Source organism: Streptomyces plumbidurans (assembly GCF_019857225.1).
In the GTDB taxonomy this organism is placed as follows: domain Bacteria; phylum Actinomycetota; class Actinomycetes; order Streptomycetales; family Streptomycetaceae; genus Streptomyces; species Streptomyces plumbidurans.
This window is the reverse complement of record NZ_JAFJSY010000020.1, coordinates 1-57,246: the sequence shown is the minus strand read 5'-3', so window position 1 is coordinate 57,246 and position 57,246 is coordinate 1. Positions and strand designations below refer to the sequence as shown.

General features: G+C 71.9%; 47 protein-coding genes and 1 pseudogene (1 of these 48 only partly in view). 24 read left to right on the top strand and 24 right to left on the bottom strand.

Annotated features, from left to right (window positions below; all coding sequences use genetic code 11):
- Window positions 1-548, bottom strand: the 5' end (the start) of a protein-coding gene (locus JYK17_RS16035; RefSeq protein WP_108009310.1) for an MFS transporter. It extends 625 nt beyond the left edge of the window; only the first 548 of its 1,173 coding nucleotides appear in the window; its start codon is at window positions 546-548; its stop codon lies off the left edge, out of view.
- 142 nt (window positions 549-690) lie between these two features.
- Here JYK17_RS16035 and JYK17_RS16030 point away from each other — a divergent pair, with 142 nt between their 5' ends.
- Together JYK17_RS16030 and JYK17_RS16025 are read left to right on the top strand one after the other, a co-directional pair.
- A complete protein-coding gene (locus JYK17_RS16030; RefSeq protein WP_128803911.1) occupies window positions 691-2,019 on the top strand; it encodes an enolase C-terminal domain-like protein in 1,329 nt (442 codons plus the stop codon).
- 389 nt (window positions 2,020-2,408) lie between these two features.
- Window positions 2,409-2,654 carry a type A2 lantipeptide gene (locus tag JYK17_RS16025; RefSeq protein ID WP_181362401.1) on the top strand — a complete coding sequence of 82 codons (246 nt, stop codon included), beginning with the start codon at window positions 2,409-2,411 and terminating at the stop codon, window positions 2,652-2,654.
- Window positions 2,655-2,716: 62 nt separating this feature from the next.
- On the opposite strand, the gene JYK17_RS16020 is transcribed toward JYK17_RS16025, so the two are convergent.
- From JYK17_RS16020 to JYK17_RS16010, 3 genes are read right to left on the bottom strand one after another with little or no spacing between them, the layout of a single operon-like run.
- A complete protein-coding gene (locus JYK17_RS16020; RefSeq protein WP_108009306.1) occupies window positions 2,717-3,985 on the bottom strand; it encodes a sugar ABC transporter permease in 1,269 nt (422 codons plus the stop codon).
- Window positions 3,986-3,989: 4 nt separating this feature from the next.
- Window positions 3,990-4,772, bottom strand: a complete 783-nt coding sequence (locus JYK17_RS16015; RefSeq protein WP_181362400.1) for an ATP-binding cassette domain-containing protein — start codon at window positions 4,770-4,772, stop codon at window positions 3,990-3,992.
- Window positions 4,773-4,811: 39 nt separating this feature from the next.
- Window positions 4,812-5,900, bottom strand: coding sequence for a sugar ABC transporter substrate-binding protein (locus JYK17_RS16010; protein ID WP_108009304.1), 1,089 nt, complete (start codon window positions 5,898-5,900; stop codon window positions 4,812-4,814).
- 261 nt (window positions 5,901-6,161) lie between these two features.
- Here JYK17_RS16010 and JYK17_RS16005 point away from each other — a divergent pair, with 261 nt between their 5' ends.
- Complete coding sequence (locus JYK17_RS16005) at window positions 6,162-8,672, top strand: SpoIIE family protein phosphatase (RefSeq protein WP_234547382.1); 2,511 nt, start codon at window positions 6,162-6,164, stop codon at window positions 8,670-8,672.
- A 252-nt stretch (window positions 8,673-8,924) separates the two neighbouring features.
- Here JYK17_RS16005 and JYK17_RS16000 read toward each other — a convergent pair whose 3' ends face one another.
- On the bottom strand, window positions 8,925-9,950 hold the full coding sequence (locus JYK17_RS16000) for a zinc-dependent alcohol dehydrogenase (RefSeq protein WP_222810620.1): 1,026 nt from the start codon (window positions 9,948-9,950) through the stop codon (window positions 8,925-8,927).
- Window positions 9,951-10,080: 130 nt separating this feature from the next.
- On the opposite strand from JYK17_RS16000, the pseudogene JYK17_RS15995 reads away from it, so the two are divergent.
- A pseudogene (locus JYK17_RS15995) lies at window positions 10,081-10,182 on the top strand (hypothetical protein); the annotation flags it as partial.
- A gap of 11 nt (window positions 10,183-10,193) precedes the next feature.
- Here JYK17_RS15995 and JYK17_RS15990 read toward each other — a convergent pair.
- From JYK17_RS15990 to JYK17_RS15970, 5 genes are all read right to left on the bottom strand, one after another.
- Window positions 10,194-11,468, bottom strand: a complete 1,275-nt coding sequence (locus JYK17_RS15990) for an ABC transporter substrate-binding protein (RefSeq protein WP_222810603.1) — start codon at window positions 11,466-11,468, stop codon at window positions 10,194-10,196.
- Window positions 11,465-12,538, bottom strand: a complete 1,074-nt coding sequence (locus JYK17_RS15985) for a hypothetical protein (protein ID WP_128803916.1) — start codon at window positions 12,536-12,538, stop codon at window positions 11,465-11,467. The genes JYK17_RS15990 and JYK17_RS15985 overlap by 4 nt, the downstream gene beginning before the upstream one ends.
- Window positions 12,535-13,923: a vWA domain-containing protein gene (locus JYK17_RS15980; protein WP_128803917.1), complete on the bottom strand. Its 1,389-nt coding sequence runs from the start codon at window positions 13,921-13,923 to the stop codon at window positions 12,535-12,537. The genes JYK17_RS15985 and JYK17_RS15980 overlap by 4 nt, the downstream gene beginning before the upstream one ends.
- Window positions 13,924-14,003: 80 nt before the next feature.
- A complete protein-coding gene (locus JYK17_RS15975) occupies window positions 14,004-16,313 on the bottom strand; it encodes a tetratricopeptide repeat protein (protein WP_128803918.1) in 2,310 nt (769 codons plus the stop codon).
- Window positions 16,314-16,380: 67 nt separating this feature from the next.
- Window positions 16,381-17,697, bottom strand: a complete 1,317-nt coding sequence (locus tag JYK17_RS15970; RefSeq protein ID WP_222810602.1) for a S1 family peptidase — start codon at window positions 17,695-17,697, stop codon at window positions 16,381-16,383.
- Window positions 17,698-17,788: 91 nt separating this feature from the next.
- On the opposite strand from JYK17_RS15970, the gene JYK17_RS15965 reads away from it, so the two are divergent.
- Window positions 17,789-18,133, top strand: a complete 345-nt coding sequence (locus tag JYK17_RS15965; RefSeq protein ID WP_108009292.1) for a trypco2 family protein — start codon at window positions 17,789-17,791, stop codon at window positions 18,131-18,133.
- Window positions 18,134-18,202: 69 nt separating this feature from the next.
- Window positions 18,203-19,618, top strand: a complete 1,416-nt coding sequence (locus tag JYK17_RS15960) for a phytoene desaturase family protein (protein ID WP_222810601.1) — start codon at window positions 18,203-18,205, stop codon at window positions 19,616-19,618.
- Window positions 19,619-19,668: 50 nt separating this feature from the next.
- Here JYK17_RS15960 and JYK17_RS15955 read toward each other — a convergent pair whose 3' ends face one another.
- From JYK17_RS15955 to JYK17_RS15940, 4 genes are all read right to left on the bottom strand, one after another.
- Window positions 19,669-20,280, bottom strand: coding sequence for a DJ-1/PfpI family protein (locus JYK17_RS15955; RefSeq protein ID WP_222810600.1), 612 nt, complete (start codon window positions 20,278-20,280; stop codon window positions 19,669-19,671).
- A gap of 94 nt (window positions 20,281-20,374) precedes the next feature.
- Entirely contained in the window at window positions 20,375-22,537 is a 2,163-nt protein-coding gene (locus JYK17_RS15950) for a GH92 family glycosyl hydrolase (protein WP_222810599.1), read from the bottom strand.
- Between the two features lie 192 nt (window positions 22,538-22,729).
- Window positions 22,730-24,178 (bottom strand): L-fucose/L-arabinose isomerase family protein, encoded by a 1,449-nt coding sequence (locus tag JYK17_RS15945; RefSeq protein ID WP_128803920.1) that lies wholly within the window; start codon window positions 24,176-24,178, stop codon window positions 22,730-22,732.
- A 30-nt stretch (window positions 24,179-24,208) separates the two neighbouring features.
- A complete protein-coding gene (locus tag JYK17_RS15940) occupies window positions 24,209-25,507 on the bottom strand; it encodes an MFS transporter (protein ID WP_108009282.1) in 1,299 nt (432 codons plus the stop codon).
- Between the two features lie 274 nt (window positions 25,508-25,781).
- Here JYK17_RS15940 and JYK17_RS15935 point away from each other — a divergent pair, with 274 nt between their 5' ends.
- Window positions 25,782-29,807 carry a glycosyl hydrolase family 2 protein gene (locus JYK17_RS15935; RefSeq protein WP_222810598.1) on the top strand — a complete coding sequence of 1,342 codons (4,026 nt, stop codon included), beginning with the start codon at window positions 25,782-25,784 and terminating at the stop codon, window positions 29,805-29,807.
- Between the two features lie 17 nt (window positions 29,808-29,824).
- Here the strand turns inward: JYK17_RS15935 and JYK17_RS15930 are convergent, their stop codons facing one another.
- Both JYK17_RS15930 and JYK17_RS15925 read right to left on the bottom strand, forming a co-directional pair.
- Window positions 29,825-30,844 carry a LacI family DNA-binding transcriptional regulator gene (locus tag JYK17_RS15930; protein ID WP_108009278.1) on the bottom strand — a complete coding sequence of 340 codons (1,020 nt, stop codon included), beginning with the start codon at window positions 30,842-30,844 and terminating at the stop codon, window positions 29,825-29,827.
- Window positions 30,845-30,954: 110 nt separating this feature from the next.
- On the bottom strand, window positions 30,955-31,857 hold the full coding sequence (locus JYK17_RS15925) for an alpha/beta fold hydrolase (protein WP_108009276.1): 903 nt from the start codon (window positions 31,855-31,857) through the stop codon (window positions 30,955-30,957).
- Window positions 31,858-32,030: 173 nt separating this feature from the next.
- Between JYK17_RS15925 and JYK17_RS15920 the strand changes: the two genes are divergently transcribed.
- The 6 genes from JYK17_RS15920 (at window position 32,031) to JYK17_RS15895 (ending at window position 39,417) form a co-directional block, all read left to right on the top strand.
- Entirely contained in the window at window positions 32,031-34,016 is a 1,986-nt protein-coding gene (locus tag JYK17_RS15920) for an AfsR/SARP family transcriptional regulator (RefSeq protein ID WP_108009274.1), read from the top strand.
- A gap of 148 nt (window positions 34,017-34,164) precedes the next feature.
- Window positions 34,165-35,643, top strand: a complete 1,479-nt coding sequence (locus JYK17_RS15915) for a glutamate-cysteine ligase family protein (protein WP_222810597.1) — start codon at window positions 34,165-34,167, stop codon at window positions 35,641-35,643.
- Window positions 35,644-35,753: 110 nt separating this feature from the next.
- Window positions 35,754-36,260 carry a SigE family RNA polymerase sigma factor gene (locus JYK17_RS15910; RefSeq protein ID WP_108009270.1) on the top strand — a complete coding sequence of 169 codons (507 nt, stop codon included), beginning with the start codon at window positions 35,754-35,756 and terminating at the stop codon, window positions 36,258-36,260.
- Between the two features lie 10 nt (window positions 36,261-36,270).
- Window positions 36,271-36,789: a RodZ family helix-turn-helix domain-containing protein gene (locus tag JYK17_RS15905; protein ID WP_222810596.1), complete on the top strand. Its 519-nt coding sequence runs from the start codon at window positions 36,271-36,273 to the stop codon at window positions 36,787-36,789.
- Between the two features lie 145 nt (window positions 36,790-36,934).
- Complete coding sequence (locus JYK17_RS15900) at window positions 36,935-38,152, top strand: bifunctional glycosyltransferase family 2/GtrA family protein (protein ID WP_222810619.1); 1,218 nt, start codon at window positions 36,935-36,937, stop codon at window positions 38,150-38,152.
- Window positions 38,149-39,417 (top strand): putative hexosyltransferase, encoded by a 1,269-nt coding sequence (locus tag JYK17_RS15895; RefSeq protein ID WP_222810595.1) that lies wholly within the window; start codon window positions 38,149-38,151, stop codon window positions 39,415-39,417. The genes JYK17_RS15900 and JYK17_RS15895 overlap by 4 nt, the downstream gene beginning before the upstream one ends.
- A 43-nt stretch (window positions 39,418-39,460) precedes the next feature.
- Here JYK17_RS15895 and JYK17_RS15890 read toward each other — a convergent pair whose 3' ends face one another.
- Window positions 39,461-40,639: an FAD-dependent monooxygenase gene (locus tag JYK17_RS15890; RefSeq protein ID WP_222810594.1), complete on the bottom strand. Its 1,179-nt coding sequence runs from the start codon at window positions 40,637-40,639 to the stop codon at window positions 39,461-39,463.
- Between the two features lie 159 nt (window positions 40,640-40,798).
- Here JYK17_RS15890 and JYK17_RS15885 point away from each other — a divergent pair, with 159 nt between their 5' ends.
- The 3 genes from JYK17_RS15885 (at window position 40,799) to JYK17_RS15875 (ending at window position 43,334) form a co-directional block, all read left to right on the top strand.
- Entirely contained in the window at window positions 40,799-41,029 is a 231-nt protein-coding gene (locus JYK17_RS15885) for a hypothetical protein (protein WP_108009260.1), read from the top strand.
- 156 nt (window positions 41,030-41,185) lie between these two features.
- Entirely contained in the window at window positions 41,186-41,959 is a 774-nt protein-coding gene (locus JYK17_RS15880; protein WP_222810593.1) for an IclR family transcriptional regulator, read from the top strand.
- Window positions 41,960-42,134: 175 nt separating this feature from the next.
- Window positions 42,135-43,334, top strand: coding sequence for a PP2C family protein-serine/threonine phosphatase (locus JYK17_RS15875; RefSeq protein WP_222810592.1), 1,200 nt, complete (start codon window positions 42,135-42,137; stop codon window positions 43,332-43,334).
- A 58-nt stretch (window positions 43,335-43,392) separates the two neighbouring features.
- Here JYK17_RS15875 and JYK17_RS15870 read toward each other — a convergent pair whose 3' ends face one another.
- The 3 genes from JYK17_RS15870 to JYK17_RS15860 all read right to left on the bottom strand — a co-directional run bounded on the left by JYK17_RS15870 (window position 43,393) and on the right by JYK17_RS15860 (window position 46,121).
- Window positions 43,393-44,514, bottom strand: a complete 1,122-nt coding sequence (locus JYK17_RS15870) for a Gfo/Idh/MocA family protein (protein WP_222810591.1) — start codon at window positions 44,512-44,514, stop codon at window positions 43,393-43,395.
- Complete coding sequence (locus tag JYK17_RS15865) at window positions 44,484-45,194, bottom strand: ThuA domain-containing protein (protein WP_108009252.1); 711 nt, start codon at window positions 45,192-45,194, stop codon at window positions 44,484-44,486. Before JYK17_RS15865 ends, JYK17_RS15870 begins: the two co-directional genes overlap by 31 nt.
- 72 nt (window positions 45,195-45,266) lie before the next feature.
- Complete coding sequence (locus JYK17_RS15860; protein ID WP_222810590.1) at window positions 45,267-46,121, bottom strand: class I SAM-dependent methyltransferase; 855 nt, start codon at window positions 46,119-46,121, stop codon at window positions 45,267-45,269.
- A 75-nt stretch (window positions 46,122-46,196) separates the two neighbouring features.
- On the opposite strand from JYK17_RS15860, the gene JYK17_RS15855 reads away from it, so the two are divergent.
- Window positions 46,197-46,634 (top strand): helix-turn-helix domain-containing protein, encoded by a 438-nt coding sequence (locus JYK17_RS15855; protein WP_108009248.1) that lies wholly within the window; start codon window positions 46,197-46,199, stop codon window positions 46,632-46,634.
- Between the two features lie 12 nt (window positions 46,635-46,646).
- Here JYK17_RS15855 and JYK17_RS15850 read toward each other — a convergent pair whose 3' ends face one another.
- The 3 genes from JYK17_RS15850 to JYK17_RS15840 all read right to left on the bottom strand — a co-directional run bounded on the left by JYK17_RS15850 (window position 46,647) and on the right by JYK17_RS15840 (window position 49,668).
- Window positions 46,647-47,606 carry a class I SAM-dependent methyltransferase gene (locus tag JYK17_RS15850; RefSeq protein WP_108009246.1) on the bottom strand — a complete coding sequence of 320 codons (960 nt, stop codon included), beginning with the start codon at window positions 47,604-47,606 and terminating at the stop codon, window positions 46,647-46,649.
- A gap of 40 nt (window positions 47,607-47,646) precedes the next feature.
- Window positions 47,647-48,453 (bottom strand): alpha/beta hydrolase family protein, encoded by an 807-nt coding sequence (locus JYK17_RS15845; RefSeq protein ID WP_222810589.1) that lies wholly within the window; start codon window positions 48,451-48,453, stop codon window positions 47,647-47,649.
- Window positions 48,454-48,534: 81 nt separating this feature from the next.
- Complete coding sequence (locus JYK17_RS15840) at window positions 48,535-49,668, bottom strand: S1 family peptidase (RefSeq protein WP_108009242.1); 1,134 nt, start codon at window positions 49,666-49,668, stop codon at window positions 48,535-48,537.
- A 352-nt stretch (window positions 49,669-50,020) separates the two neighbouring features.
- Between JYK17_RS15840 and JYK17_RS15835 the strand changes: the two genes are divergently transcribed.
- The 7 genes from JYK17_RS15835 (at window position 50,021) to JYK17_RS15805 (ending at window position 56,626) form a co-directional block, all read left to right on the top strand.
- Window positions 50,021-51,136, top strand: a complete 1,116-nt coding sequence (locus JYK17_RS15835) for a Gfo/Idh/MocA family protein (RefSeq protein ID WP_108009240.1) — start codon at window positions 50,021-50,023, stop codon at window positions 51,134-51,136.
- Window positions 51,133-52,071: a DUF6807 domain-containing protein gene (locus tag JYK17_RS15830; protein WP_222810588.1), complete on the top strand. Its 939-nt coding sequence runs from the start codon at window positions 51,133-51,135 to the stop codon at window positions 52,069-52,071. Before JYK17_RS15835 ends, JYK17_RS15830 begins: the two co-directional genes overlap by 4 nt.
- Window positions 52,065-52,820: a cupin domain-containing protein gene (locus tag JYK17_RS15825; protein WP_128803934.1), complete on the top strand. Its 756-nt coding sequence runs from the start codon at window positions 52,065-52,067 to the stop codon at window positions 52,818-52,820. The genes JYK17_RS15830 and JYK17_RS15825 overlap by 7 nt, the downstream gene beginning before the upstream one ends.
- Window positions 52,821-52,894: 74 nt before the next feature.
- The gene (locus tag JYK17_RS15820) at window positions 52,895-54,178 is read left to right on the top strand and encodes an ABC transporter substrate-binding protein (protein WP_222810587.1); all 1,284 of its coding nucleotides are present in this window, start codon (window positions 52,895-52,897) and stop codon (window positions 54,176-54,178) included.
- Window positions 54,175-55,119: a carbohydrate ABC transporter permease gene (locus JYK17_RS15815; RefSeq protein WP_128803935.1), complete on the top strand. Its 945-nt coding sequence runs from the start codon at window positions 54,175-54,177 to the stop codon at window positions 55,117-55,119. The genes JYK17_RS15820 and JYK17_RS15815 overlap by 4 nt, the downstream gene beginning before the upstream one ends.
- The gene (locus JYK17_RS15810) at window positions 55,116-55,991 is read left to right on the top strand and encodes a carbohydrate ABC transporter permease (RefSeq protein ID WP_128803936.1); all 876 of its coding nucleotides are present in this window, start codon (window positions 55,116-55,118) and stop codon (window positions 55,989-55,991) included. The genes JYK17_RS15815 and JYK17_RS15810 overlap by 4 nt, the downstream gene beginning before the upstream one ends.
- A 5-nt stretch (window positions 55,992-55,996) precedes the next feature.
- The gene (locus JYK17_RS15805; RefSeq protein WP_108010107.1) at window positions 55,997-56,626 is read left to right on the top strand and encodes a hypothetical protein; all 630 of its coding nucleotides are present in this window, start codon (window positions 55,997-55,999) and stop codon (window positions 56,624-56,626) included.
- On the opposite strand, the gene JYK17_RS15800 is transcribed toward JYK17_RS15805, so the two are convergent.
- Window positions 56,605-57,066, bottom strand: a complete 462-nt coding sequence (locus JYK17_RS15800; protein WP_108009228.1) for a VOC family protein — start codon at window positions 57,064-57,066, stop codon at window positions 56,605-56,607. The two genes, JYK17_RS15805 and JYK17_RS15800, sit on opposite strands and share 22 nt — an antisense overlap.
- Between the last annotated feature and the right edge of the window lie 180 nt (window positions 57,067-57,246).

The window sequence follows — 57,246 nt, the reverse complement described above, 5'->3', positions numbered from 1 at the left end:
CGCCCGGTCACGGCGGTGACGATCAGACCGATCACGGTCAGACCGAGCAGGTGCTGGGTGGGGGACAGCGCCCCGGCGACCAGTCCGCCGAGCCCGGCACCTGCCATGCCGCCGAGGCTGAACGCGGCGTGGAAGCTGGGCATGATCGGCCGCCGCAGCGCCCTCACCAGGTCGACGGCCGCGCTGTTGAACGCCACGTTGATGCTGCCGTACGCGCTGCCGAAGACCACCAGGACGGCGCCGAGGGCCAGTGCCGAGTGCGTGAGCGGCGGCAGGGCGACGCTGAGGGAGAGGAGCACCGCGCACGTCACGGTGACCTGATGATTGCCGAAGCGACGGCAGAGCCGCCCGGTGAGCGTCATCGTGAGAACGGCACCGGCGGACACGCCCAGCAGCGCGAGCCCGAGCGCGCTGGCGGAGGCGCCCGTCTGGTGCTTGATGGCCGGGATGCGGACGACCCACCCGGCGAAGATGAAGCCGTCGAGGGCGAAGAAGACGGTGATCGCCACTCGGAGCCGGGCGAGGTCGCTGCGGGGGTGGCCCGGCACGACGTTGTGCGTACGGGCTTTGTTTATTTGCGGCACAAAATCAGGCTAGGTGTGCGGGCCGCCATCGGGCAAGGTGATTGCGGTCCTCCGTGTTCCCGCCCCAGCCGTCCTGTCCGATCTCACGAGAGCGGTACCGCCCGTCATGAGCCAGCCCGTCGTCACCAAGTTCTCCGTATATCCGGTCGCCGGCCGGGACTCCATGCTCCTCAATCTCTCCGGCGCACATGCCCCGTACTTCACCCGCAACGTCCTCGTACTGGAGGACTCCGAGGGCCGCACCGGCCTGGGTGAGGTACCCGGCGGCGAGAAGATCACGCAGACACTGCAAGACGCCGAACGCCTGGTCCTCGGCGCCCGCCTGGGCGACCACAAACGCGTCCTGCGCGCCGTCCAGAACGCCTTCGCCGACCGCGACCAGGGCGGACGCGGCGCCCAGACCTTCGACCTGCGCACCACGGTGCACGCGGTCACCGCGGTCGAGTCGGCGCTTTTGGACCTGCTCGGCCAGCATCTGGAGGTCCCGGTGGCGGCCCTGCTGGGCGACGGACGGCAGCGCGATGCCGTACGGATGCTGGGCTACCTCTTCTACGTCGGCGACCCGGACCGCACGGACCTGGACTACGTCCGCGAACCCGACGCGGACGTGGAGTGGCACCGCATCCGGCACGAGGAGGCACTGACCCCGCAGGCGATCGTCCGCCAGGCCGAGGCCGCCTACGACCGCTACGGGTTCCGCGACTTCAAGCTCAAGGGCGGTGTCCTGCCGGGCAGCGAGGAGGTCAAGGCCGTCGTCGCGCTCAAGGAGCGGTTCCCCGAGGCCCGGATCACCCTCGACCCCAACGGCGCCTGGTCACTGCGCGAGGCCGTCGAGCTGTGCCGCCCGCTCGTCGGCACCCTTGCCTACGCCGAGGACCCGTGCGGAGCCGAGGGCGGCTACTCCGGCCGGGAGATCCTCGCCGAGTTCCGCCGGGCCACCGGGCTGCCCACCGCCACCAACATGATCGCCACGGACTGGCGTCAGCTGACCCACGCCCTCGCCCTGCAGTCGGTGTCCATCCCGCTGGCGGACCCGCACTTCTGGACGATGCAGGGGTCGGTACGGGTCGCGCAGCTGTGCCAGGCGACCGGGCTGACCTGGGGCTGCCATTCCAACAACCACTTCGACATCTCGCTGGCGATGATGGCGCACTGCGGGGCCGCCGCCCCGGGGGAGTACAACGCCCTCGACACCCACTGGATCTGGCAGGAGGGGCTGGAGCGGTTGACCGTGCAGCCCCCGCGCATCACCGGTGGCGAGGTCGCCGTGCCGGACACTCCCGGGCTGGGTGTCCGGCTGGACCGCGACCGGCTTCTCGCAGCGCACGAGTTGTACGAGGAGAAGGCCCTGTCGGGCCGCGACGACGCCGTGGGGATGCGGTACCTGATCGAGGACTGGGCCTTCGACGCCAAACGCCCATGTCTGGTGCGGTGAGCCCGCATTACGCCTCGGGTCACCGAACATCCGGGCAACCTGCACACCTTTCACAGGCGGGTCGCAGCACATCCGAAAGCCCGTGCCGGCGGTGGCCGGGCGCACTGGCTTTGCCGGAAAAGCCGCCGATGGGAAAACCGGTGGCAATGGCCCGGAGTGCAGCGGGGCGGTGAACCCTGTGAAGGACTCGCTGTCCTCGGTCACCGCGCTGTCACCCCGGTGAAGTCGCACGTCGCGGCCGGTTCCACGGGCGCAGTCGAGCGCTGGCCGTCCGAATGCGGTCATGCTTTGATCCTGCGGGTGGTGCAGCTCGCGGGAGAGGTTCTGCTTTTTGGGAATCGGGCGAACTCTGCCATTCCGTAATGGTTATTCGAAAGGAATCGCGCGTTATGAACCGTGCTCCCCAGGTTGAGACGACCGAGATGTCCGACGCCGAACTGGAGGACGTCTCCGGCGGCCTCGACCTCAGCAGCCTTCCGCTCGGTGCCCTGCCGCTCGGCGGTCTCGGCATCGGCGGCTCCGGTGGTCTCAACGTCCAGACGCCGCTCGGCGAGGTCGCCGGAGGTCTCGTGGCCTCCGGTTCGCCGCAGGGCCTGACGGCGGGTGCGAGCCTGCAGACCCCGCTGTCCGCCTGACGGACACCTGCTTCACCGTGGGCCCCGGATCATCCCGATCCGGGGCCCACGGGCATGACGCGTCAGGCCCGCCCGCGCGCCTCCTGCGAGCGGCGCGACAGCGCGTCGATGACCACCGCGGCGAAGAGCACCCCACCGGTGATGACCAGCTGCGCGGCCGAGGGGGTGTCCGTGATCGCCATGCCGGACGAGATCGACTGGATGACCAGCATGCCGAGCACCGCCGACCAGGTGGTGCCCCGTCCGCCGAACAGGCTGGTGCCACCGATGACGGCCGCCGCGATCGCGTTGAGCAGCAGGACACCCGAGCCGGAGGTCTGGCTCACCGAGGTGATCCGTGAGGCCAGGAACAGACCGCCGATCGCGGCCATCGTCCCCGAGACCGCGAGCACCGCGGTCCGGATGCCGATCACGTTGAGGCTGGCCCGGCGCGCCGCCTCCACGCCGCCGCCGAGCGCGTAGACCTGCCGGCCGTAGTGCGTGTGGCGCAGCAGGACGTCGAGGCCGGCCACCACCGCGAGGAAGATCAGCAGGGCGAGCGGCAGGCCCTGGAAGCGGTTGAGCAGATACGCCGACACGAACGCGACCACCGCGATCGCGCCCGTGCGCAGCGCGATGTGCCGCAGCGTGCGGTGCGGCATACCGGCCGCCGTACGGCGCCGCCGGTCCAGGTAGGAGAAGGTGAAGACGGCGCCCGCGCAGACCGCCGCCAGGCAGTACGCCACCGCGTCGTTGGTGAAGTAGTAGTCGGTCAGGTCGGCGACCAGCCCGTGCTCGTCGAGGTTGACGGTGCCGTTCGTGCCGAGGACCGCGAGCATGACGCCGTTCCAGGTCAGCAGCCCCGCCAGGGTGAGGACGAACGCGGGCACCCGCGTCCTGGCGCACGAGTAGCCCTGGACGGCGCCCGCCGCGGTGCCCGTGAGCACCGCGAGGATCAGCGCGAGCCACTCGGGCACGCCGTTGTTCACGTTCAGCACGGCGAAGACGGCCGCGGCCAGGCCGCTGATCGAGCCCACCGACAGGTCGAGTTCGCCGAGCAGCAGCACGAAGACGATGCCGACCGCGATCAGACCCGTGCCCACGATGTCCACGCTGATGTTCGACAGGTTCCGAGGCGAGAGGAAGTTCCCGTTGAGGCACTGGAAGACGATCCACACCGTGGCCAGCACCAGGACGATGGGCAGCGAGCCCAGGTCACCGGCGCGGAACCTGCGCCGCAGGGCGGCCCCGCAGCTCCGCAGCGCCCCGGACACGGTGTGACCGCGCACTGCCGTACCGCCCCCGGCGGCTGCGGCGTCGTCGGCCTGTTCGTTCTCCGTCGCCCGGCGCATCCGCTCACCACCTCGCCTCGTACGAGGTGCCCCGGCGCGGCACGTTGTCCGTGGCACCCGTGACGGAGGCGATGATCTGTTCCTGGGAGACGGTGTTGACGTTGAAGAAGCCGTTGTTGCGCCCCAGCCGCAGCACGGCGGCCCGGTCCGCGAGCGCCTTCACGTCCCCCAGGTTGTGACTGATGAGCAGGACCCCCATGCCTCGGTCACGCAGCGCGTCGACCAAATCCAGGATCTCGGTGGTCTGCTCGAAGCCCAGCGCCGCGGTCGGCTCGTCCAGCAGGAGGACCCGGGGGTCGCCGAGCAGCGAGCGCGCGATCGCCACCGTCTGGCGCTGGCCGGTGGACAGCGAGACGACGGGGGCGCGCAGCTCGGGAACGGCTCTGGTCAGGCGGCCGAGCAGTTCGATGGTGCGGCTCTCCATCGCCATCTCGTCGAGGAAGCCGAACCTGCGGATCTCCCGGCCGAGGAAGAGATTGCCCACCACGTCGAGGTTCAGACACAGCGCGAGGTCCTGGTGGACGGTGGCGATGCCGAGGTCCCGGGCGTCGTGCGGGCGTCTGATGTGCACGGCGCGCCCCTCCCATTCGATGACGCCCTTGTCGGCGGGGGCGACCCCGGAAATCACCTTGACCAGGGTGGACTTGCCGGCGCCGTTGTCGCCGAGCAGGGCGACGACCTGACCGGCGTGGATCTCCAGATCGACGTCCTTGAGCACCTCGACGGCGCCGAAGCGCTTGCACACACCGCGCAGCGCCAGCAGGGGAGGAGCCGGCACGGACATCATCTCCTTCCCGGGCCCGGGCTCTTCGCCGGAACCGGCCTGTCAGGTCAGCCCGGCCCTGCTACAGGCGGCCGCGAGCCGGGGGACGCAGATCTGCCGGACGGTGTAGAAGCCGTCCTTCACCAGGGTGTTCTTGATGCCGGCGACGGTCACGGAGACAGGGGTGAGCAGAACTGCCGGGACGTTCTTGCCGCCGTCGGTGCGCACCCTGTCCTTGCCGACCTCGCCGAGACCGGTCCGCCGGGCCGCGGCCACGGCCATCGAGGCGCCGGCGGAGGCCTCGGGAGCGAAGGGCTTGTAGACGGTCATGTACTGCTCGCCGGCCACGATGCGCCGCACCGCTCCCAGTTCCGCGTCCTGCCCGGTGACGGGCGGCAGCGGGGCGACCTTGTTCGACTTGAGCGAGGAGATGCTGCCCGCGGCCAGGCCGTCGTTGGCGGCGTAGACCCCCTGGATGCGGCCGTCGCCGAGCGCGGCGATCGCGCCGGTCATGTTCATGTTCGCGGTGTCGGTGCGCCATTGCAGGGTGTCGTACGCCTTGCCGATCTTCACCCGCCCGGAGAGCACGGACAGCGCGCCCTTCTTGAACAACACCGCGTTGGGGTCGCTGGGATCGCCGTTCATCATGACGATCTCGGGGACGGGCACGCGCTTGCCCATGGCTCTCAGCAGCGCCCTGCCCTGGAGCCGGCCGACCTCCTCGCCGTCGAAGGAGACGTATCCGGAGATCGGGCCCTGGGCGAGGCGGTCGTAGGAGATCACCGGGATGTCCGCCTCGGCCGCCTGCCTGACCGCGGGGCGCATCGCTCGGGCGTCCACGGGCACCAGCAGGATGGCGTCGACGCCCTCCGTGATCACCGAGTCCATCTGCTCCCGCTGGATGGCCACGTTGCTCCTGGCGTTGGCGTGCTGGACGGAGCAGTCGCCGCACAGCTGCGCGATCTTCTTCTGCAGCAGGGGCCGGTCCTGGGTCTCCCAGCGTGCCGTGGTGGCGTCCGGAAGCAGTATGGCGATCCTCGGTCCGTTTCCGCCCTCGGGCCGGCTTCCGGTGCCCGCCCCGCACGCTGTCAGGGCAACGGCCGTCGAGAGCGCCGTCACGGCGACGGCCACACCCCGATAGCAGGCCTTCATGTCGGGGACCTCCCCTCGGGACGGAGATCCGTCTGGGACACGCGTGTGGCGGTGGCAGGACGGCCTTTCGTCAGTGTGGCACCGGCCACGTCGATCTGCGAACGCGGCGGCGGCCGCCGCGGCGGGGTGGTGCCGCCGTGGACCGGCCGGGCGATACCGCCTTGTCGCGCGGCACGTGCGCCACGTCGGCGTGTGCCACTCTGGTGGGTAGATGCCCGATCTCGGTCGCAACCGCGACGCGGACGGGAGGTTGGTTGCCCCATGCCCCACGACGGCAGTGCCCGGGCCGGAGTCTCCTTGCCGCGGGTGTCCCCGCCCGAGGAGGCGGACACTTCGGCGCACGACCGTGCGCTGGCCTTCGCCGGAGTGGCCGTGGCAGCCGTCTATGTGCCCGGCGCCGATCAGCAGGAGCTCCGGCTGACGGAGACGCTGCGCCGGGCCGCCTCCGAGTACCGCCCTCCCGAACGGCTGCCCCTGTCCGAAGGCTCCTCGCCCGAGGCCGACGCCGTACGCACCGAACTGCCGTTGTGGCCCACCGCCGCGGACCTCGCCGCCCACCCCGAGGGCGGGCCTCTGAGCACGGACGTCTCGCTCGGTGCGTTGCCGCTGACGGCGGAGGGTCGGCGGCTCGGTTGTCTCGTCGTCGTGGGGGCGGCCGGGGACGGCTTCGAGGCCGAACAACGGCACTTCCTGGAACGCTACGCCGACGCGATCGCCCGCCTGCTCGCGGCCGGTGCCGAAGGACCCGTGCTGGGGCTCGCCCTGCGGGGGTTGCGCGTGGGCACGTTCGTCCTGGTGCCGGACACCGGTCTGATCGAGGCGGACGAGAATCTGCTCGGCCTCGTCGGTATCGCACCCGCCGAGTTCGACGGCCGGGCGGACACCCTGCTCGCGCACGCGCTCCCCGAGGACATGCACGCGCTGGTGTCCGTCGTGGAACCGGACACCCAGGCCTTCGCTCGGCGGGAACTGGAGTTCCGGGTGCGCGGCTCCGCGGGCGAGATGCGCTGGCTCAGCCTGAGCTGCCGGGTCCTTGCGGGCGGCGACGACCGTCCGGCCCGGGTGCTGGGCGTGGTGACGGCGGCCCGGGTCCTGCGGCGCGGCTCCGACGACGTGTCCAGGATCCAGTGGCTGACCGCCGCGCTCGACGAGGCCACGACCGTTCACGACGTCGGCCGCGTCGTGGTCACCGCGCTGCGCGAGCCACTCGACGCCGACCGCGTGGCCCTCGCCGAACTGCAGGGCGACCGGCTGATGGTCACCGTCCTCGACCCGCCGCAGCCGTCCGCCTGGCCGGAGGCATGGCGCGATCAGTGGCGCACGGAGTGGCCCGACGCACCGATCAGCGCGCTGCCGACCCTTCAACTCGCCCTGCGCGACGGGCGTCCGGACCTGTGGCCCGCCGGCACCGCCGTCGAACCGGGGCTGGCGGGCATCGGCAGCGGAGGCCTGGCCGTCCTGCCGCTGCCCGCCCGGGGGCGCATCGCCGGTGTCTGCCTCATCGGCTGGGACACCCCGCACACCTTCCTGCCCGACGAGCGGTCCCTGCTGACCGCCACCGCCGCGCTGGTCGGACACTCGCTCAAACGCGCCCGCGAGCACGACGCCGAACAGGAACTCGCGACGATGCTGCAGCGCAGCCTGCTGCCCCGGCGGCTGCCCCAACTGCCCGGCGGCACCGCCGTCGCGCGCTATCTGCCCGCCCGGCGCGGACTGCAGGTGGGCGGCGACTGGTACGACGTCATCGCCCTGTCCGAGGACCGCGTGGCGCTGGTCATCGGCGACGTCCAGGGGCACAGCGCGGGAGCGGCGACCATCATGGGGCAGATGCGTACGGCGGTGCGGGCCTACGCCGTGGAGGGCCACCCGCCCGACGTGGTCGTCTCGCACGCCAACCGCCTCCTCGTCGGCATGGAGACCGATCTCTTCGCCACCTGCTGTTACGCCGAACTCGATCTGGAACAGGGCAACACCCTGTTCGTCAGGGCCGGCCACCTCGCACCGCTGGTGCGGCGTCCGGACGGCAGCACGGAGGAGATAGAGGTCGAGGGCGGACTTCCCCTCGGCATCCTCGCGGAGGCGGAGTTCCCCATGACGGCGGTCGAACTGACCCCCGGCACCGTGCTCGCCCTGGTCACCGACGGGCTGGTGGAGGCCGCGGGCATGCCCGTCGACGAGGGCATGGGCCTGACCCGCGCGGCACTCGCCGCCGCCGACCCGGCGGACCTCGGACTGATGGCCGACCGGCTGCTGGGGGACGCCGGACGCCGCGAGGACGACGTGGCGCTGCTTCTGCTGCGCTACGACGGCATGCGCACCCGGCCGATCCGGGCCGGCTGGGTGGTGTGGCGGCTGCCGGACGCCGTCATGCACGCCCGCCGCTTCACCGCGCGCACCCTGCGCCAGTGGAAGACGGAGGCGGTGTCCGACGCGGTGTTGCTGGTGGTGTCGGAACTGGTCACCAACGCCCTGGTGCACACCCAGGGACCGGTCCGCCTCGACCTCACCCTCCGCGGCGACCGCGTACGCATCTGCGTAGGCGACTCCTCCCCACGTGCACCCGCGAAGCCGGTCATCGTCGACTGGGAGTCGACCGGCGGGCGCGGCCTGCTCCTGGTCGAGGCGATGTCGGAGGCTTTCGGCACGATGCCGGTGGCCGGTGGGAAACAGGTGTGGAGCGAGATCGTCGTGCCGCACAGGGATGAGGGGGCGGGTGCGGTGGAGTCCGGGGGGTCCGGGGCGCCTGGAGGGCCCGGGGGGAGCGTGCGGTGAGGGGCGCCTGTGCGGGCGCTACGTCACCGGGTTCGTCATCGCGGTGACCACCGTGTTCGCCGCCCGGCGAACCGCACGGGGCGCGTGCTGGGCACGTCGAGACGTGGTCGTCCCGGCGTGCGTGGCCCGGCGGGCTGCACCGGAATGCGGAGGCGGGTGCGCCGAAGACCCGGGGGTCCGGGAGAGCCTGGGGTGAGAGCCGCCCGTGCCGGGCGTGGCGTCAGCGCGTTCGTCGCCCGGTGGGCCCGGTCGTCAGTCGGTGCCCTTGAGGTTCGGGTCCACGTGGATCTTGGGGCCGGGTCCGGCGTCCGGTGGGCGTTCGCCTGCGAGTACGGGTCCCACCTCGTCGAGGGGTACGGTCGCGGCGATCAGGGGGGTGGGGTCGACCGTCCCGGATGCGTAGGCCTTGATGGTGGCGTCGAGGGCGGGGGAGGCGGACAGGATGCCCACTGCGGTCACGTCCTTCAGGACCAGGGCGCGGGTGTCGATCAGGCTGGGCTCGCCGGACAGTCCGATGTACACGAGGCGGCCGCCCGGCTCTATCAACTGCAGTGCCGTGGCGGGCAGATGGGCGGCGTTCGAGGCGTCCACGACCGCGTCGAAGGGGAGTTCAGGGAGACAGCCCCCGGCCCAGGCGTGGTCGAAGCCCAGCGTGCGGGCGAAGGCCAGGGAGTTGTCGGTGGGGCCCATCAGGTGGACCTCGGCGCCGAAGGATCGCAGGAACAGCGCGACCAGCAGCCCGATCGTGCCCGGCCCCAGCACCAGGACACGGTCCCCGGGGCGCGGAGCGGCGGCCTGTGCGGCCCGCAGGGCGTTTCCGCCCGGTTCCACGAGCGCCCCGAGGACGGGGTCGACCGAGTCCGGCAGTACATGCAACGAGCCGACCGGCACCGCGAGTTGCTCAGCCAGGGCACCCGCCCGGCCCCCGCGGATACCGACCTCCTGCCGCTGCTCGCACACATGCTGACGGCCCCTCAGGCAACGACGGCAGGCGCCGCAGCCGAGCATCGTGTCGCCCATGACCCGGCGCCCCAGCCAGCCCTCGTCGACCCCGTCGCCGACCGTCGACACCCGCCCGGCCCACTCGTGCCCCGGCCGCATCGGATAGGCGGAGTGCCCCTCGTGGAGATAGGCCATCTCCCCGGTGAAGAACTCCACGTCCGTACCGCACACTCCGACCCGCTCGACATCGACGACGACCTCGCCGGGAGCGGCCACCGGCGCCGGGACCTCCTGGACGGCGTACTCGCCGGGCGAGGTCAGGACGAACGCGCGCATGAGGTGACGGCCCGCCGAGGGGCGAGCGGGTGCCGGTGCCGCCGGGATACCGGGCTCGTCCGACGTCTGCGTCTGCTCCATGGCGTTGTGAACTGTAGACCGTCGTACCGATCACCGGAAGGAACTCGTCACCGCCTACGGCACCGTCGTCCCGCACGTGGCCCCCGAAGCCGCCGCCGGTGGCCCGCTCGCCAAGGTGCGGGCCGGGGACATCGTCACGCTCGACGTCGAGGCCATCGCGGCTCAGTGCGTGCTGCACACCGTCCGTGGAGCGGTGCTGCCGCGGGACTGCGCGTCCTGCACCTTCTGCACATTGGCGAGGATCGGCTCGACGTCGAGGCTCTTCCCGGCGCCGTTCTTCCCGCTGCCGGCGACCTGCGCGATGGTCAGGAGTGCGGCCTCGTAGAAGGCGTCCCGCACGGCGGGTGCCATGACGTCCGAGGCGTCGAGGCAGCGCGGCCCCTCACGCAGCCGCCGGGCGATCTCGCTCTCGACCGCGTGGCCCCCCGTCGTCACCTGCCGGTTCGCCGAGAAGACGTCCGCCAGATCGGCCCACTGCTGCTGGCCCTGCTTCGAGGCCAGACGCTTGATCAGCTCCCGGGCGTCGGAGCGGTCGGTGAACAGCGCGGCGAAGTCCCCGGTCACCTCGTGGGCCCGGACCCGGCCGCCACCACCGGGCAGCAGCGGAGCCGAGTCCACAAAGCGCGCCTTGTCCGCCTCGTCCTTGTAGAAGGAGCGGGCGAAGGAGCCCTGGTGCTCCAGGCCGCAGCCGTGCCAGCCGTCGAACAGCAGACCGTGGCTGTCCGGTCCGCCTCGATGGTCGGTGAGCAGCGCGTGCCTGGCCGCGACCGGGTCCTGCCTGAGCAGATCCACCCAGGCCTGCCAGGCGCCGCGCACCGGCGCGCTGAGCCACCAGTTGCCGCGAGGCGAGTTCAGTGCCCATTTCTCGTACGTCCGCGGGCCCGCCCGTTGCAGTACGAGATCCTCGATCCAGTCCGTGCCGGGCCAGCCGGAGGCACCGTCGTCGCCCATGCCGATGCACCAACTCTGCAGCGGTGCGGGGGAGTTGACGGGCTTCTTGCCTGCGCGGTACCAGACGATGCTCTTCAGGTCCGCCTTGACGGGGACCCAGTACACATGGCCGGACCGCGACGTGGTCGCGTTCCAGGGCGCGCCGTACTGCCGGGGGTCGTAGAGGCGGTCCAGCGGCTTGAGGCGGTTCTGGTCGGCGTATTCGGCGAGTTCACCGAGGCCCGGCATGATCACGATGTCCGGGGGCTCACCCGACTGGACCTTGGAGAGCAGCACCTCGCGCTGGGCAGCGGTGCCCTGGTAGCGGAACGGGATGCCGAGGCTGCGCAGCACACTCTCGAACTGCTCTCCCTGGTTGCCGGTCCAGGTGCCGAGGATGGTCACCGGCTGCCGGTCGTCGTGCTGCGCCCAGACCACCACCGTGCCGCCCGCGGTCACCAGCAGCATGACCGCGAGGAGGATGAGCATCTTGAACCGCCGGGTCATCGCCGCCTCCAGTAGTCGCTGTCGAGCCGGAGGCCGAGCCCCAGGGCGGGCAGGACGACGACGAGCAGACCGCCGACGACGGTGCCCGGGTACACGCGGTCGGTCCAGGTGTCGTCGGCCAGCTCCTGCCGGATCTCCTCCGACTTCTCCGAGACGTTCTGCTGCGCGGAGATCAGCTCGAGCCGGACCCGCTTCGACTCCGCCACGTCCTGCTGCGTACGGGCCATGTCCGCGTCGTTGCCACGGGACACCTCGGTGATCTGCCGCAGATCCCGGATCGCCCCGTCGAGGATGGACTCGGTGGCCAGCGCCGTCATCAGCGGGACGACCGCGAGCAGCACGGTGAGGACGAAGGCCGCGAGCAGATACGGGTTCCAATCTCGGCCGCACCGGTCGCGCAGCACGAACAGCGCCGAGATCAGAGTCAACGCCAGTACACCCAGGGCGAGTTCGGCGAGCCACCAGCCGCCGCGCTGCCACCGCCCCATGGTGGCCGTGGCTTCCGCGTGCCTCAGCTGCACGTCCTGCAGCGTGTTGATCCGGTAGGAGAGACCCACGCCCTTGCGGGTGAGCAACGAGTGGGCCTCGCCGAGCTTCTGATCCCGCACCAGGCCCTGTGCCGGGTAGGTGGAGATGCCGAGGTTGAGCGAGTTGCCGTAGGTGGCGAGCAGACCGTTGACGGTGCCGAGGTCCTGGTCCGTGCGGTCGGCGATGCGGGACAGGCCCTGGTCGGCGGCCGAGAGCTGGGAACGGTAGGCCTCGCCCGAACCCGCGACATCGACGAGCTGCAACTTCACCAGGATCTCGGCCTCCTGGTAGGAACGCAGCGCCGCCAGCCGGGTGCCGGCCAGCCCCTGCACGGCCGGCGCCTGACTGGACGCGAGCGCCTCGGCGCCGCGCTGGGTCTGGCGGTAGGAGAAGAACAGCGCGGTCGCCGCAACGGCCGCGCACAGAACGAGGATCAGCAGATGTGCCTCCAGCAGCCGGCGGGTGCGATACGGGCGCAGGCGTCCGCGCCAGTGGGCGGCCGGGGAGAGCCGGTCCCGTAAGGCGTCGCGACCGGTCGTCACAGCAACTCCTTTCCGCAGGCGATGCAGTAACGGGCCTCGCTGCCGGCCGCGTGGCCGCATTCGCCGCAGCGCGGGCCGGGGCGCGCACCGACGGCCGCGATCAGCGGGCCGCCGGGCCGGGACCCGGCGCGCAGGATCATCGGGCCGAGGGTGTGGGTGTCGACCGGGCGCAGCCGGACGCGTCCCACCTCCGCGTTCTCGATCTCGGCGACCCTGAGGATCTCCTCCAGCACCCACTCCGTGCCGAACTCCACCGCCAGCCGGGCCGCCTGCCCCAAGCACTCCTCGGCGGTGTCCCGCCGGTTCTCCTGCAGCGCGACCAGTCCCTCGCGCAGCGCGCTGCGCATCCGTGCGGTGGCGTTCAGGCTGCGCACGCTGTCGCCGCCCGCCGCGGCGTGTGGCGGTGCCTGCCGGGGGACGTGCCAGCGGGCGACGACGGGTGCGTGGACGTCACCGATGGAGACCATGGCGAACTGCAGCTCCGTCTCCAGCGGGTCGGCATCGGCGTCGGTGACCAGGGTCAGCAGATAGTCCCGGGTGCCCTCTCCCCACTGATAGGTGGGAAAGGTCCAGCGGCGCGACTCCCGGGACGGGGGCAGCCCGCCGAGGCGGTGCGGCCGGGGCGCCTTCTCGTTGAGCGAGACCTGGCGCACGGAGGGACGCACGGTCACCTCGATCGGCAGCTGCGGCGTGTGCACCCGGCGCAGCCGCTGAATGGCGCCGGTGATCGCCTGGCCGAGGCCCTCGTCCACGAACTCCGCCGTGCCGTGAAGCCGTTCGGCCAGCGCCAGCAGGGGATCGGGGGACCAGTCCGTGCCGACGGCGAGCACATCGCACGTGAACTGCCCGGCGCACTGGTCCAGTTCCTCATCGAGACGCGTCTCGCCGGCGGCGCTGCTGCCGTCGGTGATCAGAATCAGATGCCGTACCGACAGCGGCCGGCCCGTGAGCAGGGCACGCGCCCCGGCCGCCCAGGCGGCGTACCCGGCAGGCCGTGGTCCTCTGCGATGCAACGGGAGCGAGCCCGCGACGAACGCGGCACTGTGCCGCTCCCGCTGGTCGGCGACGGCCCACTCGTCCTCGCCCCGCGGATAGCAGCGGACCGGCTCGGGGCCGCAGCCGAGCACCGCGAACGAGATACGGTCGGGCAGCGCGCGCAGGGCGGACGGCAGGGCATGCCGGACCATCGCCCGGTTGGACTCGTGGACGTCCACCGCGATGATCACGGCGAGTTCGACGGCGGGCAGGTCCGTCGGAGCGCCGTCGGCGGCCACGTCGACCCGCAGATGCGCCTCGATCTTCGTGTTGCGGCGCGGGGGCAGATCGCCGTCGAGATCGACCTGCAGTCGGATGCCCGGCTGCGACGGCCGCGTGTGGCTGCTCATGTGCTGTGTCACCGCTCCCTTCCTCCTCGTCGCCGCGCGCACCGTGTCGCGGGTGCCGCCCGGCCCTGTGCGCCGTCCGCTCAGATCACGGTCTGCGGCCGTACCGCATGCAGCAGATCCACCAGCTCCTCATGGGCGTCGGCCGACTCCCGGTGCCGGACGGCGAGTTGCCGGTAGTGGTTCTCCAACTCCCTGCGCAGCTCCCGCTCCTGGGCACCCAGGCGCCGCAGACCGCGGGCGGTGAGACGCCCGGTACCCCGTCCGGGCGGTCCGGGACGGTCGTTCAGGCTGTGCAGCGCGTCCAGCTTCCACTCGTGCAGTTCGGTGCTCAGACGCAGCGCCTCGTCCTCCGACAGCCGCGGCTCGCCGGCGCCCGGGCTCCCTCCCCGGAAACCGTCCAGTTCCTCCAGGGCCTTGTCGACCTCGGCGGGCGCGGGCAGCGGATCGCCGTCCCCGGGCAGCCGGGCGGCGCGGATGCGCACCGAGGCGATCCGGGCGATGGTGTGGTCCAGGGTGCCGGGCCGGACCCGGGCGAGCACGTCGAGGGCGCCCCGGCGGTCCCCGTCCCGCAGCGCGAGCCTGGCCAGCCCGAGGGCGGCACCGCCGTGCGCGGGATTGCGGGCGAAGACCGCCTCGTACCACTCCCTGGCGGTGGGCCTCGCATGCTCCTCGTCGAGCCGTTCCGCGCAGTAGGCGAGGGCCAGTTTGGGCGCGTACTCGCCGGGGAGTTCCAGGTGGACCCGCATGAAGTGGCGCTTGGCCTCGGCGACCTGCTGCGGCTGTTCGTCGAGTCCCGCGCTGCGCAGCGCGAGCAGCGCCCGGTGCCACTCCAGACGCCAGCGGCGCACGGCGGACGGGCCGGGGATGGAGTCGGCGATGTCGAGCTCCTCCTGCGCCCGCTCCAGATCCGAGCGGGTGTTGCGGCCCAGCAGGACGCGCACGTTGTGCAGGCAGATCTCCACCGAGCGGGGCTTGTCGTCCTCCTGGGCGAGGAGTTGGCCCGGGTCGTAGCCGCTGCTCACCTCGAACCGCGCGGTCTGCGGATCGCCCGGATACCGCCTCGGCACCGGCAGACAGGCCGCGATCTCGGTGGGCGTGGGGGCGCCCAGGTCGAGGGCGGGCGCCACGGGCGGGTCGTAGCGGTCCCGGCGGGGACGGTCCAGCCAGTGCTCGATGCCCGGTACCGTGCCGAGCCGCGCGCCGAGCAGCTGCGGCGAGGGCCGGAAGTAGTCGGACGGCTCGGGCGGGTCGCTCTTGCCGCGCAGGGCGCGGATCTCCCGCAGGGCGCCGCGCAGTTGGCCGGCCATCTCCCGGGCGTCGGCGAAGCGCCGGCCCGGGTCGGTGCGTACCGCGCGCTCGGCCACCCGCCAGAAGGAGGTGGTGCCGAGGCCGGGCACCTGGTCGACGGCCCAGCGGGCCAGCTCGCGCAGCGTGACGCCGACGGTGTGCAGGTCGTGGGCGACGGTGAGCATGCCGACGGACGCGGTCTCGGGCGCCGTGTACTCGGGCGTGACATGCGCGGGCGGCTCGGTCTGGCCCTCCTCGCGCATGCCGCCGAGATCGATGACCTTGATGCCGTCCCCATGGTGCACGACGTTCGTGGGCTTCATGTCCCCGTACAGGAAGACCCGTTCACCGCCGGCGTGCAGATGGGCGAGGGCCTCCAGGATCTGGCAGCCGTACGCCGCGACATGCTCGATGTCGAGGACGAACTCGCCCCGCCTGGTCTCCTCGACGACCTTGGCGAGGGTGCCGTCGCCGACGTCGTCCATGACGATGTAGCCCCCGGTGATCTCGCCGTCGTCCCGGCCCCGGGCGACGAAGTCGCGGATCTGGACGATGCGGGGGTGGCGGATGGCGACGAGGTTGCGGCGTTCCACGTCGGCCAGCCGGGCGCCGTCGTGCTCGTAGCGGTTGAGCAGTCCCTTGACGGCGACGACGTCAGCGAGATGCGTGTCCTCGGCCAGGTAGACCCAGCCCTGTCCGCCGTGCGCGATGGGCCCCATGATCTCGTACTGGTCGCGCAGTTTCTGTCCGGCGGTGAGTTCGGGAAGATACGAGTAGCGGGTGCCGCAGGCCGGGCAGTGGCCCTGGACCGGTACCGGGCCCTCGGTGTAGGGCGGTGCGAAGGTGATGCCGCAGGCGGCGGACGAGCAGCCCATACGGATGCGCAGCGGCCCCTCGGGACGGACGAGACGCTCCTTGGCGGGTCGCGGCTGGCGCTCGGGAAGGGCGAGCAGCTCGTCGGGTCCGTGCTGCCGCGGGTCCTCGGGCAGGTCGGGCAGCCCCGGGGCACTCTCCGCTCGGCCGCACCTGTCGCAGTGGCCGGTGGGGAGCACGGTGCCGCCGCAGGGGGCTCCGTCGAAGCGCCGGTGCGGGCAGATGGTCATCCTCCGGTGGTCCCCCTCCCTCGCCCGGGCCGGGCAGCGCACCTCATCAGCCGGGCAGCGCACTGCATCAGCGGCCTCCGTGGCGGCTCAGGTCGGCGCGCAGGGTTCTGATCAGTCTTCGCAGTTCGGTGAGTTGACGGTGCGGGTCCTTGATCGTGTCGATCCGGCGGCGCTCGATGCGGCGTCGGTCGGCCGTCTCGGTAACCGAGCCCAGAGAGGCGCTGTCGACCACGTCGCGGCGGATCGCGCTCGCGAACTCCGCATGTTCGAGCCGCCCCAGCAGGGTGTCCGCGTGACCGAGCAGGGCGGGCCGCAGCAGTTCGTCCCGGCACGCGGCCCATCCCGTACCGCCCTCGTGCCGGAAGACGATCAACAGCCTGAAGCCCAACATCCGTAAGCGGAGCAGCAGTTCGATCAGGGGGCCCGGCTGGGGGTCCTCGTCGAGGCCGTCGACGAGGACCGTGACCGGATGCCGCAGCGCGCGCTCGGATGCCTGCTGCGGCTGGGGTTTCGCGCCGCGCAGCCAGTCCCAGAACGGCAGATACTCACCGGCCGTACGGTCGATGTGGTCCAGGGCGTGATCGGCCAGGTCGGGCCTGCTGCCGCCGCCGTGATGGACGACGTGGGCGCGGTGCAGCAGATGGCGCAGCGAGCGGTCCTTGCCGCTGTCCGGGGTCACGACGGTGACCTTCACCGGGTCCCCGTCCGGGTCCTCGAACCACCGGTTCAAGCGCTCCTCGAAGCCGTGGTCCCAGGCATGAGGGCTGCTCAACTCCTTGATCACCGGGGAGAGTTCGGCGATGCGGTCGACGGGCAGCAGATACGAGAAGGCGGCCCGGTTGTCCTCGGGCAGCGGTTGCCCCGTGTCCCCGCGCCAGCTGACGACGATGCCGACCACACGAGCCGGGTTGCCCTCCTGCGGCCGGGTGCACACGGCGGCTCCGCTGAAGCCGGCGCGCACCACCTCCGCCTTGGTGAAGGCGTCGAACTGCACCGAATCTCCGCTGGCGCCGCTGATCCGGCCCCACAGGCTCATGCCCTCGTCGAAGCCCTCCGCGTAACCGGTGGTGTACACCTCCATGCCGGCCCACAGTTCAGGTTCCAGCGGTGCGGGGTGCGCCTGCGGGCGCGGGCTGTCCAGGCGCAGCACGGCCAGGTCCTCGCCGTGCTCCCGCAGCCAGCCGCCGTGCGCCACCCGCGCCGCCACCGGCTCCAGCGCACGGTTCTCGGCGAACTCCAGCCACATCACGGCGTCCCGGTCGCGCACCACATGCGCACAGGTCAGCGCCGTGTACTGGTCGACGAGCACGCCGGCGCCGCAGATGGGCCCGTCGGCGTCCCCGCGGCGCAGTCTGAGCCTCCAGTCCGCACGCAGTTCCCCCATGTCGTCTCACACTACGCGCGGGGCAACGTGCGTCCCTAGACTTGTGACCAGGTTGGATCGGTCAAGCGACGGAATTCGGTGGTGTGTTCACATGGGGGATGCGGAACCGATCGGGCTTGCGGAGGCCATCGGCACGGTGCGCGCGGAACTGGCGCGGGCCCAGGCCGAGGGAGCCGAGAGCGACTGGCGGTTCAGCGTGGAGCAGGTCAGTCTGGAGTTCTCGGTGCAGTTCCACCGGGCCGGTGAGGGCGGTGCGGGGCTGCGGCTGGGTGTGGTCGAGGCCCGGCTGGGCGGTTCGGTGAGCCATGACTCCACGCACCGCATCCAGGTCGACCTCAAGCCCCTGCCGAGGCCCGACGGGCGCCACCACGAGGTGAGCCGCGAGGATGCGGGCACGCACCGGGGAGCGGGAGGTAACGACCTCTCGCGCGGGTAGCGGGCACGGCCTCGCTCGCTGACGGCGGCGTCAGCGGGCCGGTGGGGTCCTGCGGAAAGGCGGTACGGGATGACCACGGCGACCGTCGTCGGCGCCGGACCCAACGGTCTGGCAGCCGCCGCCGCACTGGCCCGGGCGGGCCTGGAGGTCACGGTGCTGGAGGCCGCCGACGAGATAGGCGGCGGCACCCGATCCGTCGAGGCCACCGTGCCGGGCCTGCTGCACGACTGCTGCTCGGCCGTCCACCCCATGGCGGTCGGCTCGCCGTTCCTGAACCGGCTCGGCCTCGACCGCCACGGACTGCGCTGGGCGTGGCCGGAGATCGACTGCGCGCATCCCCTCGACAACGGCGGGGCCGCGGTGCTGCACCGCTCCGTGACCGAGACCGCCGCCGGCCTCGGCGCCGACGGAGCGCTCTGGCGGCGGCTCTTCGAAGGCCCCACGGCGGCCTTCGGCACGGTCGGCGACGACATCATGGGACCGCTGCTGCGCCCGCCCCGGCATCCCGTCCGCCTCACCCGCTTCGGCCTTCCCGCACTGGCGCCCGCCTCACTGCTCGCGAAAACGTTTCGCACCGAGAAGGCAAGGGCCCTGTGGGGCGGGGTCGCGGCGCACGCCTTCCACCCCCTGGAGCGGCCGCTGACCGCGAGCGTCGGCCTGGGCATCGTCACCGCCGGGCACCACTACGGCTGGCCGGTCGCCGTGGGCGGCTCGCGCCGCATCACCGACGCCCTCGCGGCGGTTGCGCGCGAACACGGCGGAAAGATCGAGACAGGCGTACGGGTGCGGTCGGTGGCGGAGCTGCCGCGCACGGACGTGACCCTGTGGGACCTCACGCCCACGGCCCTGGCCGACATCCTCGGCGACCTGCTGCCGCCCCGGATCGCCCGCGCCTACCGCCGCTACCGCTACGGCCCGGGCGCCTTCAAGGTCGACTTCGCGATCGAGGGAGGGATCCCCTGGCGGGCCGAGGCGGCGCGGCGGGCCGGCACGGTGCACGTCGGCGGCTCGTACGCCGAGGTCGCGGCCACGGAGCGGGACATCCACGCCGGACGGATGCCGCAGCGGCCGTTCGTCCTGGTCGGGCAGCAGTACCTGGCCGACCCCTCACGGTCGGCGGGCGACCTCCACCCCGTGTGGTCGTACGCGCACGTCCCGAACGGCTACACCGGCGACGCCACCGCCGCGATCACCGCGCAGATCGAGCGGTTCGCGCCGGGCTTCAGGGACCGCGTCGTCGCCACCGCCGTGCGCACCACGACCCAGTTCACCGAGTACAACGCCAACTACGTCGGCGGCGACATCATGACCGGCGCCACGGACGCCGCCCGCCTCGTCTTCGGCCCACGCCCCACCCTCCAGCCCTACGACACCGGGGTCCCCGGCCACTACCTGTGCTCCGCGGCCACACCCCCCGGCGCGGGCGCACACGGCATGTGCGGAGCACACGCCGCGGCACGCGCGCTGCGCAGGCTGGGTGGATGACGCGGGGCGGGCCGGACGACGTGCCCCGCGCACGCCAGTCCCGCGCGGGCTCAACCCCGTACGGCCGCCTCGCCCGCCCGCACGGCGTGCAGCGCGCGCTCGATCGTCGCCTCGTTCTCGCCGACCGGAGCCACGTAGTCGAGAACGTCGCGTGCGGCGTTTTCGCCGAGGGCCCTGGTGATCACCCAGGTGGCGAGGTACTGCGAGGACAGGCAGCCGCCCGCGGTGGCGATGTTCCCCTCCGCGTGGAACGGCGCGTCCAGCACGGTGACGCCGCAGGCCTCGACGTAGGGCCGGCTCTTGTTGTCCGTGCAGGTGGGCATGGTGCCCAGCAGCCCGAGCCGCGCCAGCACCAGCGCGCCCGAGCACTGCGCACCGATCAACTGCCGTGCGGGGTCGAGCGGCAGCCGGGAGATCAGCGAGGCGTCGGCGACCACGTCCCGGGTCCTCACCCCGCTGCCGATCAGCACCGCATCGGCCTCGGCCACGAACTCCAGCGGACGCTGCCCGCGCACCTCGACGCCGTTCATCGACGTCACCACCGGCGCGGGTGTCGTGACGAAGGCCTCGAGGCCCTTCTTGCGGCACCGGTTGATCAGGGCGGACGCGATGAAGCTGTCGAGCTCGTTGAATCCGTCGAAGGTGACCACGGCGACCTGCATGACGACTCCTCACGGCACGGGGAACGCAGCTTCTCAGACGTGCGGTTGCCGGGTCTCGGGCCAATCGTCGGCCGTTGGCCCGGTCACGGTGAGGTCAGGGTGCGGTGAGTCCGTATCGCAGCACTCCGCCCCTGGCCAGGAAGCCGCCCGGCAAAAACGGGGCGTCGACGGGGCGGCCGTCGAGGCTCAGCGACCGTACGCGGCTGTGGGACGCCGACGCGGCGGGGGCGAGGACCGAGAGGGTGACGCCGTTGTCGCGGTGCACCGTCGCGGACGGGAACAGCGGGCCGGCGAGGGCGAGTTGGGCGCTGCCCGGGACCTCCGGGTACATGCCGAGGGCGGCCCACACGGCCCAGGACGACATCGCGCCCAGGTCGTCGTTGCCGACGAGTCCGTCGGGGCGGTCGGCGAAGAGGGTGGTCAGGGCGCGCCGCACGGTGTCCTGGGCGAGGTCGGGGCGACCCGCGTGGTCGTACGCCCAAGGGACGCCGAAGGACGGCTCGTTGCCGAGATAGGCGTACGGCTTCTCGGCGCCCGCGTTGAGTTCGGTGAAGAAGGTGTTCAGGCGGGAGGTGACGGCGGCGTCGCCCCCCATCGCGGTGAACAGGGCGGGCAGGTCGTGCGGCACCATCCAGGTGTACTGGGCCGCGTTGCCCTCGACGTACTCGCCGCGCTGGGCCGGGGTGAAGGCAGGCCAGGACCCGTCGGCGGCGCGGGGCTGGAGGTAGCCGCTCACGGGGTTGAACAGATGGCGCCAGTTCCCGGAGGCGCGGGTCAGGGCGGCCTCGGTGGCCCTGTCGCCGAGGCGGCCGGCCAGCCGGGCGAGCGCGGCATCGGCGACCGCGTACTCCAGCGTGGTGGACGCGCTGCCCCACGCCCCCTTGGTCCCGGCCGGGACATAGCCCAGGGTGTCGTACAGCCCGTGCCCCGGTCGCTCGCGGTCGTCGGCCCGTCCCGCCACGGCCGCGCGCAGCAGTGCTTCGGCGTCGAAGTCGGTGCCGCCGAAGGCGTGGATCGAGGCGGCGGCGGCCGGAAGCGGATCGCCGACCATCACGCCGGTGCCGCCGTTCGCCAGCGTCCAGCGGTCGAAGTACCCGGCCTGCGTGCCCTGTTCGAGGATCGACTGGGCGACGTCGGAGGCCTCGCGCGGTGCGAGCAGGGCGAGCAACTGGACCTGACAGCGGTAGACGTCCCAGCCGGAGAAGTTCGCGTACTGCACATGGCCGGGACGGGTGCGGTGCAGTGCCCCGTCCATGCCCCGGTAGCGGCCGTCGGTATCGCTGAAGGCGCTGGGGTGCAGCAGCGCGTGGTAGAGCGCGGTGTAGAAGATCCGGCGCTGGGTCTCGGTGCCGCCGCGGACGGCGATCCTGCCGAGCCACTCGTTCCAGCGGTCGCGCGCGGCCCGCCGTACGGCGTCGTACGACCTGCCGCCCTGCTCCACGGCGGCGTTGCGGCGGGCGCCGGCGATGTCGACGAAGGACACGCCCACCCGGGCGGTGACCGTACGGGTTCCGGGCGCGAAGGAGACGTACGCCCCCGACGTCTTCCCGTCCAGGTGCTCGGTGTGGGCGAAGGGCCGGTCGAAGACGACGTGGAAGTAGAGCCGGTAGCGGTTGGACTTGCCGCAGAAGCCGCCGCCGTCGGTGTGCCCTGACAGGGTGCGCGTCCCGATGGTCACCTCCCCGTCGGCCTTGTTGAAGGCGCGCCCCGCGTCCACCGTCAGCCCGGCGGGCCGGGAGTCGTCCGAGGGATAGCCGAAGCGTGCGATGCCGGAGCGCTGGGTGGCCGCGATCTGCGTACGGATGCCGTTGTCGAAGGTGACGGCGTAACTGCCCGGCGCTGCCTGCTCGTTGGCGTGCGAGAAGGTGGCGTGGCGGGCCGCGGGGTCCGGGTCGGGGCGGCCGGTGAGCGGCATGAACGGCACGTTGCCGTAGTCGTCGCAGCCCGCGCCGGAGATATGGGTGAGGCTGAAGCCCCGGATCCGGTTGTCCTTGTACGCGTATCCGCCGTGCTGGCGCGTGACGGTGTCGGGGCTCCACTGGACCCCGCCCAGCGCCGCCGAGGCACCGGGGAAGGTGTTCCCGGCGCCGCCGCCGTGACCGAAGTCGGTGCCGCCGGGAGCCGTACCGACGAACGGGTTGACGTAACCGGCGGGGTCGGTCACGGCGGCCGGCGCGGGGGCGGCGGGCTGCGCTCTGACCGGTGAGGCCAGCAGGACGGACGAGGCCAGGGCGGCCGCGACGGGGTGCAGGCGCACGAAGCTCTCCTCGGGACGGTGGGAGGCGCCGCCGTGTCGTACGGCGACGGACTGCCCACCTTCCCGAGCGAAGGGCGCGCTGCTGCGGCGCCTTGCCGAGCGAGGGCCGTGCATCAGGCTCACGGCGCAACACCCGGCGAGTGCGGAGGGGCGCCGGGGCGCGCGGGAGGGCGCGGCGGATGAAGCCGGGGCTCACACCTCCCGGTGGTCGATCCCCAGCAGACTCGCAGCCGCCCGGAAGTCGGCGGCGTGCCGGCCCACCGCGAGCGACCAGTGGTGGCCGACCCCCGTGGCGCTCCACGCGTCGACCCACTCGCCGGGGTCCCTGCCGAAGTCGACCCGGCTGGTGGTGTTGCCGATCTCCAGCAGCGGGCCGGGCACGACGGTGCCCTCGGAGGTGACGAACGACAGGCTGCCGTCGGCGTCCTGGCCGAGCCCGAGGAGGGTGACCGGGCCGTGCTGGACGTCGAACTCCACGCTGACGCCCCAGCCGCGCTTGCCGTGGTAGACACCCAGCCCGCGCAGCAGCGGGTCACGGGCGCTCACGGCGAGGTGGGCGGGACCGTCATGGCCCATCTCGACGACGCCGTCATCGAAGTTCAACGCCTGGATCTCCGTGAAGGAACCCCCGGCACCGATGCTCTGCGAGGCCAACTGGGCGACGCTGGTGCGCAGTTCGTACTCACCGGCCGCGGGCACGCCCCGGGCGGTGAGCAGAGAGGCGCCCAGGATCATGCCGGCGCCGAGCCGCTCGTGCAGCTCGCCGTCGAGTCCGCGGTGGTAGTAGGCGAGCGTGTCCAGGCCGAAATCCTCCACCAGCCGGTCCAGGGCCACGGACACCCGCGCGCCCCAGGCGAAGTCGTCGTCCACCACGCTGTCGTCGAGGGTGAAGACCTGCCGGGCGAGCGCCATGCGGTCGCGGCTCTCCGCCTCGGTCACCTGCTCCACCCGGTGCCGCAGATCGTCGAACTCCAGGACCTCCACATGCGAGCCGAACGTCGTCGGCAGCAGGGTCAGATCGGTCGACACGTCGAGCATCCCGGGGTAGAGGTGCCCCATCAGGCCGTGCCTGCCGTGCCGCAGCGCCGCTCGCACATGCGCGGCGCGGATCCACTGCTCGATGCGCCGCCAGGCGCTCTCCTGGCGCAGCCAGCCCGAGACCGACCGGAAGGGGATGCCGGCCCGGCGGAAGACATTGCCGACCTCGGGGACCGGGCACTGCCCGCAGTAGGCGAGCCAGGCCCCGGTGTCGAAGGTGGCGTGGTCCATCCGCTCCGTCGGCTGGAGGTCGATGACCAGCACGGGGGTGTGCGAGCGGCGGGCGATCGGCAGCACCATCGAGGAGGTCAGATAGGTCGTCAGGAACAGCACGATCAAGTCGCAGTCGGCCTTGCGCAGTTCCTCGGCGGCGGCCGCGCCCTCCTCCGCGTCGGAGATGAAGCCTACGTCCGTCACCTCCGTGTCCATGCCGCCGAGCCGCTCGGCGACGTAGCGGGCCGACTCCTGCAACTGCGGCAGCAGCCCCGGGAATTGGGGCCAGTAGGTGCCGAGCCCGCCGGCGACCAGGCCGATCCGGGTGCGGCGTCGGTGCACCGGGGGCAGCAACTCCGTGAGCCGTGCGCGGTGTTCGGCAGTGGTCATGATCGGTGCTCCTCGGAAGTCCGCTCGGGTTCAGGTGGGGGTCGCGTGCAGATCCGCCGGGGCGGGTGAGACACCGGGGGAGTGCCGGACGAGGACACGGACGATGTAGACGCCCGCGACCGCCGACGCCGCCATACAGGCGGTGATCGACCAGAGCAGGGCGGACGCGCTGTACTCCATCAGGGGCGGCGTGATGAACGCGACGCCCGCGAAGACGCCGCGCGACAGGGCGTAGGTGAGGCCCTGGGTGGTGCCGCGGGTGTCCGGGGGCAGCGTCAGCTGCGACCACACCTTGTAACTGGCCTCCCCCGCGAAGGGGTTGGAGATCTGGTAGAGCACGAAGAAGACGAGCATGCCGACGAGGGCGCCCGCCGTGAGGGAGGCGACGCAGAAGGCGAGGATCTGGACGACGGTGAAGACGTAGAACAGCCGGTCGCGCCAGGCGGTGTCGGCGATGCGGACGAAGACGAACGTCAGCACCAGCGCGATCGGGAGGAAGGCGAGGTTGATCCCGGTGGCCAGGCTCTGCGAGGCGCCGCTGACCGTGACCAGGAGATAGGTGCCGAACTGGCCGAAGGTGTTGGCGCCGATGCCCCAGGTGACGTAATAGGCGAAGGTGGCGGCCATCGGCAGCAGCGCGGCACGGTTCAGTACGTTCTTCCACTCGATGCCGCGCGGGGCGGCCAGAGCGGCGGTCTCCTCGGCCACCTCCGCGTCCGATGGCTCGTCGGCGAGCTCGAGCCGGGAGCGCAGCTGCCAGGTGACCAGCGCCGCGACGGCCAGATGGGCGGTGATGATCCGTGTCCCGGTCATGCCGGTGTCCGAGAGCAGATAGCCGAGGAAGCTGACGACGACGATGCCCGCCACCCACATGACCTGGGTGAACGACACCAGACGGGCCCGGCCGTCGGCGGGTGCGGCGTCGGAGACCACGGCCAGCGAGGTCGGCAGATCCGCACCGGCCGCGAGACCGGCCACGAGCACGCCGATGAAGAGCACGATGTCGTCCGGCGCCAGCGTGATGACGACGGCGCCCACCGCGTAGCAGAAGATGTCCCAGTTGTAGACGCGGCGGCGGCCGAACAGGTCGGCCAGCCGTCCGCCGACGAGCGCGCCGACGGCGATGCAGCCCGTGACGATCGCGCTGATCGCGCCCGCCATCCATACGCCCATGTCGTAACTGTCGCGGTAGATGGCCAGGTTGACGGCGATGCTCACGATGAGCGCGGCGTCGAGATAGGAGGCCATGCCCGACAGGGCCGCGACCTTCCACAATCGCCAGGGGATGGGTTGTTCGGAGCGTGCTGGAGCGGTGGGGGTTCGGACCATGATGCGACTCCGTCGTCTGGGGATGGGCCGAGCGGAGGGGGACGTCGCGGCCCCGGAGCACGTGCTGGGGCCGTTGCGGGTGCCGGTGCCGAGTGAATATAGGGACAGAAAAACGTTCCAACAACCCCTCATGCGCCCATTTGCAGGAAGACGCGACGGCCGTCTTCCCGCCTCGCCGATCCGGTGCCAGCATTCCAGGTGGTCGACGCCATGGCCCGTGTAAAACGTTTTTGATCGTGAGGGTGCCTCAGCCGTACTCGGAAGGACCGGATTCGTGATCTCCTCCGCGCTGCAGCAGCTGTTCGACGACCCGCCCAGGGACTTCGGCCCCACCCCGCTGTGGTGGTGGTCGGGTGCGAAGGTCACCCGCGAGCGCCTCGTCTGGCAGATGCGCAGATTCGCCGAGGGCGGCGTCCACAACCTCGTGGTGATCAACCTGGCGCCCGCCGGGCCGACCTTCGGCGCCCGGACCGACGAACCGGCGTGGTTCGGCGAGCAGTGGTGGGCCCGCTTCACCGACGCCTGCGAGATCGCCCGGGACCTGGGCACACGCCTGTGGTTCTACGACCAGATCGGGTTCTCCGGCGCCAACGTCCAGGGCACCGTCACCCGCCTGCACCCCGACGCCACCGGCCTCGCGCTGCGTCGCCGCAGGACGACGCCCACGAACGGGACCGTCCCGCTGCAGGGCGCGGAGACCCTGGTCGGCGCGTACTCCACGGACGGCCGGCGGCTGTCCGTCACCGGCACCGCGCGGATCGAGGCTGTCACCAGCGCGGCGCCAATCGAGGCTGTCACCCGCGCCGCGCGGATCGACGCCCCCGACGGCAGCGAGGTGGACCTCGTCACGGCCGTCCCCACGGCCTTCGACTACCTGGACCCGCATGCCGTCGGCCTGTTGATGGACGCCGTCCACCACGAGTTCGACCGCCGGGTCCCCGAGTACCTGGGCAATGTGATCGCGGGCAGCTTCCAGGACGAACTGCCCGGCACCAACGCCTTCGGCCGCCGCTTCCCCGAGGAGTTCCGCGCCCGCCGCGGCTACGACCTGCTGGACCACCTGCCCGCGCTGTTCCACGAGAGCGCGGACGGCGCCCGGGCGGCGAAGATCCGCGCCGACTACTACGCGGTCCGCGCCGAACTCACCGAAGAGGCCCTGTTCAAACCCCTCGCCGCCTGGCACGAGGAACGCGGCATGTTGCTGGGCTGCGACCAGAGCCACCCCGCGCGCTCCGGCTTCCCGGCCCAGTCCACCCAGATCTACTCGGACTACTTCCGCACCCACCGCTGGTACGGAGCCGCGGGCAGCGACCACCACGGCGACTCCAAGGTCCACTCCTCCATGGCCCACCTCTACGGGCACGAGCGGGTCTGGATCGAGGCGTTCCACTCCTCCGGCTGGGGCGGCACCCTGGAGGACACCTACGACTGGCTGCTGCCGTTCCTGCGCAGCGGCGCCAACCTCTACAACCCGCACGCCAGTTACTTCGGCACCGCGGGCGGCTGGTTCGAATGGGCGCCGCCGTCCACCGACTGGCGCCAGCCCTACTGGCAGCAGTACCCCGCGTTCTCCCGGGCCGTCGCCCGCATCTGCTCCCTGATGTCCTGGGGCACCTACAGCGCCGACGTGGCGGTCCTGCACCCCACCGCCACCATGCAGGCCCTCATCCCGCTGGACGCGCCCGTCAAGCACTTCGGCGACGGCCGCCTGGGCGAGGGCCACGCCGACGTCGACCAGACCCAGCGGCACTATCTGGAGCTGTGCGGCATCAACAACTGGCTGGGTCCGCGGATCGGCGCCCTGGACGCGCACCGCGTCTCCTTCGACGTCGTCGACGACGCCTCGGTGCAGCGGGCCACCGCCGCGGACGGCGCCCTGCGGATCGCGGACCTGGCCTACACGGCCGTACTGCTGCCTTCGGCGAGCGTCCTGGAGGAGGACACGGCGCGGCGGCTGACCCAACTGCTCGACGCGGGCGGGCGCGTGGTGGCCGTGGGGCGCCCGCCGGTCACAGCGGCGGGCCTCGCCGGTGACGACTCCGTCGTGGCAGCGTTGAACGCCCACCCGCGGCTGGAGCGCGCGGCCGACGCCGAGGCGGGCGCGGCGGCCGTCGCCGACGCCGCCGGACACGCGACCGGCGATGTGCCGCTCCTCGTCCGCCGACAGGGCGATACGGCGATCGCACTGGTGACGGGCGCCTTCCCCGACGCCCGTAAGCACCCGCCCAGGGGCCACCACGAGATCGACCCCGACCGCTACGCCCGCACCAGGTCCGTCACCGTGCGCGCCCCGGTCGCCGAGGCCGAGGTCTGGAACCCCGCGACCGGCACCCGCCGCCCCGCCCCCGTCACCGTCGCCGACGGCATCTCGACCATCGCAGTGCCGCTGGACGGCGCGCCCGCCGCACTCCTCGTATGGCGCGAAGGCGCACCGGTGGCGTCAACTCCCGCACCGGTAAAGGCGCTTGCCCGAACGATCGACCTGTCGACCGGTTGGCAGGGCCGTCTCGTGCCCACGATGGACAACACCTGGGGCGACCTGGCCCTGCCCGCCGGGGCCTCCGTCGACGAGCCGCAGATCTGGACCATGCGGTGGACCGAGAGCGGTGCCGCCGACGCGAGTTGGGAGCGGGCGCGGGCGACGTACGGCAACCGGGTGCGCGTCCTGCCGCCGGTCCCGGCAGCGAAGGCCCCCGACCCGCTGGACCGCGCCGCCGCCGCACGCGTCCTGGACGGCGAACTGCCCCTGGTGCCCTGGGACGAGGGCTGGACCGTGACGCTGTACTCCTCGAGCCGCGGACTCCCGGACCCCGAAGGGCAGTTGGGCAACAAGGGGCTGGTGACCGAGGAGTTCGTACGGGTCCCGGTGCCGAGCCCAGGAACCGTCGCCCGGGTCCGCACGGTCGTCGACACCGCTCATCGCGGGCCCGCAGATCTGCACGTCGGGGCGGAGGCGGCCAAGCGCGTGTGGTGGAACGGCGACCTGCTGGCCACGGGCACGGGCCAACTGGCGTCCGCCCGGGTGGACGTGGCGCAGCAGCGCAACGTCCTGGAGTACGAGCTCTCCGACACCGAGGACCACCCCTCCGCGATCTCGGCCAAGGCCCACGCTCCGCTGGGCAGTTACTTCTGCCTGACGCTCCCCGACGCATTCGTGCCGCGCCCCCGCTTCATGCGTCTGCCCGAAGGCGTACGACCCGACGGCAGCGTCACCTACCGAGGCAGCCTGCGTCTCGCGCACGACGCGGCGCGGGCCGTGCTCGTCGTCGGTGCCGCATCCGGGGTCACCGTGCTGCTGGACGGCGCGGTCGTGGCACGACAGGAAAAGGTGGAGTACTACGAGTCCGACTGGGGCGCCGTGCCGATGTTCTTCCGCCACGAACTCGCCCTGTTCGCGGGCGAGCACACGCTGGAGGTGGTGGCCGACGGCGTCCGCGCACAGGACGCGGTCTTCGTCGACTGCGTGGCAACAGCAGGACCCGAGGCCACGGCCCTTGTCAGCGGCGCCGGTTGGGAGGCGGAGACGGGCGAGTGGCGCGGCCGAACCGTCGAACACGAGGGCCGGTGGGGGGACTTGCAGCACTGCCATGCCGCCGTACGGCCGCACCCGTTGCCCGGCACCGAGTGGCTCAACGGCGAACCCGCCCTCGGCAGGCCCGTACTGCCGCTGCGGTCCACGGACGACGTCCGCGAGAGCGCCCAGCGCTTCCGCTTCACGGTCCCACCCGGCACCGTATCCCTTGATCTGCCCTTGGAGCTGCCCGCACGGGTGAGGATCGCAGACGGAGACGAACGACTACTGGAAGAAGGGCTTCTGACACTCGATCAACCCCTGTCTGTGCCGACGGAGATCGAGGTGATCACCGAGCCCACGGCCGTCCTACGAGGCGGTTCCGCCTGGCGCGGTCCGGTACGGGTCCGCACGGTGGCGGCGCCGCTGCCGCTGGGGGAGTGGCGGTCGGTGGGGCTCGGGGGCTGGAGCGGAGGCGTCACGTACGCACGGGACGTGGAAGTACCGGCCGGGCAGGATGCGGTCCTCGACCTCGGACGGGTGCGCGGCAGTGTCGAGGTGGTCGTCGACGGCGAACCCGTCGGCGAGGCCTTCTGCGCCCCGTACCGTTTCGCACTGCCCGACGACGTCGCCGGGCGCACCGTCCGGATCGAGGTGACCGTCCGCAACACACTGGCCCCGTATCTCGCCGAAGCCACTCCGACCGCCTGGGCGTTCCCGTCCCAGCTCACCTCCGGGCTGCTGGGCCCGGTGACGCTGCGGATCGGGGAGTCAGCAGACGGACAGTGAAGGTACGGATCGGGGAGTCAGCCCCCGGCCAGTGACCGGGTGGAGTCCCGCAGGACCAGTCCGGGCGCGAACACCCTTGCCTCATGGGCGTGTTCGGCCCGGGCCTCCACCTCGTCGAGCAGCATCTCCACGGCGGCCCTGCCCAGATCCTCGACGGGCTGACGGACCGTCGTCAGGGTCGTCCCCACGAAGCTGGCGATGTCGAGGTCGCCGTAGCCGACCACCTGCACGTCCGCGGGCACCTTCACGCCTCGCTCGGCGAGGCCGCGGCACAGTCCGGCGGCGAGGAAGTCGTTGGTGCAGAACACCCCGTCGGGCAGGTCGTCCAGGGCGCGGGCGATCTCCAGGCCGTACGCCACCGTCATCTCCTCGGCGACCACCTGGTCCAGCCGTGCCGTACGCCGGCTGCGCACGGCCTGCCGGGCGCCCTGGTGGCGGTCGGCGCACTGCCGTATCGAGCGATCGCCGTTCACCACGAGGATGTCGCCCGCCCCGCAGTCCAGCAGATGCTGCACGGCGATACGGCCGCCGGCGATGTCGTTGACCGAGACGGAGCAGCCCTCCTGTGACGGCATCGCGCGGTCCGCCAACACCAGCGGGATGCCCCGCTCGCGCAGCCGCGTGAGCCGCGTCGGGTCGGCGCTGAGCGGGACGACCACGGCACCGACCGCCCGCTGCTCCACGAGCATGGTGAAGTAGCCCTGCTCGCGCTCCGGCGCGTCCCCGCTGTGACACAGCACGAGCGAATAGCCGTGGTCGTACGCCGCGTCGGCGGCGCCCCTGGCGATGCGCGCGTAGAAGGAGTTGGTCACGTCGGGCAGCACCAGGCCGATCGACGAGGAGTGTCCGGTGCGCAGTCCGGCCGCGCCGGGATGGGGCACGTAGTCGAGCGCCGCGACGGCGTCGCGGACCCGCTCGGCGGTGCGTGCGTTGACCCGCTCGGGGCGGTTCAGAACGTTCGAGACCGTCGACACCGAGACGCCGGCGGCGGCTGCGACGTCCTGGATGCGGGCGGGGCGAGCCGGAATGGCGTCCACCCCCCTCGCTGTGGCAGCCGTGCGACCAGGCACGACGTGGTCCTCAAAGGCGACGCCAGTGTACCCCGGTCGCGGGTAAATCGTTTTTTGCCTGCAGGACACGGACCGGCTCAGCGCGCGAGCAGTTCTCTGATCTCCCCGGCGATCTCCTCCGGCGCCTCCTCGGCCATGAAGTGACCGAAGCCGACGGTGCGATGGGTCAGCCGCGGCGCCCAGGCCAACCACAGGTCACGGGCGTCGAAGCCGAGTGCCGCGCCCCAGTCCTGCTGGAGCACGCTCACCGGCATCTCCAGGACGCGGCCCGCGTCGCGGTCGGCCCGGTCGTGCTCGACGTCGATGCCGGCGGAGGCGCGGTAGTCGGCGACGATCGAGGGCACCGCCGCGCGGCACGCGGCCAGATACGCGGAGCGGACAGGGGCCGGTATCGCCTCGCGGTCGCCCGCCCACAGATCGAGGAAATAGCCGAAGAACGTGTCCGGATCGGCGGCGATCATCCGCTCGGGCAGGCCCGGCGGCCGGGCCATCAGGTAGAGGTGGAAGCCCACGGCCGCCTGCACGCCGTGCATCGCCTGCCACATGTCCAGCGTGGGGAGCACGTCCAGACAGGCCAGATGCGTGACCGCGGCGGGATGGTCGAGCCCGGCCCGGAACGCGACCAGGGCGCCCCGGTCGTGTCCCACCAGCGCGAACCGCTCATGGCCGAGCGCACGGGCCAGGGCGACGGTGTCCGCGGCCATGACGCGCTTGCCATAGGTCGTCCCGTCGGTGTCGACGGGCTTGTCGCTCGCGCCGTAACCGCGCAGGTCGGGGCAGATCACGGTGTGGTCCGCCGCCAGGTCCGCGGCGACGTGCCGCCACATCAGATGCGTCTGCGGGAAGCCGTGCAACAGCACGATCGGGCTGCCCGAGCCCCCGACGGCGGTGTTCAGAAAGACGCCTTCGGCGACCTGGACACGGTGGTACGCGAAACCGGGGATCGTGGGCGTCCTGGTGCCCGCGCCGACCGTCCCCATGTCTGTCGCGTTGGTCGTGTCCGTCCCCGTGTGCGGTGTGAATGTCACGATGTGCTGCTTTCGTCGCTGCGTCGGATGCCCGCCGAAGCGCGGACACCACCGAGAGTCCCGCGCGCGAATCAGCATCCGATCAGCACGTACTGTGGCGGACGGGAAAGGCGCGGGAGGTGAGGATGGAACCGATCACCTTCGGTGTGCTCGGACCGGTGGTGGCCTGGGACGACGCCGGTGACGCGCTGGCGCTGAAGGGTCCGCGACACCGGGCGGTGCTGGCCCGCCTGATCACGGCCCGCCGGCGTGTGGTTCCGGTGGCGCGCCTCGTCGAGGACCTGTGGGACAAGCCCGGCGCGGGCGCCGTCGGGGCGGTGCGCACCTTCGTCGCCGATCTGCGCCGGGTACTCGAGCCGCAGCGCCCGCCCCGCGCCCCGGCCCGGCTGCTGGTGACCGAGGGCCCCGGGTACGCGCTTCGCGCGATGCAGGACGCCGTGGACGCCTGGCGGTTCGAGGCGGCCGTCGCGGGCACGGCGCAGCTGCCACCCGCGCAGGCGCTCCAACGGCTCGACGGCGCACTGGAGTTGTGGCGCGGCCCGGCCTACGCCGAGTTCGCGTACGAGGACTGGGCACGGGGCGAGCGTTCCCGGCTGGCCGAACTTCGGCTGCGCGCGGTGGAGCAACGGGCCGGGGCCCAGCTCGACTTGGGGCTCGCGGCCGAGGCCGTGCCCGACCTCCACGCCCATGTGGCCGAGCACCCCTGGCGGGAGGACGGCTGGCGACTGCTGGCGCTCGCGCTGTACCGCACGGGCCGGCAGGCGGACGCCCTCGCCGTGCTGCGCCGGGCCCGGACCATGCTGGCCGAGCAGCTGGGCGTGGACCCGGGCCCGGCACTGCGCCGCCTGGAGACGGACATCCTCACGCAGGACCCGAGCCTCGCTGCTGCGACGCAGGGGGCCGGCGCGTCGGCCCGGCTCTGGACCCAGGTGGCCGCGGAGTACGACCGTACGGTCGCGGCCGGCGCCCGGGCCCGGCTGGAGTCCACGGTCCAACTGGTCCGCAACCTGGCGGTGACCGGAGGCGCCGGGCTGCGGGCGGCGCAGGAGCACCGGCTCGCCGCGGCCACCGCCGCCGAGGAGTTCGGCGACCCCGACCTGACCGCGCGGGTCATCGGTGCCTACGACGTCCCCGCCGTCTGGACCCGCAGCGACGACCCCGAGCAGGCGCGGCAGATCGTCTTCGCCGCCGAGCGCACCCTGGCCGCACTGCCGCGGGAGACGACGCACGCGGCGGCGCGCTGCCGACTGCTGGCCACGGTCGCCCTGGAGATGCGCGGCACCCGCTCCCCACGCGGCCCGGCGGCCGCGCGTGAGGCGGAGGACATCGCCCGGCGGCTGGACGATCCCACGCTGCTGGCGTTCGCGCTCAACGGCGCGTTCATGCATTCGTGCACCCGGGCCGGGCTCGCGGCACGGCGGGACGCGATCGGCGCGCGGCTGGTCGACGTGGCCGCACGGCACGGCCTGGAGAACTTCGAGGTGCTCGGCCGGCTGATCCGGATGCAGGCCTGCGGTGCGCTCTGCGACTTCGCGGCGGCGGACGCGCACGCCACTGCCGCCGACCGGCTGGCCGAGCGGCACGAGCGGCCGCTGGTGGGCGTCTTCACCCAGTGGTACGGCGCCCTGCGGTCGGTCGCCGACGGGCGGATGCGGCAGGCCGAGGAGGCGTACGAGGCCGCCGTCATGCTGCTGCCGGACGCGGGCATGCCCGGGTTCGCGAACGGCCTGCCGCCCCTCGCCCGCCTCTGCCTGCGCCTCGCCGACGGCTCCACCACCGCCCGGCAGGCGGCCGAGCACATCGACCCGGACGCCGACTGGGGCCCGTACCGGCCATGGATCGAACCCTTGGCCCACCTGCGCACCGGCGACCACGGCGAGGTCGCGGACCTGCTGCACGCCGTCCCGGAACCGCCCGCGGACCTGCTCTACGAGGCGCTGTGCTGTCTGCAGGCCGCGGTCGCGCTGGACATCGGTGACCGCACGACGCTGGAGCGGGCGCACGCCCGTCTCGCACCGGCCACGGGTGAACTCACGGGCGCGGGAAGCGGTTTGCTCACCCTCGGCCCGGTCGACCGCTGGCTCGCCGCCATCGGTGAGGGGCTCGGCTGACGTGAACAACCCTCTGTCGCGTATGGATGACGCTACGTAGTTGATGGTGCCGCCCGCGGATCACGGCCGTTCGACAACTGGGCGGGAACCGTACGAGGTGCGACTCTTGGACGAGAGGTATCCGCCGAGGGGAACTCGGGAGGGCCCGATGGGACGTGACGTACCCGCGCGCGTGTTCACGCGGGAGGACCGCCGTCGCTACCGCGACAAGATGCACACCTGTCTCGACGTGCTGGCGCAGATGCTGCGCGAGTCCGGCTTCGAGAGCGAGCGCCCCCAGGTCGGCCTTGAGATCGAGCTCAACCTGGTCGACGGCGACGGACGGCCGGCCATGCGGAACACCGATGTCCTCCGGGCGATCGCCGACCCCGCCTGGTCGAGCGAGCTCGGCCGCTTCAACCTGGAGATCAACATCCCGCCACGGCAGCTGACGGCGGGCGGCCCCGGTGCCTGGGAGCAGGCGATCCGCGACGCCCTCAACCACGCCGAGGAACGGGCCGCGGCCGTGGGCGCGCACATGATCATGGTGGGGATCCTGCCGACCCTCGGGGAGTCGGACGTCAGCGAGGCCGCCCTGTCCGGCGATCCGCGCTACCGGCTGCTCAACGAGCAGATCTTCGCGGCACGCGGCGAGGACCTGCGCATCCGGGTGGACGGCGTGGAGCGCCTGGCCATGTACGCCGACGCCATCACCCCGGAGGCCGCCTGCACCAGTACCCAGTTCCATCTGCAGGTCGACCCCAAGGAGTTCGCGTCCTACTGGAACGCCGCCCAGGCCGTCGCGGGCGTCCAGACCGCCCTGGCCGCCAACTCGCCCTTCCTCTTCGGCAAGGAACTGTGGCGCGAGACCCGTATCCCCCTGTTCGAGCAGGCCACCGACACCCGCCCGCAGGAGATCAAGGCCCAGGGCGTACGGCCCCGGGTGTGGTTCGGGGAGCGCTGGATCACCAGCGTCTTCGACCTGTTCGAGGAGAACGTGCGCTACTTCCCGGCACTCCTGCCGCTGTGCGACGAGGAGGACCCGCAGGCGACGCTGGATGGCGGCGGCGTTCCGGAGCTCGGCGAACTGACCCTGCACAACGGCACGATCTACCGGTGGAACCGCCCCATATACGCCGTCACCGAGAGCGGCCCGCACCTGCGCATCGAGAACCGGGTGCTGCCCGCCGGACCCACCGTGGCGGACATCATCGCCAACGGCGCCTTCTACTACGGGCTCACCCGCGCCCTGGTCGACGACGACCGGCCGGTGTGGACCCGGATGTCCTTCGCCGTCGCGGAGGAGAATCTGCACACCGCGGCCCGCGACGGCATCGACGCCCGGCTGTACTGGCCCGGCAGCGGCGAAGTGCCGGTCACGGAGCTGGTGTTGCGGCGACTGCTGCCGCAGGCCCACCGCGGCCTGGAGCTGGCCGGCATGGACGCGGCCTGGCGCGAACCCCTGCTCGGCATCATCGAGCAGCGCTGCATCACCGCGCGCAACGGCGCCCTGTGGCAGGCGGAGTACGTCCGTCAGCTGGAGAAGTCGGCCGCCTGCGATCGCTGGGAGGCGCTCCGGCGGATGACCACCACGTACATGGACTACATGCATCTCAACGCGCCCGCGCACACCTGGCCCGTGGACTGACCGCGCGCCGCCGGATGTAACCCGGATCACACGGGCGAAGTGCATCGAAGCGAGGGGCCCACCGTCTTTCCCTGGGTGTAGGGGGCTGGTCGGAACAGGGACGGTGCGCGTTGGAGCAGAGTCGAGCCGAGGGGTTCGACGGGTTCGTGGCAGCTCGCTGGTCGGCGTTGTTCCACCTTGCCCGTCTGCTCGTGGGAGGCGATCGGCACCGGGCCGAGGACCTGCTCCAGGAGGCCCTGGTCAAGCTCTGGTTCGTCTGGCCCAGGATCGCCGACGAGGCGCCCGAGGCGTACGTGCGCAAGGTGATGGTGCGTGCCGCGGCACGGTCGGCGCGGCGCCGCTGGTGGGGCGAGCGTCCGGTCGAGCAACTGCCCGACCTGCCCGCGGCCGGTGATGTCTCCGCCGCCGTGGTGGAGCGCTCGCGGCTGGAGGCCGCACTGGCCCAACTGCCGCCGCGGCAGCGGGCCGCGGTGGTGCTGCGCTACTACCAGGACCTGTCCGAGAAGCAGGTCGCCGAGGTGCTGGGGTGCCCGCTGGGCACCGCACGGTCCCACGCGTCGCGTGGCGTGGCGCGACTGCGCCGCATCCTGTCCGACGTCATCGAGCCGGTGGGGTGAAGAAGAGCCGATGGATCACTTCGAGCGGGAGCTGGCGCGGATGATGCGCGACTCCCAGGAGTACACCCCCTTCGAGGCCGAGCACGGGGCGCGTCTGCGGGCCGGGGTGCGGGCCCACCGCAGGGTTCGCACGGTGCGGCGGACCGCCGGTTCCGTCCTGGCCGTCGCCGGACTCGGCATCGGCTTCTTCCTGCTGCCCCACGACCCGGGCGAGAACAGGCCGCAGGCCCCGCATCCGCAGCCCATTCCCGCGACGAGCCCGGCCTCCCCGGGCCCGACCCCGACCGGCACGGCGGCGCCCCCGAGCCCGACCTCCTCCGGCAGCCCCACCGGGGCCGCCGGGGAGCCCACCGCTCCGGCCACGACGTCGACCGCCACTTCGGACGCGCCGTCCGCCACCTCGACCGCCACCCACACCGAAGCGCCGCCACCGGACAACAGCACCGCGACCTCCACCGCACCGGCGACACCGACCAACACACCGTCGAATCTGGAGGCGTCCTCGTCGGGCTCGGCCGACCCCGGATAGCCAAAGCCGGGCACTGCGCCCAACACCCTTTTCGTCAGGACCCGTTCGCCGCACCTCACGGCAAGTCACTTCACCCGTAGCGCCGTTCCTGCCTTCGGCATGCCCCGCGCCAGAACCCGAACCTGGATGGATCGTGACAAACCTCATGGACCAACTGCCGCTCCGTACGCCGCTGTCGGCGCAGCAACGGGAGCCCGTCCTGGACGTGGTCGTGCCGGTCTTCAACGAGCAGCGGGACCTGGAGCGCAGCGTGCGGCGGCTGCACACGCATCTGCGCGAGACCTTCCCGTATCCGTTCCGGATCACCGTCGCGGACAACGCCAGTACGGACCGGACCCCGCTGATCGCGGCGAAGTTGGCCGCCGAACTGCCGGAGACCCAGTGGCTGCGGCTGGCCGAGAAGGGCCGGGGCCGGGCCCTGCACGCCGCCTGGTCGCGGTCACGGGCACCGGTCCTCGCCTACCTCGACGTCGACCTGTCGACCGACCTGGCCGCCCTGCTGCCGCTGGTCGCCCCGCTGATCTCCGGGCATTCCGACGTCGCCATCGGCACCCGGCTGGCCCGCGGCTCCCGGGTGGTGCGCGGACCCAGGCGGGAGGTCATCTCCCGTTGCTACAACGCCTTGTTGCGCTCCACACTCGCGGTGGGCTTCTCCGACGCACAGTGCGGGTTCAAGGCGGTGCGGCGCGATGTCGCCGAACGGCTGCTGCCGCTGGTGCAGGACTCCGAGTGGTTCTTCGACACCGAGTTGCTGGTGATCGCGGAACGGGCCGGACTGCGCATCCACGAGGTGCCGGTCGACTGGGTCGACGACCCCGACAGCCGCGTCGACGTCCTGTCCACGGCACTGGCGGACCTGCGCGGCATCGCCAGAATCGGCCGAGCCCTGGCCCGCGGCACCCTCCCGACGGCCGGGCTGCGCCGGGGCGCCGACGAACCGGCGGGCGGCCTGGCCGGGCAGTTGCTGCGCTTCGGCGCGGTGGGAGCCGTCAGCACCGTCGGATACGTCCTGCTGTACGCGGTGCTGCGTCCCGCAACGGGGCCCCAGGCCGCCAACACGATCGCACTGCTGCTGTGCGCACTGGCCAACACGGCCGCGAACCGCCGGCTCACCTTCGGGCTGCGCGGCCGGGGCGGGGTGCTGCGCCACCACGCCAAGGGGCTGCTGGTCTTCGCGATCGGACTGGGCCTCACCAGCGGATCGCTGGCCGCACTGCACCGCCTGGCACCCGGCGCGGCACGCGTCACGGAGATCGGCGTACTCGTCGCCGCCAACCTGACCGCGACCCTGCTGCGTTTTCTGCTGCTGCGCGCCTGGGTGTTCCCCGCCCGTCGCCGCCGGACGGGAGCCCCGGCCGCATGAACGACACGCTGACCCCGGTCCACCGCCCCGCCGCCCGCTCCCTCGTACGCGATGGACACGACCGGCTCCCGGACCTGCTCCGCGCGGCCGGGTACCGCGCCCGGCGCTGCCTGCCCGTACTGACCCTGTACGGCGCACTGAAGCTCATCGGCTTCACCGTCTTCCTGCATCTGCTGAACACAGCCGGGGACTTCCACCGCAAGGACCCGCGCTTCGGCGGCGGCGCCCATGCCTGGGACGTCCTGGCCAGCTGGGACGGCTGGTGGTACCAGCAGATCGCCGCCCATGGATACGACCCCGCGCTCGTCCACATCCCCGGAGCCACCGGACTGATCACCCTGGAGGGCAACTCGGCGGCGTTCTTCCCGCTGTATCCCGCCGCGATGCGCCTGGTCTCCGACTGCACGGGCCTCGGGCTGTACGGCGCGGGGCTGCTGGTCTCGGTCGTCTCGTCGTTCGTCGCCGCACTCGGCATCTTCGCCGTCACCGCCCGGTTCGGCGGCCGGCGCGCGGGCCTCGCGGCGGCCGGACTGTGGGCCGTGTGGCCCGGCTCGGGCACCGAGTGGTCCGGGTACTCGGAATCCCTCTACGTCGCCCTCGCGGTATGGGCCTGCCACGCCGTGCTGAGCGACCGCTGGCTCACCGCAGGAGTGCTCACCTTCGCCGCCGGACTGAGCCGACCGACCGCGGCGGCACTCATCGCCGCCCTCGTCGTCGCCGCGCTGCGGACACTGCACCGCCGGCAGGACGACATCGCCCGCCCGGCGACCGCCATACTCATCGCACCGCTGGGACTTCTCGGCTACCTCCTGTGGGTCGGCGACCGGACGGGCGATCTCACCGGCTACTTCAGACTCCAGAAGGGCGCCTGGGCCCACACCTTCGACTTCGGCGAGCAGACCTTCGACGTCTTCACCTCCCTCGCCGTCGGCCGCACCGACTACCTCTTCCCGTGCCTGCTCGAGGACATCATCGGGGTGCTGGCCGTCCTGCTGGGCCTGCTGCTGATCCCCCTGCTGATCCGGCTGCGCCCGCCCTCCGTGCTGACCGTCTACACGGTCCTCACCTTCGCCCTGGTCCTGGGCAGCCAGCAGATCTTCGGCAACGTCTCCCGCTATCTGCTCCCCGCCTTCCCCCTGTTCATCCCGCTCGCCGTACGGCTGCGCACCCTCGGCCTGCCGCTGCTGTGCACCCTGCTCTCCGTCGCGGCGGTGGCGTCGGGCTCGTACGCGGGCTATGTGCTCTTCGAGGTCGGAGTCCCCTGACGGCCCAAGTACCTTGCCCAACTTCTCTGGTACGTACGGCAGTTCACGACGCAGTCCGCTCGTCGAGCACGTCGACGCCCCATGCCGTCGCCACCGGCATGAACCGGTGCTCGGCGGCGTAGGCGGCCATACGGGCGTTGCGCTCGCGGGCCTCGGGACCGTCCGGCAGATGGAACTCCTCGCCCGCCCGCGCAGATCTGGCCTGCATGCTCGTGGCCTGCGGCAGCCTCCGGTGCTCGTACCGGTCGAGGGCGTCGGGCACGTCGGAGGGTGCCGCGTCCCGCAGGCAGTCGCCGAGCACGGCCGCGTCCAGGATCGCCTGCGCCGCGCCCTGGGCCTGGAACGGCACCATCGCGTGGGCACTGTCGCCCAGCAGGGCCACCCGCCCGGTGTGCCAGGTGGCGAGCGGGGCGCGGGTGTAGATGCCGTAGCGGAAGACCTGCCCCGCGCGTTCCAGGACGGCGAGCACCCGGGAGTCCCAGCCCTCGAACGCGCGTAACTGCTCGCCCGGTTCCGCCCGGGCCGTCCACGACTCCTGGGCGGCCTGCGTCCCGAACACGGCCACGACGTTGAGGAGTTCGCCGCGGCGCAGCCAGTAGTGGACGAAGTGCCGCCCCGGTCCGAGCCAGACCCCGGTGTCCGGCAGGCCCAGATCCGCCACCTCGTCGACCGGGAGCAGCGCGCGGTAGGCGGCGGTCTGGGAGAAGACCGCCTCGTCCGCGCCGAAGAGCCGCTGACGGGCCGCGGACCGGATGCCGTCCGCGGCCACGACCAGGTCGGCCACCAGGCGTTCGCCGCCCGCCGTCGACACCCAGGCGGACCGGTCGTTTTGGCCGATCTCCGTGACGGGAGTGCTCAGACGCACTGACCGGGGCGGCACCGCGGTGGCCAGAGCATCGCGCAGATCGGCCCGGTGAACCTGAAGGTAGGGCGCCCCGAACTCCTCCTCGGCCGCGCGCCCCAGCGCGTAGCTGCAGATCTCGCTCCCGTCGGACCACGAGCGGAAACTTGTGGCGGTGGGCCGGGCGGACTGTGCGGCGACCGCGTCGAGCAGGCCCAGCCGGCGCAGCTCGCGCGTGGCGTTGGGCGCGAGCTGGATCCCGGCGCCGACCTCGGTGAACCGCGGCGTCTGCTCGAACACGGTGACCTCGTGGCCGCCACGACGCAGGCTCACCGCCGCGGCAAGTCCCCCTATGCCCGCACCCACGACGATCACTCTCATGGCACGACCTCACTTCGCACACGGTATTTCCGGGTACTTCCGGGTATCTCCGGCCGGGTCGGCCGTGGCGCCTTGCCCTATTACTACGTATTGCGTGTATATGCTCACATTAAGTAGTTCTTCCGGGGCCTCATGCCCAGATGAGAAAGGGTCGAATCAATGCGCAAGTTCCAGCGCGCTGCCGTTGTGTCCGCCGTCGTCGCGGGTCTGTCCGTGCTCAGTGTCGGTGTCGGTTTCGCCGATGACACCGACGGCCCCCAGCAGAGCGGCTTCGTGACCTTCCCGGCCTCGACCGTGGGAAAGAGCGACACCACCAAGCCCGCGTCGCAGGAGAGCTTCAAGTACGAGATCGACCTCAGCCCGTTCTTCGTTCCGTTCGCCACCAAGTAGCCGGATCGCGCGGCGCATCGCCCGGTGCGGCCGCGGTCGGCGCAATGCCGGAACGGGACAACTCCCGTTCCGGCATTGTGTTGCGGACAGGAGCCGAGGTCCGGTGCGGACCTGCCCCGCGTTGCCCCCTCGGTGCGGCGGGCGCACGCTGGAACCATGGGTGGGCGCGAGGGCCCGACGCTGATCACGTCCGTCCAGCGGGCCTTCCGCCTGCTGGAGGCGGTGAGCGCGCACGAGAACGGCGCGCCGGCGAAGCAGCTGGCACGTGAGACGGGGCTGCCCCTGGCCACCGCCTACCATTTGCTGCGCACGCTGGTCCACGACGGATATCTGCGCAAGCTCGACGACGGCGGATTCGTCCTCGGCGACCGGATGCAGACACTGCGGACCACTGGCCGTGCCCAGACACTGCTCAGCCGGGTGCGCCCCACACTCGCCGCACTGCGCGACGGACTCGCGGCCGCCGCGTACCTCACCTTCTACGAGGACGGCGAGATCCGTGTCGCCGAGATCGTGGACAGTCCCCGGGCGCCCCGCGTCGATCTGTGGGTGGGATTCGAGGACGCGGGACACGCGACCGCCCTGGGCAAGTCCGTGCTGCGGGAACTGGACGAGGACGCCCGCAGGGACTACCTCTCCCGGCACCACCTCGCCGACCTCACCCCACGGACGATCACCAGCACGCCGGAACTGCTGCGGAGGTTGGACGCCTCGCCCGAGGCCCCCGCGGTCATGGACCTGGAGGAGTACTCCCTGGGTACGGTCTGTGTCGCCGTGCCCGTCTACAGCGGGGACACGCTGGGTTCGCTCGGCGTCTCCCTGCCGGTCGAGCGGCTGTCCCGGATGCCGGAGGTCCGCAGGCGGCTTATCCCGACCGCGAACCGGGTGACCAGGGGGCTGTCGCTCACTATGAAAACCCTCTTCTTGTGAGGGCCCGAGGTCGCACCGTTTCCTGGTTGAAACGGGCATTTCGTCGTGATGCTCCTGGGCCTGGGTGAGTCGACGACCGACGGCTGCGCCGCTGGGGGGCCGCATCCGCATGCCCTTGTGCCGTACGCAGAACACGCCCTTGTGCCGTTTCGTAGAAGAGGACAGAGAACAACACATGAGCCACGCCCGAGCGCAGGACGGCGGCCGCCTCCCCATTTGGTCGTCCAGGAACCGAGCGGCCGGTCCCGAGGGCTCGGCCCGCAGGCGCGGCCTGGCGCGGCTGACCGCCTGGGCGCCCGCGCTGCCGGTGCTGATCGTCGCCGTGATCGTGCTCGTGGACATGGCCGGCGGTGCCGGGATGGTATGGCTGCCCATGCTCGCCGCCGGGCCCGCCCTGGCCGCCACCACCAACGGGCCGCGCGGCGTTCTGTGCGTCGGCCTCCTCGCCGCGGGGCTCGGCGCTATCCTCGGCGCCCGCGACGGTGTGCCCGGCCAGGAACTCGCGGCCCTGCTGTCCGCCCTGGCGGCCGTGACCCTCGCGAGCGCCCTGGCCAGCGGACTGCGCGCCTACCGCGAGCGGGTCCTCGCCGCCGTGCGCTCGGTCGCGGAGACCGCCCAGCACGCCCTGCTCAAGCCGGTCCCGGCGACCGTCGGCCCCTTCCAGGTGGCCGTCCGCTACAGCGCCGCGGCGGCCGAGGCCCGTATCGGCGGCGATCTGTACGCACTCATCCCCACGCCGTACGGGGTACGGCTGATCGTCGGCGACGTACGCGGCAAGGGGTTGCCGGCCGTGGGGACCGCCGCGCTGGTGCTGGGCGTCTTCCGTGAGGCCGCCTACGACGAACCCGACCTCCTCACCGTCGTCGAGCGCATCGAGCGCAGCCTCGCCCGCAACCTCGGCAGCGACGACTTCGTCACCGCCGTGGTCGCCGGATACCCGCGGTCGGGGCAGCTGGAGATGGTCAACTGCGGACACACGCCGCCGCTGCTGGTGCGTGAGTCCGGCGGCGTCGAGGCCGTGGAGCCCGAGCAGCCCGCCCCGCCCCTCGGCTTGCGCGCCCTCACCGATCACATCCCCCGCCTCCAGGTGCTGCCCTTCGCCGACGGCGACCAGCTGCTGCTCTACACCGACGGCGTCACCGAGGCCCGCGACGGCGGCCGAGCCTTCTACTCGCTCGACGAGGGCCTCGCCCGCCATGTCTGCGACGACCCGGCCCACACCCTCGGCGCCCTCCACGACGAACTCCTCGCCCACGTCGGCGGCCGCCTCCACGACGACGCGGCCCTACTCCTGATCCGCAAGCCCGCACCTACGGAGGAGATGGCGCCCACGACCGAGCCCGACGGCAGGGACGTGGCCGCGGAGGTCGCCTGAGGTCTGCGGTGGACGTACGGCTCCCCGGGCCGACGTGCGCCCTGGCCCGGGGCCCTGTTCACCGCGGCACGGGCCAGGCCCGCTCCCTCCACTCCTCCACCGTCGTATAGGGAACCGGGGCGGGCGGCGGTGTCGACGTCGTCAGCTCGATGCGGCGGCCTTCGGCGGAGGAACGCAGGAGGGCGGTCATCGTGTCCAGCACGTGCAGGGCCAGATCGCCGCTCGCGCGGGGGCCGCGTTCGCCGTTCGCGGCGATGAAGTCCAGCAGGCCGACGCCGCGCGAGCCGCCCGCGTAGCCCGCCGACGGCGCGAGCGTGGTCCATTGCTCCGCGCCGAGCGCGAAGAGGCGCACCTCGCCGTCGAACCCGTTCGGGTCCGGCACCGCGAGGGTGCCCGTCTCGCCGTGGACCTCGATCGGCGCGGCCGTCGTGGCCACCCCGTCGAAGCTGGTCGTGATCGTCGTAAGGGCCCCGCTCGTGTGCTCCAGAATCCCGGAGACATGCGTGTCCACCTCGACCGGGATCCGCTCGCCCGTGCGCGGGCCGGAGCCGATGACCCGCTCGCCGCGCAGCCGGCTGGACGCTCCGGTCACGGCACGCACCGGGCCCAGCAGGTGGACGAGGGAGGCGAGATAGTACGGCCCCATGTCGAGCAGGGGGCCGCCGCCGGGCGCGTAGTAGAAGTCGGGCTGGGGGTGCCAGCGTTCGTGCCCCGGCGTGACCATCACCGCCGACGCCGACAGCGGGCGACCGATGGTCCCCGCCTCCACCGCGGCCCGCGCCGTCTGGATCCCGGTGCCCAGCACGGTGTCCGGGGCGCACCCCACGGCGACTCCCGCCTTCGCGGCGGCCGCCATGACGGTGTGCGCGTCGGCGAGGGTGGCGGCGAGCGGCTTCTCCCCGTAGACGTTCTTCCCGCGGGCGATGGCACCGAGGGCGATCTCGGCGTGGGCCGCGGGAACGGTGAGGTTCAGCACCGTGTCCACGTCCGGGCTGCTCAGCAGCTCCTCCACGGACTGAGCCGCCACGCCGGGCAGCTCGTCGGCGACCGCGGCCGACCGGGTGGCGTCGAGGTCGGCGACCGCGGTGACGCGTACGGAGGGATGGCCGACGAGCGTGTCCAGGTAGGCGCGGGAGATGACTCCGAGACCTACGACGCCGATGCGGTGCGCGTCGCCCACAGCATGCCCCTCTCGATGACCGTACGCACGCTCGGGTGCTCCAGGACGTCCAGGCTGTGCCCGGGCGTCGTCACCACGATCCGCCCGGCGCCCCACTGCCGGGTCCAGATCGCCGGCGCCGTGACGGGCCGGTGCCAGGGCTGCCACGAGCGGGCCGGATGCGTGGTGGTGGCCAGGACGTCGATCAGGTCGTCGTGCAGCACCCAGTACTGCTCGGTGCGCAGCTCGAAGTCCTCGATGCCCGCGGTGACAGGGTGTTCGCGGCCGAGGTCGGTGATGTTGACGACGTACGGCAGAAAGTAGTCCTCCGCCTCCCCGCGGCGCTCGCACGGCTCGATGCCGGGGTGCGTCGCGAACTGGCCACCCACCAGGTGGAGATAGTCGGAGGAGGCTCGGAAGGAGTCGACGATGCCGCCGTGCCAGCCGGTGAAGCCGGTGCCCGCCTCGATCGCCGCGGTCAGTCCGGACAGCTGCTCGGGGGTGATCTCCGACATCGAGATGCACTGCACCACGAGATCCGTGCCGGCCATCGCGTCGGCATCGGCGTAGACATCGGTCTTCTCCTCGACCCGTACGGTGAAACCGCTGCGTTCGAGGAACGGCAGGAACAACTCCGTTGCCTGGACGGGCTGGTGCCCCTCCCAGCCGCCGCGCACGATCAGGGCCTGCTTGCTCGTCATCCTGTTCCTCACCCCGGAGAACCGAACCCTCACTATGCGACAGCGGTGGGGGTCCGGGAAAGGGCGTCTGGATCAACGAAAGGACGACCCGTGGGCGTCGACGACCCAGCAGGCCGCGGTGAAGCGGACGTCCTCGCCCTCGACGAAGGGGTCGAACGCGGCGCGGACCGTTTCGACGACCCGCCCGCGGGTCTCCTCGTCCAACTCGCCCAGCACCTGGCTCACCGGACCCAGCCGCGTGATGTAGCGGAGCAGCGCGGACTCCGGCAAGACGCACTCGACGTCGACCGGCCGGAGGTCGACCCCCGCCCAGCCGCCCTCCGTCAGGATGCCGCGCACCCTGTCGGCATCCGCGAAGGCGAACTGCCCCGGCTCGTCCGGACGACGGGTGGGCAGCCCCGGCACCAGCGGTGCCGCGGCGCGTTGGGCCGTCGTCATGAACGGGTTCTCCGCAGGACCGCGCCACACGATGAGCCGCAGCCGGGCCCGGTCCGTCGAGGCACGACGCAAATTGGCGAACGCGCGGACGGGGTCGCTGAAGAACATCACGCCGAAGCGCGAGACGACGGCGTCGAAGGACGCGGGCTCGAAGGCGTGCTCCTGCGCGTCGGCGTGCACGAAGTCCGCCGCTGTGGCCTCGCGCTCGGCGCGCTCGCGAGCGGCGGTGACCAACGGCCCGGAGATGTCGACGCCGACGCAACGGCTCGCGGGACCGAGCCGCCGGGCGAGCGCCAGCGTGACACCGCCGGCACCGCAGCCGACATCGAGAACGCGGCCCGGCTTCTGCGCGGACACGGCATCGACGAGCAGGGTCTCCAGAGGCCTGAACATCCCGTCCAGGACCGGCTGCAACTCGACCCATGCACTGCCACCGGGTCCGTTCCAGCGAGCTGCCTGCTCGTCGTCGTTCCTGCGCGCGCTGACCATGATCGCCTCCCTCTCCTTGCCTTCCTCCGGCCGGGATGACACCGTGCCACTTCAAGTCGACTTGAGGTAAAGAGCATGACAGAGCTGGACATCGCCGAGGTGGCGCAGCGCGCCGGACTCCCCGCATCGACGCTGCGTTTCTACGAGGAGAAGGGGCTGATCTCCTCGGCAGGCAGGCGGGGTCTGCGCCGCCAGTACGACCCCGGAGTACTGGAGCGGCTGGCGCTGATCGCGCTGGGGCGCACCGCCGGGTTCTCCCTCGACGAGATCGCCCGCATGTTCGCACCGGACGGAGAGCCGGCCCTCGACCGTGAGATGCTCGCCGCCAAGGCCGACGAGCTGGACAGGACGATCCGTGAACTCGGCGTCCTGCGCGACTCCTTGCGGCACGCGGCCGCCTGCCGCGCACCGAGCCACGCCCAGTGCCCCACCTTCCGCCGCCTGTTGAAGGCGGCGGGCTCGGGCACCGTACCGAGAAAACGACGTCCGCCGATCCCTGCGGCCCGTGACTGAGCGGAGCCCGATTCAGGTTCCGGCCAGCTGGAAGTGCCAGATGACCTCCACCGGCACCGCCTCGTTCGCCGCTTCGGCGGCCTCGGGCACCAGGTCGGCCAGACACCACGGCCAGAGCTCCCACGGCCCCGGTTCGCGTCGGCGCGACGAGTTCTGCGACTCCGACGAGTTCTGCGACCGCGACGAATTCCGCGACTTCGACGCATTCCGCGCCGAGGAGTTCTCCGAGTCCTCCGCCGTGCGATTGAGCGGCTCCTCGCACCGCCTCACCTGAAGCCCCACCGGCAGCGCGGCCCGAAGGTAGTCACCGGTGGGGTGCCGGTAGCTCTGGAGACGGCCCCGGGTCCCGTCCGGCAGACGCACGGGCGGAACCATGCCCCGCCCCACCCACTCGTGATGCATGTCCGAGATCACCAGATGACCGCCGGGGCGCAGCACCCTCGCGAACTCCTCCATCACCGGCGGCAGTTCGCGTACATGCGTCAGGGCCAGGGAGCAGACGACCAGATCCACGGAGTCGTCGGCCACGGGCAGCTCTTGCAGGGTGCCCGGCCTGAAGTCACCGCCGGGGACGCGTTCGCGTGCCCGCGCCAGCATGTCCGGCGAGCTGTCCACGCCCACCACCCGGTGGCCGCGCGGCGCCAGCAGAGCCGCCATCCGCCCGGTGCCGCACGCGGCGTCCAGAGCGTCGCCGGCCGGCAGCCCGCCGAGGATCTCCCCGATCACCGGCTCGTCGAAGTCGAACGCCGAGTTGGGGCCGTCGTACGTCCGCGACCAGATCTCGTAGCCGTCGACCGTGCCGACGTCGACGACATCGACCGCCGCACCGGCCAGTGACGCGTCGTCGAGCAGCTCCCGGATCTCGGCGAGCCGAGCCTCGGTGAACGCACGGTCACGCCCACCGGTGAACGACCGCAGCAGCGCCAGCCCTTCGAGCCCGATCGCATACGCCAGCGGATCCTCATACGTCACACGGCGACGCTAACCACAGCCGCGACCCGCCACCACCGAATTAGCGGTCGCCCGCACCACGAAGACGGCGGCACACGAAATCACGCCAGAGCGTGACGGCGGCGGGGTCCGTCTCGCTGTGTCCGCCGTTGTAGCAGAGCAGTGCCTTCTCCCGTGATCCAAGGGCATCGAAGAGGGCGAGCTGGCCGTCGTGCGGAAAGATCTCGTCGCGCCACTGAAGGTGGAACAGAGCGGGAGCGACGATGCGGCCCGCGTCCGCCGCCACGCGTTCCGGCACCTCCAACTCCCGGTGCAGGGCGGACCCTTGCCGTAGGCCGAACTTGCCGAGGACGACGCAACGGAGCCGGTCGCGGAGGGCCGCCGCCAGGGGAATGCCGAAGCGGGTCGCCATCGACATTCCGAGGTAGGCGAGACGGTCACCGTCCACGACGCCCTGGGCCGCGAGGGAGTCCACGCACGTCCGCCAGTCGTCCGTCATGCGATCGAGGACGACGCCGATCCCCTCCGCGACGATGCGGGCCTGGTACTCCGCGGGGGACAGCGGACCGTCGGGGACACGGTCGCCGTGATAGGGACCGTCGATCGCCAGCGCGGCCACCCCGGCGGACGACGCGAACCACCGGCCCAACAGCACGACCCGCTCGCTTCTCTTGTGACCACTGCCGCCATGTCCCAGCAGCACCAGGGGAGGAGCCGACGAGCCGACGGCCGGGGAAGGCAGCCACAACACCCCCGGAACGGCGCCGACTTCACGACCGAGACGGAACGCCCGCTCCACACAGCCGCCGTCCACCGTCCTCCGCCCGGCGCACTCGATCACGTCCCGCAGATCGACCGCGTCACTCATGACCCCGGACCCTCCGACATGGCGAACGGGCTTCGCCAACTCCATTCCCCGCGAAGCCCGTTCAGCGTAAGCAGTGCTACGTCACGCCGTCTGCAGCGTCAGCCCGTAGCGGTTGAGGATCTCGTTGATCGGCTGGTACCAGGTCTCACCGCCGGAGGTGCAGTTGCCCCAGCCGCCGGAGGTGACCCCCTGGGCCTGGTCGCCGCTGATGAAAGAGCCGCCTGAGTCGCCGGGTTCGGCGCACACGTTGGTCTTCGTCATCTCATGGACGGCGCCCTCGCTGTAGTTGACCGTCTCGTTCTTCGCCAGGATGTTGCCGCAGTGCCAGTGCGAGGTGGAGCCGGAGCGGCAGATCGACGCGCCGACGGGGGCCTCGGCGGAGCCGCGGACGAGCTGGTCGGAGACCGTGCCCCAGCCGAGCACGACCGGCACGGTCCACCAGCCGCTGCCGACGTTCACCCAGGAGTAGTCGTTGTCGGGGAACGACGAGCCCTGGAAGTTGCCGACGTAGGAGTGGTCCCAGCCGTACACGGCACCGGCGTGCACGTCGCAGTGCCCGGCGGAGACGAAGCCGCCGATCACCGAGAAGCCTATGGAGCAGCGGACGTTGCCGGTGTAGTAGGGGTCGCCGCCCACGGTTCCGGCGGCGAGGGTCTTCGGTGCCTCGGCGGTGTGCTTCACCGTGACCGGGCCCGCTTTGCGCGCCTTGGCCAGGAAGGCGCGGACATCGTTGTCAGCCCGGTGGGCGGTGACGACGTCCACGACGACCTTGTTGGTCTTGACGTCGACGTACCAGTTGCTGACGCCGGACGGTGCGGACAGGGCGTCGATGCGTGCCTTCGCCGCGTCGAGCTGCCGCGCGCTGTGCTCCACGAGGCGTACGGACGCCCCCGTGGCGCGTACGGCATCGGTGTCCGCGCCGCGCGTGACGGCCACGGTCAGCTTGCCGTCGGCGGCGTCGAACCACGAGCCGCCGTACGCCGAACCGGCGGCGCGCTTGGCCTTGCGCTCCACGGCCGTGGCGGTCTTCTCGGCGGCCAGGCGTGCCACGGCCTGGCTCTTGGTCAGGCCCAGGTCGTGCTGCATCGCGGACAGCAGCTGGGCGGAGGCGGGTGCTTCGGTGGAGTGCGCGGTGGAGTCGGTGGCGGAGGCCGCCTGACTGCCGACGGCCGCCCAGGTCCCCAGGAGGAGGGCTGCGGACAGGGTGGTGCGCATCGCTGTTGTGCGTCTCAAGGCAGTGGCCCCTTCGTTGTTCCAGCAAGGTGGGGGTGGAACAGCAGAACTTTGAGAGCGCTCTCACACATGCGCGGCAGAGCTTAGCCGCAGATCATGAGCAGGTCCATGCCAATGCAGTGACCGGGTTGTGGGGCCGGTGTGCGCGGCGAGCGGGTCTCGCCGCCCTCGGTCCGGTCACCGCTCGCATTTCGGCGCAATGTGCCCGTGACCAGCCGCCGGACCACAGGATCTACTGCAGGGGGGTTGTCCAGACATGGGCCCGCACCTAGCCTCGCTCCGAGTGCAAGCGCTTTCTGCTCGCGTTGATCGTCGTACGTCCGAGGAGCGCCGTATGCCCCCACGCCCCCACCGCCGCTCGGTCGCCGTCGTCGGCACCGGCGGCATCGTCAGCAGCAGCCATCTGCCCGCGCTCAGAGCACATGCCGACCGGGCGGAACTGGTCGCCGCCGTCGATGTGGACCGCGGCCGGCTGGAGGCTTTTCGCGAGCGGGCGGGCGGCGAGGTCGCCGGGTACACCTCGATGGCCGAGATGCTGGAGGCCGTACGGCCCGACCTGGTGCTCATCGGCACACCGCCGTCCCTGCACCGGGAGCAGACGATCGCGGCGCTGAAGACGGGCGCCTGGGTGCTGTGCGAGAAGCCGCTGTGCCTCTCGCTCGCCGAGTACGACGAGATCGCGGCGGCCGAGGAGTCGTCCGGGGCCTACGCCTCGGTGGTCTTCCAGCACCGCTACGGCTCCGGCGCGGTGCACGCCCGCGAGCTGATCGCCGACGGTGAACTCGGCGCCCCGCTCGTCGCGCACTGCCAGACCACCTGGCACCGTGACGCCGCTTACTACGCCGTACCGTGGCGGGGCCGCTGGGCCTCCGAGGGCGGCGGCCCGACCATGGGCCACGGCATCCACCAGTACGACCTGCTGCTGCATCTGCTCGGCCCGTGGGCCGAGGTGCGGGCCATGGCGGCGCGCCTGGTGCACGACACCGAGAGCGAGGACGTCTCGACGGCACTGGTCCGTTTCCGCAACGGCGCCCTCGCGACCGTCGTCAACAGCGTCCTCTCGCCCGACGAGGTGAGCCGCATCCGCGTCGACTGCGCCGACGGCACGATCGAACTCACCCATCTCTACGGACACCGCAACGACGACTGGGTCTACACCCCCGCCCCGCACGTCGCCCCCGAACGCGCCACCGCCTGGCGCACCCCCGCCGCGGACGTCCCCAGCTCGCACGCCGCCCAGCTCGGCGCCCTCCTCGACGCTCACGACAACGACGTACGGCCGCCGGGCAGCGGCCCCGACGCCCGCGCCACCCTCGAATTCGCCGCCGCCCTCTACAAAGCGGCGTTCACCGGACTGCCCGTGCACGCGGGCGAGATCGCACCGGGCGACCCCTTCCACCAGGCCATGCACGGCGACCACCCCCACTGGGCCCCCAAGGAGCGCGCATGAGCATCCACGTCCAGCACGCCCACGGCGACCACATCGCGGTCGCGGCGCCGGACGGCACCGAGATCCTCCGCTACGTCTACCGACCCGACCCCGACGCCTTCGAGTCGCGCAAGCCCTACGCCCACCCCCTGCGCACCCTCGGTGGGCGCACCGTGACCGGCTACCGCCCCAGCGACCACCGCTGGCACAAGGGCCTGCAGATGACGGCCAGTCACCTGTCCGGGCAGAACTTCTGGGGCGGCAACTGCTATGTCCACGGCGAGGGTTATCAGCGGCTGCCCGAGCGGGTCGGCTCGATGCGGCACGACGGCTTCCCCGAGTTCACCGTCGAGGACGACCGGCTCGCCTTCACCGAGGCCCTGACCTGGGTGGAGAACGGCGGCGCCGAGTGGGCGCGCGAGGTGCGCCAGATCACCGTCCACTCGGTCGACGAGGAGGCCGGCGCCTGGGCCCTGGACTGGTCGATCGAACTCACCAACGTCCGTGACGCACCACTGGTGTTCGGCTCGCCCACCACGCACGGCCGGGAGATGGCCGGCTACACCGGACTGCAGTGGCGCGGCGCCCGCGACTTCACCGGCGGCACCGCCTTCGGCGCCGACACCGACGGGGGAGCGGGCGCGGACGCGGGCAAACTGATGGGCACGCAAGGTCCCTGGCTGGCCTTCACCACCGAGCACGACGACGTCGACGCGCACTCCACGCTCGTCTTCGCGCACGCGCCCGAGAACCTCGACGCGGCGGCCGCGATCCACGAGTCGCACTGGTTCGTGCGCTCCGAGCCGATCCCCACGGTCGCGTTCTCCTGGGCGTTCTTCGAGGAGTTCGAGCTGCTGCCCGGGGCGTCCTTCGGCTACCGCTACCGGGTCGTCGTCGCCGACGGAGCCTGGGACCGCGACCGCGTCGCCGACCACCTGGAGGGCCTGCCGTGGTGAGCGAACCCGAACTGCCCCACCCGCTGCCCGGCGCGGTCGGCCTGTCCCACCTCAGCGCCTACGACTGGGAGGCCGCCGACGGTGTGTGCGGCGGCAGCCCGCATCTGCATCTGGTGTGCACGGAGGCGTACGTCGTCACGGGCGGCCGCGGGGCGGTGCAGACACTCAGCCCCGACGGCTACCGGGACATCCCGCTGCGGCCCGGCTCGGTCGCCTGGTTCACCCCGGGCACCGTGCACCGCATGGTGCAGGGCGGCGATCTGCGCATCACCGTGCTGATGCAGAACAGCGGACTGCCCGAGGCCGGGGACGCCGTCTTCACCTTCCCGCCCGAGGTGCTCGCCGATCCCGAGAGGTACGCGGCCGCCGCAACGCTGCCGCCCGGTACGGGAGTCGACACGGAGAAGGCCGCACGCCGGCGCCGGGATCTCGCCATGGAGGGCTATCTCGTCCTGCGCGAGGCGCTGGCGGCGGGGGACAGCGGACCGTACCTGGAGTTCCAGCGGACGGCGGCCCGGCTGGTGCGCGACAAGGTGCCGCACTGGCGGGAGTTGTGGCGGGCGGGCGCCCTGGCCACCGCCGAACGCACCGGCGCACAGCTCGACGCACTGGAAGCGGGCGAACCGGCCTATCTCACCGAGGCGACCGCACACGAGAGCGCACCCACAAGGCTCGGCGGTTACGGCATGTGCGGTCGCCGCGACGAGTACGCGCTGCCCGGCACGACACTGCCGTACGAGGTCAAGTAAGCGCAAACGCAGGGTTATTGAGGGAGCGTCAGCAGAGCGATCGAACAACGATTAGAGGAAGAGGTGACCTCGGCATGCCCGGGCACAGGACAAAGGGGTTCTGCGCATCGGCCGCGGCACTGGCGCTCTGCGCGGTGCTGGCCGGATGCGGGGGATCCGGGGACGCGACCGGCGGCGGCAAGATCGTGCTGCGCTACACCTGGTGGGGCAACCCCGACCGCGCGGCACGCACCGAGCAGGCCGTCGCCCTGTTCGAGAAACAGCACCCCGGTGTACGGGTGCAGACGTCGTTCTCCGGATACGACGCCTACAAGCAGAAGCTCGCCATCCAGGCCACCGGCGGCGACGCACCCGACGTGATGCAGCTCGACTACCGCCAGATCGACCAGTACGCCTCCGGGCACGTCCTGCTCGACCTCGGCAAGGTCAAGAGCGCCCTGCGCACCGGCGAGATCGACGCGGGCCTGCTCGCCACCGGCCGGGTGGACGGCACCCTGTACGCCGTCCCCCAGGGCCGCGGCACCGAGACCCTCGTCTACGACGTCGCGACCTGGAAGGCGTCCGGGGTGCCCCTGCCCAAACGGGGCTGGACCTGGAGCGAGTGGGCGGACGCCATGCGCGCCCTGGCGAGGAGGACCGGCAAACCCGGAGCCACCGACCCCGGCCAGAGCGAGGACGCCTTCGAGGTGTGGCTGCGCGGCCGGGGCAAGTCCCTCTACACCAAGAGCGGCTCCCTCGGCTTCACCGCCTCCGACCTCACCCGCTGGTGGGCCTTCGCGGACCGGCTGCGCCGGGAGGGCACGGTCTCCAAGGCCGAGCAGACCACACAGCTCGACGGCACCGTCGAGAACACCCCGCTCGGCCGCGGCACGGCGTCCTCCGACTTCAACTGGGACGCCCCGGCCAGCGGTTACCTCGCCATCGTCAAGGGCGGGGTCGCGCTGGCGCCGATGCCGTCGGGCGCGGACGGCACACCCGGTCAGTACTACAAGCCGTCGATGTTCCTCGGCGTGGCCGCCGACACCTCCCACCCGAAGGAATCCGCCGAACTCGTCGACTTCCTCCTCAACGACCCGCAGGCGGCGAAGATCCTCGGCGCCACCCGCGGCATCCCCGTCAACGAGACCATCCGCAAGCAGACCGCCTCGCAGCTCAAGGACTTCGACAAGACAGTCGCCGACTACCAGGCGTCGCTGGAAGGCACCCTCAAGGACCCGCCGCAGGCCCCGCCCTCCGGCGACAACGCCCTGCAGACCACCTTCGCGCGCGACTACGACCAGGTGTCGTACGAGCGCATGTCGCCGCGTGAGGCGGCCGAGAACTATGTCACCGAGGCCAAGGCGGAGCTGAGGTCATGACCACCACCGACATCCCCGCGCCCACCGCACGCCCGCCCCGGACCGCCACCCTCCCCAAACGCCGCCCCAAGCGCGAACGTGAGGGCGCCGCCTGGGTGTTCCTCTCACCCTGGGTGCTCGGCGCGATCGTCCTGACACTGCTGCCGATGGCCGTCTCGCTGTATCTGTCCTTCACCGACTACGACCTGTTCAACGCGCCCCACTGGGTGGGACTGCGCAACTACACGCAGATGTTCACCGAGGACCCGCGCTACTGGCGGTCGGTCACCACGACCCTGACGTACGTCGTCATCGCCGTACCCCTGCAACTCGCGCTCGCCCTCGGTGTCGCGCTCGCCCTGAAGAACATGAGGCGCGGCAAGGGCTTCTACCGCTCCGCCTTCTACGCGCCCTCCCTGCTCGGCGCCTCCATGTCCATCGCCCTGGTCTGGCGTGCGATCTTCAACGACGGCGGCACGGTGGACAACCTCCTCGGCACCGGCGGCTGGATCAACAAGCCAGGCTGGTCGCTGCTGGCCGTGGCACTGCTGACGGTATGGCAGTTCGGCGCGCCGATGGTCATCTTCCTGGCCGGACTGCAGCAGATCCCGGCGGAGCTGTACGAGGCGGCGGCCGTGGACGGGGCGGGGAAATGGCGGCAGTTCGTGTCCGTCACCGTGCCGATGCTGTCCCCGGTGCTGTTCTTCAACCTGGTCCTGCAGACCATCCAGGCGTTCCAGGTGTTCACGCCCGCCTTCGCGGTCAGCGGCGGCAAGGGCGGCCCCGCCGACTCGACCCTCGTCTACACCCTCTACCTCTACGACCGCGGCTTCGTCGCCTCCCACATGGGCTACGCCTCCGCCATGGCCTGGGTGCTGCTGATCGTGATCGGCGTCGTCACCGCGGTGCTGTTCCGCACCTCACGCGCCTGGGTCTTCTACGCCTCCGAGGGGGAGCGATGACAGCCACAGCCACAGCCTCAACCGCCGTGCCCCGCAAGCCGGTTCGCCGGGGGCGCCTGGCCGTCCACCTCGGCTGCCTGGTCGCGCTGCTGGTGATGCTCTACCCGCTGGCGTGGCTGCTCGCCACCTCCCTCAAGCCGGCCGACGAGGTCATCGCGAGCCTCGACCTGCTGCCCGGGCACCTGGAATGGTCCAACTACAAGACGGCCCTGGACGGCGTGAACGACGTGTCCATCTGGCGGCTGCTCGGCAACTCGCTGCTGATCGCGGGCGGTGCGGTCGTCGGCAACGTGATCAGCTGCTCGCTCGCCGCCTACGCCTTCGCCCGGCTCCGATTCCGGCTGCGCGGGCCGCTGTTCGCGTTCATGATCGCCACCATCATGCTGCCGCACCACGCGGTGCTGATCCCGCAGTACATCATCTTCAACAAGCTCGGCCTGGTGAACACCTACTGGCCGCTGATCCTGCCCAAGTTCCTTGCCACGGAGGCGTTCTTCGTGTTCCTGATCGTGCAGTTCATGCGCGGGCTGCCGAGGGAGCTGGAGGAGGCGGCGCGGATCGACGGGTGCGGGCCGTTCCGTAGCTTCTTCCAGGTGATCCTGCCGTTGACCCGTCCCGCGCTGATCACCACGGCGATCTTCACCTTCATCTGGACCTGGAACGACTTCTTCACCCAGCTGATCTACCTCTTCGACCCGGACAAGTTCACGCTGACGCTCGCCCTGCGGTCGTTCGTGGACGCCTCCAGCCAGTCGGCGTTCGGCCCGATGTTCGCGATGTCGGTGATCGCGCTGCTGCCGATCGTGCTGTTCTTCCTCGCCTTCCAGCGGTTCCTGGTGGAGGGCATGGCCAGCTCCGGACTGAAGGGGTGAGCGCGGTGAGCCGAGCGCAGACCAGGGAGCCGGGCGAGGTCTTCGGCCCCCGTATGACGCTGTTCGCCGACATGCTCAGCGTCGGCCTCGCCACCGCCGCCGCGTGTCTGCCGCTGCTGACCGCACCGGCCGCGCTGTCGACGGCCTGCGCGGTGCTGCGCGGCGTCCGGGAGGACCAACCCGCCACCGCGGGACGCTACTTCGCCCTGCTGCGACGGCGGCTGCGGGTGGGCGACCTGGTGGCGGGACTCGTCGCCCTGGCGGGCGCGCTGCTGCTCGCCGCCGACCTGGCCCTTGCGGGCGCCGGACTGCCGGGAGCGCCCGTCTTCGCCGCGACGGCCGCCGCGATCGGCGCCTGCGCCACCGTGATCGCCCTGCGGGCGTGCGCCCGCCCCGAGTCCCTCACGGACTGGCCGGCGGCCCTGCGCGAGGCCGCCCGGGACGCGGCACGGGACCTGGGCGGCAGCGCCTTGGTCCTCCTCGCGGTCGCGACGGCCGCCGTGTGCGCCTGGATGCTCGTTCCGCTCGCCTTCCTGGCACCCGGCCCGCTCGCACTGGCGCTCACGGCGGTCGACATACGGTCCGCCCGGCCCGCCGCGGCCTACGGCGAGCCTCAGCGCGGCTCTCCCGCGTAGGTGCCGAAGTACCACCGGTTGCCCTCCGGGTCCCGGGCCGCGAAGTCCCGGGAGCCGTACTCGGTGACATGCAGATCGGTGCTGATCTCCGCGCCTGCCTCCTTGGCGCGGGCGTGCACGGCGTCCGGGTCGGCGGTGACGACGTAGGCGCTGAAAGAACCGGGCGGCGTCGGCCCGTCCAGGGCCTCCGCCTCCTCACGCACGGAACCCAGCATGACCCCACCCCCCTCGGGCCAGCTCAACTGCGCATGATCGACCCGATCCCCCTCGCCGTAGACCACGGTCTCCTCGAAGCCGAAGACGTCGACGAGGAAACGGATCAGGGCGCGGGCGTCGCGGGCGCGGAAGGTGGGCCAGATTTGGGGGGCGGGGGGCTGCTTGGTGGTGTCGGGTTTGTCGGGTGCGTCAGGTGTGTTGGGTGTGTTGGGTGTGTCGGTCATGGTGATGCGCCTTCGTGTTGCGGGTGGCTGCCCGGCTCGGCCGGTTGACCTGACCAGGTTCGCGCGGGTGGGTGGCGGCCGGATTGGATGTTTCGGAACTCCAGCGGCTGCCGGCTGCCGGCTGCTCGGTGTGCAGGCGGTCAGGGCCGATGATTTGCGGGTGAGGCGCGACTGGTCTGC

Bases quoted from the DNA above. Each gene is read 5' to 3' on its own strand.
- JYK17_RS16030 (WP_128803911.1), top strand. From the start codon at position 691: ATGAGCCAGCCCGTCGTCACCAAGTTCTCCGTATATCCGGTCGCCGGC.
- JYK17_RS16025 (WP_181362401.1), top strand. From the start codon at position 2,409: ATGAACCGTGCTCCCCAGGTTGAGACGACCGAGATGTCCGACGCCGAA.
- JYK17_RS16020 (WP_108009306.1), bottom strand. From the start codon at position 3,985: ATGCGCCGGGCGACGGAGAACGAACAGGCCGACGACGCCGCAGCCGCC.
- JYK17_RS16015 (WP_181362400.1), bottom strand. From the start codon at position 4,772: ATGATGTCCGTGCCGGCTCCTCCCCTGCTGGCGCTGCGCGGTGTGTGC.
- JYK17_RS16010 (WP_108009304.1), bottom strand. From the start codon at position 5,900: ATGAAGGCCTGCTATCGGGGTGTGGCCGTCGCCGTGACGGCGCTCTCG.
- JYK17_RS16005 (WP_234547382.1), top strand. From the start codon at position 6,162: ATGCCCCACGACGGCAGTGCCCGGGCCGGAGTCTCCTTGCCGCGGGTG.
- JYK17_RS16000 (WP_222810620.1), bottom strand. From the start codon at position 9,950: ATGCGCGCGTTCGTCCTGACCTCGCCCGGCGAGTACGCCGTCCAGGAG.
- JYK17_RS15990 (WP_222810603.1), bottom strand. From the start codon at position 11,468: ATGACCCGGCGGTTCAAGATGCTCATCCTCCTCGCGGTCATGCTGCTG.
- JYK17_RS15980 (WP_128803917.1), bottom strand. From the start codon at position 13,923: ATGAGCAGCCACACGCGGCCGTCGCAGCCGGGCATCCGACTGCAGGTC.
- JYK17_RS15975 (WP_128803918.1), bottom strand. From the start codon at position 16,313: ATGACCATCTGCCCGCACCGGCGCTTCGACGGAGCCCCCTGCGGCGGC.
- JYK17_RS15970 (WP_222810602.1), bottom strand. From the start codon at position 17,697: ATGGGGGAACTGCGTGCGGACTGGAGGCTCAGACTGCGCCGCGGGGAC.
- JYK17_RS15965 (WP_108009292.1), top strand. From the start codon at position 17,789: ATGGGGGATGCGGAACCGATCGGGCTTGCGGAGGCCATCGGCACGGTG.
- JYK17_RS15960 (WP_222810601.1), top strand. From the start codon at position 18,203: ATGACCACGGCGACCGTCGTCGGCGCCGGACCCAACGGTCTGGCAGCC.
- JYK17_RS15955 (WP_222810600.1), bottom strand. From the start codon at position 20,280: ATGCAGGTCGCCGTGGTCACCTTCGACGGATTCAACGAGCTCGACAGC.
- JYK17_RS15945 (WP_128803920.1), bottom strand. From the start codon at position 24,178: ATGACCACTGCCGAACACCGCGCACGGCTCACGGAGTTGCTGCCCCCG.
- JYK17_RS15940 (WP_108009282.1), bottom strand. From the start codon at position 25,507: ATGGTCCGAACCCCCACCGCTCCAGCACGCTCCGAACAACCCATCCCC.
- JYK17_RS15925 (WP_108009276.1), bottom strand. From the start codon at position 31,857: ATGGGGACGGTCGGCGCGGGCACCAGGACGCCCACGATCCCCGGTTTC.
- JYK17_RS15920 (WP_108009274.1), top strand. From the start codon at position 32,031: ATGGAACCGATCACCTTCGGTGTGCTCGGACCGGTGGTGGCCTGGGAC.
- JYK17_RS15915 (WP_222810597.1), top strand. From the start codon at position 34,165: ATGGGACGTGACGTACCCGCGCGCGTGTTCACGCGGGAGGACCGCCGT.
- JYK17_RS15905 (WP_222810596.1), top strand. From the start codon at position 36,271: ATGGATCACTTCGAGCGGGAGCTGGCGCGGATGATGCGCGACTCCCAG.
- JYK17_RS15900 (WP_222810619.1), top strand. From the start codon at position 36,935: ATGGACCAACTGCCGCTCCGTACGCCGCTGTCGGCGCAGCAACGGGAG.
- JYK17_RS15895 (WP_222810595.1), top strand. From the start codon at position 38,149: ATGAACGACACGCTGACCCCGGTCCACCGCCCCGCCGCCCGCTCCCTC.
- JYK17_RS15890 (WP_222810594.1), bottom strand. From the start codon at position 40,639: ATGAGAGTGATCGTCGTGGGTGCGGGCATAGGGGGACTTGCCGCGGCG.
- JYK17_RS15885 (WP_108009260.1), top strand. From the start codon at position 40,799: ATGCGCAAGTTCCAGCGCGCTGCCGTTGTGTCCGCCGTCGTCGCGGGT.
- JYK17_RS15880 (WP_222810593.1), top strand. From the start codon at position 41,186: ATGGGTGGGCGCGAGGGCCCGACGCTGATCACGTCCGTCCAGCGGGCC.
- JYK17_RS15875 (WP_222810592.1), top strand. From the start codon at position 42,135: ATGAGCCACGCCCGAGCGCAGGACGGCGGCCGCCTCCCCATTTGGTCG.
- JYK17_RS15865 (WP_108009252.1), bottom strand. From the start codon at position 45,194: ATGACGAGCAAGCAGGCCCTGATCGTGCGCGGCGGCTGGGAGGGGCAC.
- JYK17_RS15860 (WP_222810590.1), bottom strand. From the start codon at position 46,121: ATGGTCAGCGCGCGCAGGAACGACGACGAGCAGGCAGCTCGCTGGAAC.
- JYK17_RS15855 (WP_108009248.1), top strand. From the start codon at position 46,197: ATGACAGAGCTGGACATCGCCGAGGTGGCGCAGCGCGCCGGACTCCCC.
- JYK17_RS15845 (WP_222810589.1), bottom strand. From the start codon at position 48,453: ATGAGTGACGCGGTCGATCTGCGGGACGTGATCGAGTGCGCCGGGCGG.
- JYK17_RS15840 (WP_108009242.1), bottom strand. From the start codon at position 49,668: ATGCGCACCACCCTGTCCGCAGCCCTCCTCCTGGGGACCTGGGCGGCC.
- JYK17_RS15835 (WP_108009240.1), top strand. From the start codon at position 50,021: ATGCCCCCACGCCCCCACCGCCGCTCGGTCGCCGTCGTCGGCACCGGC.
- JYK17_RS15830 (WP_222810588.1), top strand. From the start codon at position 51,133: ATGAGCATCCACGTCCAGCACGCCCACGGCGACCACATCGCGGTCGCG.
- JYK17_RS15820 (WP_222810587.1), top strand. From the start codon at position 52,895: ATGCCCGGGCACAGGACAAAGGGGTTCTGCGCATCGGCCGCGGCACTG.
- JYK17_RS15815 (WP_128803935.1), top strand. From the start codon at position 54,175: ATGACCACCACCGACATCCCCGCGCCCACCGCACGCCCGCCCCGGACC.
- JYK17_RS15810 (WP_128803936.1), top strand. From the start codon at position 55,116: ATGACAGCCACAGCCACAGCCTCAACCGCCGTGCCCCGCAAGCCGGTT.
- JYK17_RS15800 (WP_108009228.1), bottom strand. From the start codon at position 57,066: ATGACCGACACACCCAACACACCCAACACACCTGACGCACCCGACAAA.